The sequence below is a fragment of the Salmonella sp. A1325 genome (assembly GCF_056991255.1).
Genome location: NZ_JAMLWO010000017.1, coordinates 1 through 45,292, shown reverse-complemented (window position 1 = coordinate 45,292; position 45,292 = coordinate 1). Strand labels below are relative to the sequence as shown.

The window sequence follows — 45,292 nt, the reverse complement described above, 5'->3', positions numbered from 1 at the left end:
TGATGGTGAATGGCGGCGGCAATCACCGGCTTTAAGCGGGTGAAGTCGTCCACGACGGGAACGGCGCGCGGTGCGGGTGCGGCGACCGGTTCGGGGAAGAAGCGGTTGACGGCGGCGGACATGCCGCGGATGGCGAAAATCAGCAGGAACAGAAACGCCAGCACGAACCCCATGCCGAGGAACATCAGGGTGAAGCCTTCACCTAATAGCAGAGCTGCATCAGTCATAAAATAGCCTTCAGGCAGGAGGCACGATAATGGTGCTATTTATGACGATGAAATAATAAGGGTGGATTTCCCTGAGCCGCCCCCGGCCAGAGCCCTTGGTTATTATTATCGTCATAACGTATTGCCACCATTATCGTGCAATTTACGTAATCAGGTTTATTTGATGAAACTTACGTTCTGGCATATTTCATCAGCGACGATCTCTTTACGCTGATTAAAAATAATTTTGTTCTGTTCAAACAGATTATTCCCATGGGTATCAATAGAAACAATCAGCGGGCCAAACTCTTTAACCCGGCAGACCCACAGCGTTTCCGGCATCCCCAGATCGCGCCATTGGGCATCTTCAATTTCTTCCACGCACACGGCGGCTACAACCGCACAACCGGCAGGGAATACGCAGTGCAGCGCTTTGTGTTCAGCACAGCCCTCTTCGGTACCTTTACCCATACCGCCTTTACCCACAATTAATTTCACGCCGGTCTGCGCAATAAATTCTTTTTCGAATTTCTCCATACGCATGCTGGTGGTTGGTCCAACGGAGACCATTTCAAACTTATCGTCTTCGCCTTTAATTGGGCGGACAATTGGGCCAGCGTGTAAAATAGCGCCGCCGCGAACATCTACCGGAAGTTCGCGACCACCTTCAATTAAACGGCGATGAGCTACGTCACGGCAGGTAACAATATGACCGTTGAGATAAATAATATCGCCAGCCTTAATATCCGCTAAATCTTCATCTTTAATTGGCGTAGTCAGGATTTTTTTAGTCATCAGAAATTCACTCCGCTGTGAGACGTAATGGTGTAATTCAAATCTTTATCGAAAACGATGTGCCCTTTACGGTGCGACCAGCAGCCGACGTTTACCGCCACGCCGATGGTAGAAGGATGACGCGCGGTGTTTTCAATGTTCACGCCCATAACGGAGGTATTACCGGACATCCCCTGCGGCCCCAGGCCAATTTTGTTAATGCCATCTTCCAGCATTTTTTCCAGCGAGGCTGCACGCTCATTCTCGTTATGCGAACCGATCGGACGCATCAGCGCTTTTTTCGATAGCAGTGCCGCCGTTTCAACAGAGGTCGCTACGCCCACGCCAACCAGCAGCGGCGGACAAGCGTTGAGGCCGTAGCTGGTCATCACATCCAGTACAAAGCGGGTCACACCTTCATAGCCTGCACCCGGCATCAGCACCATCGCTTTCCCCGGCAGAGAACAACCACCGCCCGCCATATAGGTATAAATGCTGCACTGATCGGAATTGGGAACGATCTCCCAGAAGACCGTCGGCGTACCTTTACCCACGTTTTTACCGGTGTTGTATTCATCAAAAGTTTCTACGCTGTTGTGGCGCAGCGGAGAATCTACAGTTGCTTTGATCACCGCCTCACGCAACAACGCTTCCAGCTCGCCAATCAGCGGAAAGTTCGTCCCGCACTCCACCAGAAACTGAATGACACCGGTGTCCTGGCAGGAAGGTCGATCCAGCTCTTTCGCCAGACGCTGGTTCTCAATCATGGTAGTAAAGATGACGTCGGCCAGTTTACTGGTCTCTTTCTTATGCAAATCTTCCAGTTTTGCAGTGACATCATCAGGCAAAACTTTGCCGGTATATCCCACAAACTTGGCCATAACGTCGGTCATATGGGATATCTGTTCACTTTTACTCATAAATGCTCCTTAGTCAGAACAGCTTCCGTTAATTACGGATGAAAAGGGAAAAGGATTGGCAGCAGGATCAAGCTGACAATGGTTGAAACGATAATCAGGGGGATACCGGCCTTAGCGTAGTCGACAAATTTATAGCCACCCGCGGAGAGCACCATCATGTTGGCAGGCATACCGATAGGGGTTGCGTAGGCGCAGGAACCGCCAATGACCGTCGCCATCAGAACCGCACGTGGGTCGGCCCCCATACCTGCGGCAATGGACAAACTCACCGGCACCAACAGCGCTGTCGTTGCGGTATTGGACATAAAGTTGGTCATCACAACGGATAAGGCGAAAACGGCGATCAGCAACATGAACGGTGAGGAGTTTTGCCCCAGCATGCCAATCACGTGATCCGCAACCAGTTTTCCTGCTCCGGTCATCTCAAGAGCTTTTGCCAGCGCCAGGGTGCCGCCAAAGATAAAAATAGTCTGTGAATCAATGGCTTTATAGGCCTGTTTTTCCGTGAGTACGCCGCTTACGACCAGCACAAGAGCGCCAATACAACCGGTCACGGCCAGGCTGACACCGATCTTCTTCTCAAAGATCATGCCGAGGATCGTTGCGATCAACACCACGAGTGAGAGCCGTTGTTTCCACTGTGGAACATGGCTGTAGTCACGTTGCTCCCCGACGCTCCCCACCTCACCGCCGGTCGCATTATTCGGCAGAAAGCGATAGCCAATAGTCAGGAAGTAGAGAATGCCGCAGATGAGCATCGGGAGACCGATTTTTGCGTATTCAAAAAAGCCAAAGCCGCCGCCAATATTCTGTAGCGCAGACTGCGCGATAAGATTTCCCGGCGCGCCAATTAACGACAGGTTACCGCCCAACGCAGCGGCGAAAACCAGCGGCATCAGTAGACGAGAACGCGAGAAGCCCGATTTTGCCGCCACGCCGATCACCACCGGAATCAAAACCGCAGCGGTACCGGTGTTAGAGAGGACGCCAGACATCAACCCCACCACCACCATAATGGTGAAGATCAGCTGTTTTTCTGTTTTCGCGAAGCGCGTGATGACGCCGCCCACTTTGTTTGCCATACCGGTCTCGAACAACGCACCGCCCACGATGAACATCGCGACAAAGAGGATGACGTTAGTGTCGATAAAGCCAGCAAAGGCCTGTTTGATATTCAGAACTCCGGTGATAACTAAGGCCACGCAGACAATCATGGAAGTGACGGCCAGTGGCACTTTTTCCCATACAAACATGACGATAGCGAACACCAATAAACATAAGGTAAGGGTAATGGGTTCCATATTTATAATTATCCAATCAATGATATATGATATTGTATCCAATGTTGACGAGGAGAAATTATTCCCATACAAAAACTAAGTCAAATCGTTTCTCAGGAAAAATGCAGGAGTGGGATCTACATCAAGATCGTAGTTGGATCGTTACTGGACGTGATTAATAGAATTGAAGAATTGGTTGAAGCGCCTGCGATGCTCACGCAGGCGAAAAGATCAGGCAGAAGGGTCACCAACATAGCGGGTCAGCATATTCTCCATCGAGCGAATAATGTGTTCGCGCATGCGCTGGCGTGCCAATGTTTCATCATGAAGTTCAAGAGCTTGCAGAATACTTTTATGTTCCTGAATGGAAATCACGGCATACTCTTCTTCGGTGACCTTATGGCCCATCGACAGGCCGTTCCACATATTACAGAGCAACATTTTCATTTTTTCGTTGCCAGCAACATTCCATATTTCCATATGAAATGCCTGATTCAGGTCGGAGTATTCCGCCGAGTTATTTTCCGCGAGAGCCTTTTCAGCGGCATAATGCACCTGGGCTATCCGCGAGATATCGGTGCCGGGACGAGAAGCTTTAGCCACCGCCTCACTTTCTAACAGCGCGCGAATTTCATAGTGTTCACGGATCGTTTGTTCATTGATGCCCAACACCACCGCCCCTTTATTAGGGCGCACTTTTATCAGCCCATCCGCCGCCAGAATCTGAAACGCCTCGCGCACTGGCATACTGGACACGCCGACCATTCCGGCAATGCCTTCTAACGTAATCTCCTGCCCTTCCACTAACTCCCTCGAAAGAATCGCTTTACGCAGCACCGCCGCGACCTGTTCTTTCGCTGAAAGAAGCTTAATCTTCCCTAACTTAGGCTTCTGCACTTTCCCAATCCTTCATATGTTGACGCATTATTTCTGCTAAAGAGAGGAAATAACGCTGCATAACTTGCCCAATCTCATCACGCCGCCCCTGGCGTATGACGTCAGCCAGTTCAGCGAAAAGCTGCGCCGACTCCTGATTATCTTTTTTCAGATGCAAAATAACATAAGAGACATAACCGTCCAGGAACTGCTGATACACCTTTTCCAGATAGCGGTTATTCACATAAGAAATCAGCATCGCATGACACTCCAGTTCGCAGGATTTGTCTTCTGCGACAGCCAGCGCTTGCGCACGTATCAGGAGGGCATCGCCTACTTCGCTGGGTATCAGCGAAAACATTTCGGCGGCCATCGCGGCAATCACGCGAAAAATATGACTCACGCGATCGGCCTCAAGATGCGCGACCTGCATGTGTCTGTTGGGCAGTCGGATTAAAAAACCTTCCTGTTCGAGTGACTGTAGCGCTTCTCGAACCGGCATTCGTGAAAGACCGAGCTGCTCCGCAATACTTTCCTGCGCGAGTTCTTCTCCCGCTTTTATATTGCCGGAAAGAATTTCATAGCGAAGCATTTGCGTAATGTGATCGCGGGTTTGCGTTCTTTGGATCTTTTTCACGACGTTCTCGTTAATAACCGATAAGACGTGAGGAGTTTAGCAGATTTAGTGCTTGATTTCGTGGCTTGTTTACAGTCAAAGAAGCCGGAGCAAAAGCCCCGGCATCGGGCAGGAACAGCTTATTTATTAATAAAATCTTCACCCAACTGAATATCTTTTTTCAGCGTATCCAGCATAGCGTCCAGCGAATGTTGCTCGAAAGCGCTCAGTGTGCCGATGGATTTACGCTCTTCTACACCGTTTTTACCCAGCAGCAGCGGCTGAGAGAAGAAACGGGCATACTGACCGTCGCCTTCCACATAGGCGCATTCCACCACGCCTTTTTCGCCCTGCAGAGCGCGAACCAGAGAAAGACCGAAACGTGCGGCAGCCTGACCCATAGAGAGGGTTGCCGATCCGCCGCCGGCTTTCGCCTCGACGACTTCAGTACCGGCGTTCTGAATACGTTTAGTCAGCTCGGCCGCTTCTTGTTCGGTAAAACTTACGCCTGGAATCTGCGACAGCAGCGGCAGAATCGTCACGCCGGAGTGCCCGCCAATCACCGGGACTTCAACTTCCGTTGGCAGCTTACCTTTCAGCTCTGCAACAAAGGTATTAGAGCGGATGATATCCAGCGTGGTGACGCCAAACAGTTTGTTTTTGTCGTATACGCCTGCTTTTTTCAGCACTTCCGCCGCAATCGCAACGGTGGTGTTCACCGGGTTGGTGATAATGCCCACGCACGCTTTCGGGCAGGTTTTAGCGATCTGCTGCACCAGGTTTTTCACGATGCCAGCGTTAACGTTAAACAGGTCGGAACGGTCCATACCCGGCTTACGCGCCACACCCGCAGAAATCAGTACTACGTCAGCGCCTTCAAGCGCCGGGGTTGCGTCTTCACCGGAGAAACCTTTGATTTTTACAGCGGTGGGGATGTGGCTCAAATCAACGGCCACACCGGGAGTCACTGGAGCGATGTCGTACAGGGAGAGTTCTGAACCTGAAGGCAGTTGGTTTTTTAAAAGTAATGCCAGCGCCTGACCGATACCACCAGCAGCGCCGAGGACTGCGACTTTCATCCTAAACTCCTTATTATATGATTAGCTAAGTGTCTATTGCTCCGCGGCGGCGACCTTAATTCACAAATTCAATGATTACAATCCTCACTCATCAAGAATGCGGAGTCGCGCAATTTTGGCTTTTATGCATTTAATTTGCGTAATCCGGATCGACTGCAACCAGAGAGCAACGTTCCTACAGGTGGTGACAATATACCCTACTATCCTCTCAAAACAACATCATTTTGATAACAATTAATTTACTTTTAATCTTATTTCCGAGGCGTGACACAGGCATGTTTCTTGATAACGAAATTTGATAGAATTCCGCTCTTTCATAACATTATTTCAGCCTTAAACAAGGCAGACTGTTTGCATAAAAATTCATCTGTATGCACAATAATGTTGTTTCTACCGCCATATTACGGGTGACTTATGCGAAGCTCGGCTAAACAAGAAGAACTAGTAAGAGCGTTTAAAGCGCTCCTCAAAGAAGAAAAATTCAGCTCACAGGGCGAAATCGTCCTCGCGTTGCAGGATCAGGGCTTTGAAAATATCAATCAGTCCAAGGTCTCGCGCATGTTGACTAAGTTCGGCGCAGTGCGTACACGTAACGCAAAAATGGAAATGGTGTACTGTCTTCCGGCTGAACTGGGCGTCCCAACAACATCCAGTCCGTTGAAAAATCTGGTGCTGGATATCGACTATAACGACGCTGTCGTGGTGATTCATACCAGCCCCGGCGCGGCACAACTCATTGCACGCCTGCTGGATTCACTGGGGAAAGCAGAAGGTATTCTCGGCACGATTGCCGGCGACGATACTATCTTCACTACGCCTGCCAGCGGCTTTTCCGTAAGAGATCTGTACGAAGCCATTCTGGAACTTTTTGAACAAGAGCTTTAGTCCCACTTCCTCCGTCGTCGTACGGCGGAGGCACCTTTTTGTCCTCTCCCCTCGCCGCTTTCCTGTACGGCTATCATTTGGCAAATCATGCCATTAAACATTCACCACATGAATGACAAATCAAAAAAACGCACAAAATGTCAAATTTTTTAAAAGATTGATTTTCTTTTATTTTTTAAATGACAGCGGCGAAAAACAGCAATTTTAATTCCATAACGTTATAAAAAATAAAATTTTTAATGTCTTTAAAAAGCAGAAACAATTAGCGTGGTATTAATTAATCGCGTGATTAGTGTATACTTAATTTTGTGATGAGGGTCACGAAACAAAGACCCCAGTAAAGGAATTCGACGAGGTAAAAATCATGAAAATCAAAACCACTGTTGCAACATTAAGTATTCTGTCCGTTCTCTCTTTTGGCGCTTTCGCCGCAGAACCTATCAGCGCAGAGCAAGCGCAAAATCGTGAAGCAATCGGATCGGTTTCAGTCAGCGCTATCGGCTCATCGCCTATGGATATGAATGCCATGCTGAGCAAAAAAGCGGATGAACAAGGCGCTACGGCCTACCACATTACCGAAGCGCGTAGCGGCAGCAACTGGCACGCCACTGCCGAACTGTACAAATAAAATTCACCTGCCATCGCATATAACGTGTCATTGCTTCGCGGAGATATCGCATAAGAAAAGCCTATTAATCCGCGAGGTTGACCCTATAAAGGAATAAAAGACCATGAAAACGAAATACATTATCGCATCACTCGGCCTGGCCACTCTGCTCTCTTTCGGCGCAAATGCCGCAGTACATCAGGTCAACGCGGAACAGGCGCAGAATCTGCAACCGATGGGCACCATTTCCGTCTCGCAGATTGGCAGTACGCCAATGGATATGCGCCAGGAGATCGTCGCTAAAGCCGAAAAAGCAGGCGCTAATAGCTATCGCATCATCGAATTAAAAGAAGGTGATAACTGGCACGCCACCGCCGAGTTGTATAAGTAAACCCTCGTCGTCTAACCCGACGACTTGCCCCCGCCTGTCGGGGGCTTTTTTATGCTTTTTCAATGCCGGACATTAAACCGTAGCCGCCCCTCCAGCTCTTCTTCCGCTTCATCAAAGAGTAAAATCAGCGCCCCGTAGCGCCTGCGCAGTTTATCAGGCAGGTGAACGAACTCAATCTCTAGCGGTAGAGGTAAGATATCGCTCATTACCGCATCCCATAATGTATCAAGATCGCTTACTTTCTCACTGGCAAGACCAAACGTCTGCGTAAACTCGCGATAAAAATCGCTTTGGTTTTTAATATCATTAAAATCAAAAGTATAGACATTCATAGCCAGCCACCATCCCCGACAGACAATTGTCTGTTTTACTACTAAGCATCATTATGCAGAGGTTTCACTTCCAGAAACGCTTTTAGCCCCGGAGCACTCTTGCGCTGTTTTTGTATCTCAAATAAGTATAGTCATAAAAAAACCGACGCTTTTGGCATCGGTTCTTGTGGGTTAGCTATCGGTAAGCGCGTTCTGGTATTTATGTAACATGCCCGTCAGGCGTTTAACCGGTTCCGTCACCTGCGGCGGCGCCTCCCAGATACGTAATTTCTCCTGATAGATATCCAGCTCATCCAGCAACTGACCAAAGTAGCGTCGCCGTTTATCATCGCTTCCGGCGGAAATAACATGGTCTGCGGTACGACGAAGCTGACGGTGGAACACTGACAGATCTTCATTAACCGGTATCGGCGCGTCGCGCAGACGTTGATGAGCAATGATCATCGTTAGCGCCAGGCGAAACTTCGGCAAATCGCCAGGGAATTTATTCATCAGCAAAAAGAGTTGCTGATATAACGCAGGCAGACGGTTTTCTTTACGACGTACCACGTTGGTCGTCATTGCCGAGACCGCAGCGGAAACAAACTGATTAAGCAGCACGCGACCGGTTCGATCTTTGGATTTATCACGCACCAGCAGGATGACGATAAACGCCAGCATACAGCCGACAATTTGCCCCAACGCGCTGTCGAGGAACTGGCTGAAATGGAACGTCATCGGATTATCCAACACAATAATGTTAATCGTACTGGCCAGCGCCCCCATCGACCCCAGACGCCGTTTCTGGACCTCAATGCCGATAAAGAACCCCAATACCGCCAGGCTCAAACATAACAACAGCATACTTTGCTGCGTATTGGGAATAATCACCAGGAAATAGAGCAATCCCAGCGGCAACGCCGCCAGAGTGCCATAAATAAAATCAATGCAGACCATGCGCGGATTGGGTAAACGCATCGCCAGCGAGGTCACCACGGCAATCATCACCATCGCGCCATTACCCGATGTCCAGCCGGTCCATAGCCAGAATAATGTCCCCAGTATGCAGGAAAGCGTGGTGCGCCAGAAGTTCACCATCGCATGGTGGCGTTCAGCGGATTCCACTTTAACTACGGGTTCGCCTTGCAGGATCTCTTCTTCCGTCGCGCTGATTTTGGTGTTGCTGATCACGCCGCGTTTTAGCAGCAGATAGCGCGTCGCAGCGCCTACCCAGCTATAAAGCGTGACGGGCGTTTCGCGCTCGCCGGTCCAGACAATGACACGCCGCATCCGTTTTAACTGCCTGTGGACATCCTGTACCGTTTCAATCGGCGTCTCGAACAGTTCCCGGAATGTATCGGTAATCAGTTCCGGCCGCGTGTTTTGAATAAGATAAGTTTCACAGGATTGCGTAATCAGCGTGAGCGAAAGCGTATTCAACGCTTTCAGGCGGCGGTTAGCGCGTACCCAGCGCGAAGATTCCATATTCAGATTACTTCGCATCCCCTCCAGCGCCGCCGTGCGTCGCACCAGATCGCCCCAGGCGTTGTCGACTTCTTCGCTGTCGCCATGCTTAATACAAAGTTGCATTAGCTGATATTGCGCTACCAGTAAACTGTCCAGTTCGCGATCAACCTCCTGCTTTATCGATCGCGGCGAAAAAAGCAGATCCGCTAAAATAGCGCAGCCAATGCCGATGACGATTTCGCTACAGCGCTCAAGCGCAAATTGCGGCGTGAGCAGCGGCTCCGTCTGAATGGTAATCACAATGATCAGCGCAGTATAACCTGACAGTCCCCACGCATAAGAGTTTTCGATCCGTACTAAAGAGGAGATCCAGGTACAAAAACCGGCCCAGACACAGCACACCAGAATCATCAATAGCGGCGCGCGGATCATAGAGATAATAATGATAAGCGCGGCGATACAGCCAATAAACGTCCCGATAATACGCAACATTCCGCGATAACGGATAGCGCCGGAATAGGGTTCCCCGCCGGCGGCAAATGCCGGGCCTGCCGCCACGATCGCGGCGGTCAGCACCGCCCAACGCGGCGTCTCCAGTTGAAAATGGAAGCCGATAAATAATGCCAGCACAATGGCGCACGCCAGCTTTACCGCAAAACGAATGTGCTGGTTGGCAATGGAGAAAATGCCCATGACGATTAACCGAATTCGCGCAGCCGGTGCGCCAGTTTACGGAAGAAGGAGTCCTGGCTTGCGTCACGATCCTGCTTACCGGTGATCACGACGGTTGCCGTCGTACCGGCAGGCCACAAATTCCCCTGTTGCTCGTCGAGCCGGATGCGCACCGGGACACGCTGGGCCAGACGCACCCATTCGAGGTTAGAGTCTATCGTCGCCATCCCTTTCGCATCGCTGGTACTGCTGGCATTCGTTACCCCTGCCGCCACGCTATCGACGGTACCTTTTAATACCCGGTTGCTGCCAAGCGGCGTGATTTCGGCACGATATCCCGGACGCACGCCTTCCAGCTTGGTCTCTTCCATATAGGCTTGCACGTAAAAAGAGTTCTTTTTCACCAGGGCGACGGCTGTGGAACCACGGGTAATAAATTCACCGGCATAAACATTGAGGTTAGTCACCCAGCCGTCGGCAGGCGCGCGAATGACGGTGCGCTCCAGATCGAGTTTAGCCAGGTCGCGCGTCGCCTGGGCTTTAGCCAGTTGATGCAGTACAGTCTGCAAAACATTGTTCGCCTGATCGATCTCTTCCCGGGACATCGCCTGTACGCCGAGGCGATTACGGCGACCGGCTTCCTGGCGTTTTTCCTGCGCCAGGACCTGATAATAGGCTACATCAGCTTCCGCTTCCGCCAGCGCTTTTTGATAGCGTGGCTGATCGATGGTAAACAGGACCTGATCCTTTTTCACCAGTTGGTTATCATGCACGTTTACATGGGTAATCAGGCCCGCGACATCCGGGGCAATAGCGACGACATCGGCGCTAAAACGCGCGTCGCGCGTCCAGGGAGATTCGGTGTAATACACCCAGGCGCGGAAAATGGCGATAAAGGCCAGAATAACCAGTACGAGGGTAATGGCCGTACGGGAGAGTTTTCTTGTTAGTGTTTTCACTTCAACCTCAAACGAACAGGCGCGATATTAAATAAAACAGACAACAATACAGCGCGGTATTGAACAAAGCCGGATGCCAGACAAAATCATAGATACCCGTCGGCACAAGCATCCGACGCACCAGCCAAAAAATAGCCAGTGACAAAAGCAATTCGAAAAATATCGGTGGGAAGGAAAGACCAAACACCACGATAACGGGAAACAGACTCATGTTGACCTTGATTTCTGAGAGAGAGCAGGCGATAGATTGTTAAGCTACATCGCCGCAGAGAAGGGCAAGAGACGCCAGGCGAGAGCGACATAGCTCTTATTCGAATAATAGTATATTAACGTAATTGTTATGCTGTTATCTATATTATGTGATCTAAATCACTTTTAAGCCAGAGTGAATAATGGAACGATTAAAACGAATGTCAGTATTCGCCAAAGTTGTCGAGTTTGGCTCTTTTACCGCCGCAGCCAGACAGCTGCAAATGAGCGTATCGTCCATCAGCCAGACTGTGGCGAAACTGGAAGATGAGCTTCAGGTTAAATTGCTCAACCGCAGCACACGCAGCATTGGGCTCACCGAAGCTGGAAAAATCTATTATCAGGGCTGTCGTCGTATGCTGCATGAAGTGCAGGATGTTCACGAGCAGCTTTACGCTTTTAATAACACGCCTATCGGTACATTGCGTATCGGCTGTTCTTCAACCATGGCGCAAAATGTGCTGGCCGGGCTTACCGCAAAATTATTAAAAGAGTATCCCGGTCTGGCGGTCAATCTGGTGACAGGAATTCCGGCTCCGGATTTAATTGCCGACGGGCTGGACGTGGTGATCCGCGTGGGCGCGCTGCAAGACTCCAGCCTGTTTTCCCGTCGACTTGGCGCGATGCCGATGGTTGTGTGCGCCGCCAAGCCCTACCTCGCTCAGTACGGCGTCCCGGAAAAACCCGCCGATCTCAGTAGCCATTCCTGGCTGGAATATAGCGTGCGCCCGGATAATGAGTTTGAACTTATCGCGCCGGAAGGAATTTCTACCCGACTGATTCCACAGGGGCGGTTCGTCACTAACGATCCGATGACGCTGGTACGCTGGCTGACCGCCGGAACCGGAATCGCCTATGTGCCGCTGATGTGGGTGATCGATGAGATCAATCGTGGCGATCTGGAGATCCTGCTGCCTCGCTATCAGTCCGATCCTCGTCCGGTGTACGCGCTGTACACCGAAAAAGATAAGCTGCCGCTTAAAGTGCAGGTAGTGATTAACGCGTTAACTGACTATTTTGTCGATGTCGCACACCTGTTTCAGGGGATGCACGGGCGAGGGAAAGAAAAATAAAAACACCGGGTAATTGCTGAAGACGATTGCAGGCCAGATGCCACCCGACGCAGACATTGCCTGGTGGCGCTGCGCTTATCAGGCCTGGGCGGCACACACCACAGGCCTGATAAGGCGGACAGTTATGCGGTGCCGCCAACCGTCAGGTTATCGACTTTCAGCGTCGGCTGGCCTACGCCTACCGGCAGACTTTGACCCTCTTTCCCGCAGACCCCCACCCCGTTATCCAGCTTAAGGTCGTTGCCGACCATGGAGATCTGTTGCATCGTTTCAATGCCTGATCCAATCAACGTCGCACCCTTCACCGGCGTCGTGACTTTGCCGTTTTCAATCAGATACGCTTCCGAGGTAGAGAACACAAACTTGCCGGAGGTGATATCCACCTGACCACCGCCAAAGTTAGGCGCATAGATGCCGTACTCAACGGATTCGATAATTTCCTGCGGCGTTGACTGCCCCGCCAACATATAGGTATTCGTCATACGCGGCATCGGCAGATGCGCATAAGATTCGCGACGCCCGTTACCGGTCGGCGCAGCGCCCATCAGGCGCGCGTTCAGCTTGTCCTGCATGTATCCTTTCAGTACGCCATTTTCAATCAATACGTTGTACTGGCCTGGCGTACCTTCATCATCGATAGCAACGGAGCCGCGACGGTTCATCATTGTGCCGTCATCCACTACGGTGCAAAGCGCGGAGGCAACCTGCTCGCCGATCTGACCGCTAAACACAGATGTCCCACGACGGTTAAAATCACCTTCCAGCCCGTGACCGACCGCTTCGTGCAGCAATACGCCCGGCCACCCGGCGCCCAGAACCACCGGTAACGTCCCCGCTGGCGCAGCGACCGCGGAGAGATTAACCAGCGCCATGCGTACCGCTTCTTTCGCCCACGCGTCGGCGCGCACCTCGCCGTCGAGATCGGCAAGAAAATACTCATAACCAAAGCGACCGCCGCCGCCGCTGGCGCCGCGCTCGCGTTTACCGTCTTCTTCCACCTGCACGCTAACGGACAAACGCACCAGTGGACGGACATCCGCCGCCAGCGTCCCGTCGGTCGCCGCCACGAGGATTAATTCATATACGCCGGTCAGGCTGGCGTTAACTTCCTGCACGCGTTTATCGGCTTCTCGCGCCGCTTTATCAACGCGTCTGAGGATATCCAGCTTCTCTTCGCGGCTCATACTTTGCAACGGATCAAGGGTGGTGTAGAGCGGCTGATGCGCTACGGCGGCGAGCGTTTTTACCTTGCCTTCGCCGTTCTCGCGTACAATGGTTCGCGCTGCCTGCGCACTCTGCTCCAGCGCCAGGAGGCTTATCTGGTCAGCATAAGCAAAACCGGTTTTTTCGCCGCTAATGGCGCGAACGCCAACGCCCTGGTCGATATTATATGAACCATCTTTAATGATGCGGTCTTCTAAAACCCAGGATTCGTGATAGCTCGACTGAAAATAGAGGTCGCCATAATCAAGACGGCGTTCGGCCAGTTGGCCCAAAATAGCGAACAGATCCTGATGGTTCAGGCCATTCGCCGCTAGCAATTGTTCACTTACCAGGTTCAGACTCATCGTTTTTGCTACTCGTTGATTTCTGCCGGATGGCGGTTCACGCCTTATCCGGACTACGTTGTTAGATTGTACAAACCGGATAAACGCAGCGCCGTCCGGCATGACTATTTACTGAGAGTGGGGCAATTCCTCGCCCCCGTCAAATCATTGCTGGCTTTCTTTTCTCGGTTGGCGCAGAACTTCGTTAATCTGCGGCGCATCGACCGGGCCGGTAATGCGATAACGCAGAATGGAGACCTTGCTCCATAGCGGCCCCAACACTTTACTGGCGGCAAATACCGCCGCGCCGACAATCGGGTTAACGGCAAACGCGGCGGCGACGCCCACGGTGGCGGAAATTTCCGGCGCGACAACGGCCTCCATATCAAGACGACGACGCACCAGATCAACAGAACCTTTCATTGCAATATCCGCTTCCAGCCCATCCACCAGCGTATCGTCAGTATGCAGGACGCCATCTTTAATCCACGCGGTACTATGAATAGAGTCGAAATAGAAGCCCTCGCTAAAGGTATCTCTGAAGTCAAACCGCAGCTTACGCAGCAACGCATCAAAACTGAGCAGCCGCAGTAACTGTCCGGCATGACCGCTACTGAGATCAGTAAACTCGCCTTTACCCAGACGCGTACGTAAAATCCCGTTGAGCGTGGCTTCCTCAGGTTGCCAGGGCGGGTTTCGCCAGTGCAGATCGTAATCTACGTTAAAAGACGCGTTCTGGATTGGCGTCGAGATACCGAAGAACCCGGCAGCCGTGTCGAGGTTACTACCATGCAGACTACCTTTCAGCGAGGTTCGTTCATTACCCGGCGCATTCACCCACTCGCCGTTCGCTTTCAAACGGGCGAATCCGGTATCGATCAGGCCATTCGCCAGAGTCAGCGTATTGCCTTTGATGGCGAAATCACCATCAATACGCCCATATTTTTGCCCCCACAGCCAGCACTCTTCGCAGCGAAGCTGTAAGTCCGGCCAGCCGCGGAAGCTAATCGTGTTCGCCGAAGCCAACGGCGATGTCGGCGTGGGTGACGAGGCGTGCGTTTTTGCGACGCCAGGGTTGTAGTACAGGTACTTAATGTTCGCCAGCCACGGCGCATGGTTGCGCATGAGCAGCGTGGCGTTCACCTCACGGCCCTGCGCTTCAATTTTTGTTCCGTTCAGCGAGGGGGCTGAAACGACGCTCAAATTGTTCCACTGCTGGCCGCCCAGCGATAGCGCGGGAGTACGCAACGTGACGCGTTGAGGAAACTCGGCCGAACTGCTCACGTTATCCGCCGCGCCTTTCTGGAATAACGCCAGCCATTGCGCGCCATCCAGCGCCGGCAGATTGAGCTCAACGCCTTGTTGAGCAGGTAATGGCGGAATCGTCCGGCTGTCCGTCGTCCAGATAGCCCGATCCAACGTCAGCTTCTGATTTAATAACCAGCGGCTGTTAAAGTGATTTTTACTCCCTGCTCTCCCCGTTAGCGCAAAACTTTTCAGGTTGCCGTCAGCCTGAATGTTCACCGGAATGGCTTCGCCTGCGGGTTTATTTAGCGGAGAAGGTAAGTGACTGCTCACATTTCTCAGATCGCCGTTCAGCTCGATGCGATAAGTGGTGTCAGCATGATATGGAAGATCGATGCCGACTTTACCATTCCACGTCACGCTGCCGCTCAGGGCGTCATTCAGTTGCGGCGGTAAGACGCCCATACGCGTTGGTTGCCAGTTACCGTTCAGGTTGACGGCGACCTGATAGGCTTTTGCCCCTTCCGTCGTACTGAAATCCAGGTTAAGCGGCTGATTAAACCAGTTTGCCGTCAGCGGCCCGCTTTTTAGCGCGCCATTCACAAAGCTGAATTTACCGTTCAGATTTTTGAGCGTGCTGTTTAGCGGCTTAATAAACAGACTGTTATTACGCAACGAGACATCGCCCTCAGCGGTAACCTGTTCGCCATCCAGCGGAATATCAAGATGTAAGCGAGCATTCACATCGCCATCTAATTGGAGCTCCGCCAGCGTCGAGCCAAGCGAGTCTTTTAGTGGCGTCTCGTCGAAATAAGGCCCAACGGCTTTTCCCGGCCCGTTAATATCGGCATCAATGAGCAGTTTCTCTTTGGAATAATCCGGAATCGCCGCCGCGAGTTTGCTGGCCTTCACCCCGCCCAAATCGACGCTATCCGAACGCATCCACAGGCCGTCGTTCAGGAAATCCAGTTCAATGTTGAGATTTTTTAGCGCCGGCCAGTCGGGTTGAAAAGCAAACGTCGCATTGCGTAGCGGCACCAGCACTTCAAACTGACCTTCGTTATGCTTATAGGGAAAGAGGTGCGGGTTACCACCGTAAACCAACGTGGCGTTATCCGCCTCGCCGCCCTGAATCGCGCCGCTAAGGTAATCGACCAGCGCTTTGCCCATCAGGTTTTCCGGAAAATAGCGCCACGCCTGAGATCCATCGTCGGTACTGATTCCGGCCAGAATACCCAGCCACGGTTCGTCGCCCGTCGGTTGCAGATAGCGGAACCCGCCGCGCGCATGTACCGCCTTTGCTTTGACGTCAATGTCGCGGCCATCAAGCTGAAAGCCGTTCTCATTCTTCAACCAACTAAGCGTCGCGACGCCGTTTTCAATTTCCAGCGGCGCGCGAAAAACGGTTTCATAGGGCATTTTAGCCTGCTGCATCGCAACCTTCATCTGCCCGTCTTCTACGCTTCCCGCCAGCGTACCGGAAAAATGTTCCGCGCCGGGCAACAGCTTCCACTGTTTCCAGGCAAGATTTTCCCACGATGCCTGAAAACGCGTTTTTTCGGTCGCCTGTAGCGGAATATCCAGCGCCAGAGTGGCGATCTTTCCGCTCGGCTGCGTAGCCTGCCATATTTCGCCCAGCACAGGCGACAGTTTAGCCGCCAGCGGACGTAATGCTTCCAGCCCCGCCAGTTCAAGATTACTGGCGCGAATGCGTAGCTCATCGCTACGTGTGTGATTCTCGCCGCCGACGCCCTGCTGCGGGAGCCAGGCCACGGTTAAGGCTCCGCTCGGCCAGGGTTTACCATCAAGCGTAATCCGTGTGTCCGGAATATAAAACTGCCAGCCCGGCTGCTCGCGGCTAATCTGCGCCGTAAGGTTATCGACAGACAGCGTGTGCGTCGTGTTATCGCCCAACCAGCTTGCTCCGCCCTGTTTCAGCCAGACGTCTCCTCCGGCGATTTCGCCTTTACTGAGCGTCATCCAGCCTTCCAGACTGAAACGCGCCGTCTGGAGCGCCACATTATCCTGCATCCATTTACCCAGCCACGGCTTGACGTCAATATCGTCGGCCTGTAACCAGACTCTGCCGTTATTCAGCAAACCGTCGTCATCGCGTAAATCCATCCGCACCTGCATCACACCGTGCTGCCCGGTCAGGCTGGAGAGACTGACCTCGCCTTCGGCGCGGTGCCGCTCTTTGCCGTTTAGCCAGGTAAGCTGTGGGATCGCCAGTTCCGCGCGTTGTCCGGAAAGCGTCAGAAAACTGATTTGGCTATCGCGCAGATCGAAATGATCGAACTGACGCAGGAAAAGATCGCTTAAACGGCTGGTTTCGATGCCTTCGCCGTCGCTGCTTTGAAGAGGCGTGTTGGTGCGGAAATTGAGTTGCCAGAAGGTCAGGTCGCGAAACTGCCAGCGCATATGCAACAGGCTTTGCCAGACGTCCAGCGCCAGCGTAACGCGTTTTATCGACAGTTCGCCGCCATCTTTCAGGGCGGCATGAATATTATGCGCTTCCAGCGTAGGGCCAAAATTTTGCCAGCTTGCGGAGAGTTGGCTGGCGGCCACCGGCACGCCGGTCACAGACTCAATCTTATTCAGGATAGCTGGACGCCAGGCGTCAAGATGAGGCAACGCCAGGCGCAGCCCGCTAACCAGCAGCGCTGCAATGACGATGAGCGCGGCTCCAGTGAGCAATAAAATCCCCGGCAATCGCCTCACGCGTCTCTCCTTGTCTGCCAAAAAATACGACTCACAACCTTGCTTTGCCGGACGGCGGCGTGAACGCCTTATCCGGCCTGCAAATGCTCGTACGGGTCGTGGTCTTTTACATCATTACGACGTCAAACTGCTCCTGGTTATAAAGCGGTTCGACCTGAACTTTAACCTGTTTGCCGACAAAGATTTCGACTTCCGCCAGCGCGTGTGATTCTTCGCCTTTCAGCGCTTCCGCCACCGCAGGAGAAGCATAAACCAGGAAGCGATCGGAGTCATAAGCGTGATGAACACGTACAATTTCACGCATGATCTCATAGCAGACGGTTTCCACCGTTTTTACCGTCCCGCGGCCATGACAGGTTGGACACTCGTTACAAAGCACATGTTCCACGCTTTCACGGGTCCGTTTACGGGTCATTTCCACCAGTCCCAGCGGCGAAAAACCATTAATACTGGTTTTCACGCGATCCTTACTTAACGCCTGTTCCAGCGAATGCAGCACCCGACGGCGATGATCTTCATTATTCATGTCGATAAAATCGATAATGATAATGCCGCCCAGATTACGCAGGCGTAGCTGGCGGGCAATGGCCTGAGTCGCTTCAATATTGGTATTAAAAATGGTGTCGTCGAGATTACGGTGTCCGACAAACGCGCCGGTATTGATATCTACCGTCGTCATCGCTTCGGTTTGGTCGATAATCAGATAACCGCCGGACTTGAGTTCAACCTTGCGCTCCAGCGCGCGCTGGATTTCATTTTCCACGTCATAAAGATCGAAGATCGGCTGATGGCCACTGTAATGCTCCAGTTTACTGGTCATTTCCGGGATGTATTCTGCGGTAAACTCCAGCAGCGACTCATAGGTCAGACGTGAGTCTACGCGAATTCGGTCCAACTGCGCATCGGCGAAATCGCGCAGCACGCGCTGCGCCAGCGCCAGTTCGCCATACATCTGGTAGCGCGTTTGCGGACGCTTTTTGCGCTCCATGACTTTCGTCCAGACGCGCTTGAGATAGGCGGCATCAGACGCGAGATCCTCTTCACACACACCTTCCGCCGCGGTACGGATAATAAACCCGCCCTGTTCGTCGCAGTACTCCGCCACCACCTTTTTCAGGCGCTCGCGTTCACTTTCGCTTTCGATGCGCTGGGAAACGCCAACGTGTGACGCGCCGGGCATAAAAACAAGGTAACGGGAGGGCAACGTGATGTCCGTGGTCAAACGCGCGCCTTTCGTGCCGAGCGGATCTTTCACTACCTGCACCATCAGATCCTGTCCCTGACGCACCAGTTCGGAGATATCGCGCACCGTAAACTGTTTTTGCTCGTCGCCCGCCACGCATTCGGTATGCGGCATAATATCGGAAGCGTGAAGAAATGCGGCTTTATCCAGCCCAATATCTACAAAAGCCGCCTGCATACCTGGAAGTACACGACTTACACGACCTTTGTAGATATTGCCTACGATTCCGCGTCGCGCTTCGCGCTCAATATGGATTTCCTGAAGAATACCGCCATCAATGTACGCCACGCGCGTTTCCGATGGCGTTACGTTTACCAACAATTCAGCCGTCATGTTTATCCCTTTTATCACGCAGTGCGTTAAAATGACTCAACAACTCATACGTTTCAACCAGCGGTAAGCCGACCACGGCGTGATAGCTGCCATTTATCTTCCTGACAAAACAGCCACCCCGCCCCTGAATACCGTATGCACCTGCTTTATCTAAAGGCTCGCCGCTGGCGACATAGCCAGTAATATCCTGCGCAGAAAGCGTGCGGAAAGTCACCTCCGTTACCACCAGACAATCCAGCGTCTGCTGCGAGTCCGCAAGCGCAACAGCAGTCATCACCTGATGCGTATTTCCGGAAAGCAAACGCAGCATTTCTGCGGCATGAGCGGCGTCGCGCGGCTTTTCCAGCACCTCGCCGTTTAACACGACTATCGTATCCGCGCCCAACACCGGCAGATCACGGGGAACCAGCGCCACGCCAGCCTGCGCCTTTTCGCGCGCCAGCCGAACAACATACTGCTGCGCGCTTTCCTGAGCACGCCGTTGCTCTTCAATACCAGGCACGACCTGCTCGAATGAAAATCCAAGTTGAGTCAATAATTCCTGGCGACGCGGGGAACCGGAAGCAAGATACAGAGTTGTCATATCGACCTTTATTGCACAGCAAACTGCTGGCGTACTTTACGCATCAGCAAAAAGAGCCAGGGCCACAGCACGCCATTGACTACACTACTCCAGAACACTTCCGGTCTGAAAGAGACGTTGATCACTAAAAACTCGGCCCAGAAAACAATAATATCCACGGCCAGTGAAAGCAACATTACCACCAGCGCCTGCTGCCAGAGCGCCAGGTTACGGAAGAGCTGGAATTTCAGAGCGACCAGGTAGGCGACAATACTCATCGACAGAGCGCGCACGCCAAGTGTGGAACCGCTGATGAGATCAAGTATGGCACCCATCACAAATCCCGTCCCCACATTTACGCGGTGCGGCAGGGCCAGAATCCAGTACAGTAAGATGAGCAAAACCCAGTTTGGCCGGAAAACAATGATGTCGTCCGGCCAGGGCATGATTTGCAGCAACAGCGCAATAAGAAAAGAGAGCCAGATAACCCAGCGCCCCTGGCTACGATAGCTCGCCACCATTACCCTCCCGGCGCACGCGCAGGCGGCGTGGTCGCGCCCGAAGGCGATGGTTGCGTTGATACCGGCGCCGTCTGGCCCGCAGATGGCTGAGTAATCCCCGTCGCCGGGTCCGGCACTGGCGCCGGCGGCCCCATCGCATCCGGAGAAGGCAACACCTGCGGCATCATCTGCATCAGGCGCTCATTGGCGACGCGGTGAACCTCTTCCGGCGTCATCGGATTGGCGCCGTTACGATCGGCTCCCCACAACAGCAGCAGATAGCGTAAACGCTGCAAACCCGCGGTTGGACGTGCCTGAATGACGGTATAGGCGCGCTGAGTGTCCAGCTTGACGGAGGAGACCACCGCCACCGGATACCCTTCCGGGAAACGCCCACCAAGTCCGGACGTTACCAGCACATCGCCGACGCGAATATCGGTATTGGCGGGCAGATGTTCAAGCTGAAGATCGTCAGTACAGCCGTTACCGGCGGCAATCACGCGGATGTCATTGCGCAGTACCTGAATCGGCAGCGCATGAGTCGCATCGCAAATCAGCAACACGCGGCTGGTCAGTTTCGCCACGGCGACAACCTGCCCTACGACACCTTTGTCGCTAATGACCGGTTGACCTTCATATACGCCATTAACGCTGCCTTTATCGATAACGACCTGATCGCTGTAAGGATCGTTAACCGTTGAAATAACCTGCGTCACCATTTTCTGCTCGTCCTGACGCAGCGGCGACCCCAGCAGCTCGCGCAACCGCGCGTTCTCCTGTTTGTACTGCCCCAGCATCAGCAGATCGCTGTTTTTTAGCAGTAATTCCTGGCGCAGCGCCCGGTTTTCCAGCTCAAGCTGGTCGCGAGAAGCCAGCGTTTGTGACACGCTGTCGAGCAGTTCACGAGGGCCGTTTGAAATAAAATAGAAAGGACTGACGGCAGTGTCCATGTACGTTCGGATTTGACTGAACGTCCCCAGGCGGCTGTCGGCAATGATAACGCCGAGCGCCACCAGCACCGCCAGAATAAGGCGAATCTGTAGCGACGGGCCACGGCTAAAAATTGGCTTCATAGGCTATGCGTATTCTCGCGTCGGAGAGGCAGGACAATCCAGGGATAATCCTGCCCGTATCCAACTACTCTTCGCTGAACAGGTCGCCGCCGTGCATATCGATCATTTCCAGCGCCTTGCCGCCGCCGCGCGCCACACAGGTCAGCGGATCTTCAGCAACCACGACAGGAATGCCCGTCTCTTCCATTAACAGACGGTCAAGGTTACGCAGCAGCGCGCCGCCGCCGGTGAGCACCATACCGCGCTCGGAGATGTCTGACGCCAGCTCCGGCGGACACTGTTCCAGCGCCACCATTACCGCGCTGACGATACCGGTCAACGGTTCCTGTAACGCTTCCAGAATCTCGTTTGAGTTCAGGGTAAAGCCGCGTGGAACGCCTTCCGCCAGGTTACGGCCACGCACTTCGATCTCACGGACTTCGTCGCCCGGATAAGCGGAACCGATTTCGTGTTTAATACGTTCTGCGGTAGCTTCACCGATCAGAGAACCGTAGTTACGACGAACGTAATTAATGATGGCTTCGTCGAAGCGGTCACCACCAATACGGACAGAAGAAGAGTAAACCACGCCGTTCAGGGAGATAACGGCAACTTCAGTGGTACCACCACCGATATCCACAACCATTGAACCGGTTGCTTCAGAAACTGGCAGACCTGCGCCGATCGCGGCCGCCATCGGCTCTTCGATCAAAAAGACTTCACGGGCGCCTGCGCCCTGAGCGGATTCACGAATTGCGCGGCGTTCTACCTGCGTCGCGCCGACCGGCACGCATACCAGTACGCGCGGGCTTGGGCGCATAAAGCTGTTGCTGTGCACTTGTTTAATAAAGTGCTGGAGCATTTTTTCGGTCACAAAGAAGTCAGCGATAACGCCGTCTTTCATCGGACGGATCGCAGCGATATTGCCCGGCGTACGGCCCAGCATCTGCTTCGCATCATGACCGACTGCAGCCACGCTTTTCGGCGAACCGGCACGATCCTGACGAATGGCCACAACGGAAGGCTCATTCAATACGATGCCTTGTCCTTTTACATAAATGAGGGTATTCGCGGTACCCAGGTCAATGGACAGGTCATTGGAAAACATGCCACGAAATTTTTTCAACATACTAAGGGATAATCCTGAAAGCTGGGGCGGAAAACAAAATCCGCTTACTTTACCAACCACACGCAGCAGCGACAAGGCGCAAAAATCATCTGCTACGGTGAAAATTAGTGCAGTTCGTTTCCTTTGTTACAAATCTCGGCCTGAGTCCCTCAGAGCTGAAAAAATCAGCAGCAATCCTCGCCTTCGTTTGCAACCTGTCAAAGGTCATTCACCTGCATATTTGCTGCAACAATCTGGCGAGCAGACAAGCACACCCCCATGAGGCGCAGCGCGCGTTATTCTACGTGAAAACAAATTAAACGGCAGGTTAAACCGAGTATCTTTGCGAATATTTTTTCACGTTTGTGTCAAGTAGTTGGGAGGAGGCAAAAAAATCACCCTGCCCGCCAGCCACGCCGCGTTTTGTCAGCGTCTGCCACTCGCCGCGCGAACGGACGCCCGTCGCGTAAACCTGCGTAGGCGTACCCGCGCAGGCCTCTACCAGACTTTGAACCAGAAGCTGGTTTTCCGTTCGCTTCTCAATGTTTCTGACCAGACTCGGATGCAGCTTGAGTAATTCCACATTGAGCGCTTTAATCCAGCTCGTGCTAACCAGCGTCAAACCCGCCTGTGTCACCGCCACCCGAACGCCAAGCGCATTGACTAAGCGAAGGATGGGTTGTAACCGACTGATGTGTTGACAAACATCTGCCTCCGCAAGTTCAATAATTATGCGATTTCGCTGTGATTTTTCACACTGCATTAACGTATCGCGCAACCAGCGCTGAAAACGCGGACGAATCAGCGACTCAACCGTCAACTGCATTGCCAGATTTTCATCCGGCCAGTAGCCCAGCAACGTAATCAGGCGGCTAATTTGTAATCTGTCATACTCTTCCGATAAACCAAATTGCAACACCATCGGCATATACTCCGCCGAGCTCACCTCTTCTTTACCCTCATAGATGCGACACATCAATTCCCGATGATGTACGCGACCTTCTCGCGTGACCGCCGGTTTTTGATAAAGTCGCGGTCCGCCCCGGTTCAGCATCTGCTCAATCAATGTGCGCCAGCGCACATTGCCGCGCCCTTTTTCCGGCAGAGTGTCGTCGTAGATAGCCCAGCTATTTCCCCCCTGCAGGGCGGCATTCCGCGCCGCGGCTTCAGCATGTTCCATCACCTGCTCGGTGGACTGTCCGCTGCGCCAGGCGCAAATGCCGATATGTACCATATCGTCACGATCGAGCATTTTGTTAGCCGGTAGCGCATCGACAGCTTTTAAAAGCTGTCCGGCAATACTTTCCGCTTCTTTCAGCGTTCGATGTGGTAGCAGCACGGCAAAGTCGCTGCGGTGATAACGCGCCAGCAGCGAGCCTGGGTAACGCATAATAAATGTCGATAGCAGATTGATAAGCATAAACATCTGCTCTTCCGCCTGATTGCCTCCCAGGCTGTCGCGCAGAAGATTGAAATCTGGCAAGCGGATCATCATCACCACGCCATGCACTCCCACTTTTTCCTGATCTTCCAGCAGCGTCGCCAGCTGGTTATCAAAGAACAGACGGTTACCGAGTCCGGTTTTGGTGTCCTGCGCGGCGTAGGAACGAATGAGAGTGTCCAGGCGACTACGCTGTTCGTGAGCAAACTGAATTTCGGAAAGCAATACATCAAGCGCGCTACTGGTGCGCGCCGGCCATTCGTAAACAGAACCGCGGACATTCGCCCCGCGTTCGCCGTTCAGAATACGCGTTGAGCGAATTTCCAGAAGCTCTTGCCCGGAAAGCTGCCGCTGCAGCCAGCGCACCGATAAAAACAAAATCAGAACGATAAAACCGATCGCCAGCGTCAGCGGCGCCGTGGTGATCAGTGAGTGAAAATAGTTACCCATCGGGTCCTGATAAACCAGACGTAGCGACATTCCTGGATGTTTTATCAGCGGTACGACCAGCTCGCGATACATGTCGCTGGTGCCGGCTGGCCGATAACCTCTGGCGCGAGAATGGCTGTAGACGCTGCGCTCCCCCTGCAACAGATCGACACGCACAATATCGGAAGCGATCATGAGTTCGTCGATTTGCGGCGTCAGCGAGACAATATCATGGGTCACCAGGTGCGTATCAATGGCTGTCGCCGTCGCCTGCACACGGCTGACATACTTAGACTGTACGGCGTTATAAAAGCTTAACGAGCAACCTATCAGAGTCACGAAGATCGTTAACCCCGTGAGCAGCGTGATAAAAGCTGAGAATTTCGTCGTTAATCGCATCCTTGAGTTAACTCCGACGGTTATAAACAGTATGAAAAAGCGAATCTGAAGGCGGAATTCGCCACGGCGCGCAATGAAGCAGGCATACTACCAAAATGGATCTATCTGGCAATTTATTGCGTTGCATCGGCATCACGTTTTAATTAGCGAGTATAGTCTTCGTAGCTATTTTTCCAATCTACCATGTAAAGTGAGGACAGGTTATGCAGGCGTTGATCTTAGAACAGCAGGACGGTAAAACCCTCGCATCCGTGCAACATCTCGAAGAGAGTCAACTGCCGGCAGGTGATGTGACGGTGGATGTCCACTGGTCCAGCCTGAATTATAAAGATGCTCTGGCTATCACCGGAACAGGGAAAATTATCCGTCATTTTCCGATGATTCCTGGTATTGATTTCGCCGGCATCGTTCACGCAAGCGAAGATCCTCGCTTTCATGCAGGCCAGGAAGTACTACTGACTGGCTGGGGCGTGGGCGAAAACCACTGGGGCGGCCTGGCCGAACGCGCACGCGTTAAAGGCGACTGGCTGGTCGCGCTGCCTGCGGGACTGAGCAGCCGTAACGCCATGATCATCGGCACCGCCGGTTTTACCGCCATGCTGTGCGTCATGGCGCTTGAAGATGCAGGTATTCGCCCGCAAGACGGTGAGGTTGTCGTCACCGGCGCCAGCGGCGGCGTGGGCAGCACTGCCGTTGCATTACTGCATAAGCTGGGCTATCAGGTTGCAGCAGTATCAGGACGTGAAAGCACCCACGGCTATCTTAAGAGCCTGGGAGCTAACCGTATTCTCAGCCGCGATGAGTTTGCTGAATCTCGCCCGTTGGAAAAACAGCTGTGGGCCGGTGCAATTGATACCGTTGGCGATAAAGTGCTGGCGAAAGTGCTGGCACAGATGAACTATGGCGGTTGCGTGGCCGCCTGCGGCCTGGCGGGCGGCTTCGCGCTGCCGACCACCGTTATGCCATTCATTCTGCGTAATGTGCGTTTGCAAGGGGTGGACTCGGTGATGACCCCACCGGCACGTCGCGCAGAAGCTTGGGCGCGTTTGGTTAAGGATCTGCCGGAATCGTTCTATGCTCAGGCCGCCACAGAGATTACGCTGGCGGATGCGCCGAAGTTCGCCGATGCCATCATCAATAATCAGGTTCAGGGCCGTACGCTGGTGAAGATAAAATAACGTCACGTATAAAAAAATTTACACTTAATTAACTATTTATTTTTACACATTGACACACTCCCTGTCATATTCACTACACGCTATGTTGTGGTGGGTAGACCGGGAGTCTGTGATGAAAAAGATACGTCCATTAACAGAAGCCGATGTGACTGCGGAATCGGCTTTTTTTATGCAGCGCCGACAGGTGCTAAAAGCATTAGGCATCAGCGCGGCCGCCTTATCCTTACCCTCAACGGCGCAGGCCGATCTCTTCAGTTGGTTTAAAGGCAACGATCGTCCGAAAGCGCCTGCCGGTAAACCGCTTGAGTTTAGTCAGCCTGCCGCCTGGCGAAGCGATTTAGCGTTAACGCCGGAAGATAAGGTGACGGGCTACAACAATTTCTATGAGTTTGGCCTTGATAAAGCCGACCCGGCGGCCAATGCCGGAAGTCTGAAAACCGAACCGTGGACGTTGAAAATCAGCGGGGAAGTCGCGAAGCCATTTACGCTGGATTACGACGATTTAACACATCGTTTCCCATTAGAAGAGCGTATCTATCGAATGCGCTGCGTCGAAGCGTGGTCCATGGTCGTGCCGTGGATTGGTTTCCCTTTATATAAGCTACTCGCGCAGGCACAGCCCACCAGCCACGCTAAATATGTGGCATTCGAAACGCTATACGCGCCGGATGATATGCCAGGACAGAAAGATCGCTTTATTGGCGGCGGACTGAAATACCCTTATGTCGAAGGGCTACGTCTGGACGAAGCCATGCATCCGCTGACTCTGATGACCGTTGGCGTCTATGGTAAGGCGTTACCCCCGCAAAACGGCGCGCCTATTCGACTCATCGTTCCATGGAAGTATGGTTTTAAAGGTATTAAATCTATTGTCAGCATTAAACTCACCCGCGAACGTCCGCCAACCACCTGGAATTTGTCGGCTCCCAACGAATATGGTTTTTATGCCAATGTGAACCCGCATGTGGATCATCCACGCTGGTCTCAGGCTACCGAACGCTTTATTGGTTCAGGCGGTATCCTCGATGTGCAAAGACAGCCGACGCTGCTGTTTAACGGCTACGCCAATGAAGTCGCTTCGCTGTATCGCGGTCTCAATTTGCGGGAGAATTTTTAAGTGCGTCTGACAGCAAAACAGATAACCTGGCTAAAAGTTTGTCTGCATCTTGCCGGTTTTTTGCCGCTTCTGTGGCTCTTTTGGGCGATAAATCACGGTGGACTCAGCGCAGACCCGGTAAAGGATATCCAACACTTTACCGGCAGAACCGCGCTTAAATTTTTGCTCGCCACCTTGCTGGTTTCACCGCTGGCGCGCTACGCTAAACAGCCATTATTGATACGCACACGCCGCCTGTTGGGGTTATGGTGTTTCGTTTGGGCTACGCTGCATTTAACCAGCTATGCCTTACTGGAACTGGGGATACATAACCTGGCGTTGTTAGGAAGCGAGTTGATTTCACGCCCTTATTTGACGCTTGGGATCATTAGCTGGCTGGTGTTATTGGCGCTGACGTTGACCTCAACGCAATTTGCGCAGCGTAAATTGGGCAAACGCTGGCAAACACTGCATAACGTCGTCTATCTTGTCGCGATCCTGGCTCCCATACATTACCTGTGGTCGGTAAAGATTTTATCACCGCAACCGGTCATCTACGCGGCATTAGCGTTAGCCCTTTTAGCGTTGCGTTACCGGAAGTTTCGCCAGTGGTGGCGCTAGTTTGGTGAACTGTGCGGTCGATTGCAAAACGCAAAACAGGTAATGTCCTTTTTATGTTTCGGGTTGATTATCTTCCCTGATAAGACCAGTATTTAGCTGCCAATTGCGACGAAATAGTTATAATGTGCGACTTTACATTGCCCAACGGCGATTTTCGTTCGCAGAAAGGGTGACAATCGAGCAATGAAGGTATATTTTGTTTTTTGCCCGAAAATGGCAGAAGATAGCCACACAATGACTGGCAAATCATGAATTTCACCTTCGGGTGCTACGGCATAACAGGCAAATCAAAGATGCGCGGTATTTTACCCGCGGCAGTCATTCACATGCTTTACAGACGGCGCTAAAACGCCTGTCACAATCACACTAAACAAAGAGTACGGAACCCACTCATGGATATTCGTAAGATTAAAAAACTGATCGAGCTGGTTGAAGAATCAGGTATCTCCGAACTGGAAATTTCTGAAGGCGAAGAATCTGTTCGCATCAGCCGCACAACGGCAAACGCCGGTTTTCCGGTGATGCAGCAGGCTTATGCGGCGCCGATGATGCAGCAACCCGCTCTGTCTAACGCTGTCGCGCCAACGGCTACTCCAGCAATGGAAGCGCCTGCCGCAGCGGAAATCAGTGGTCACATCGTACGCTCCCCAATGGTTGGTACTTTCTACCGCACCCCAAGCCCGGACGCGAAAGCGTTCATCGAAGTGGGCCAGAAAGTGAACGTGGGCGATACCCTGTGCATCGTTGAAGCCATGAAAATGATGAACCAGATCGAAGCAGACAAAGCAGGTACTGTGAAAGCGATTCTGGTCGAAAGTGGTCAACCGGTAGAATTTGACGAGCCACTGGTCGTCATCGAGTAACGAGGCGAACATGTTGGATAAAATTGTCATCGCCAACCGCGGCGAGATCGCATTACGTATTCTTCGAGCCTGTAAAGAACTCGGCATCAAGACCGTCGCTGTGCACTCAAGCGCGGATCGCGATTTAAAACACGTATTGCTGGCGGATGAGACGGTCTGTATTGGCCCGGCACCGTCCGTAAAAAGTTATCTGAACATCCCGGCTATCATTAGCGCCGCTGAAATCACCGGCGCGGTGGCAATCCACCCGGGTTACGGCTTCCTTTCTGAGAACGCCAATTTTGCCGAGCAGGTTGAACGCTCCGGCTTTATCTTTATCGGCCCGAAAGCGGACACCATCCGCCTGATGGGCGATAAAGTGTCCGCGATTACCGCGATGAAAAAAGCGGGCGTGCCGACCGTACCAGGATCTGACGGCCCGCTGGGCGACGATATGAATGCGAACCGCGCTCATGCCAAACGTATTGGCTATCCGGTGATCATCAAAGCGTCCGGCGGCGGCGGCGGCCGCGGTATGCGCGTGGTTCGTAGCGATGCTGAACTGGCGCAGTCCATCTCCATGACCAAAGCGGAAGCGAAAGCGGCTTTCAGCAACGACATGGTATACATGGAAAAATACCTGGAAAATCCACGCCACATCGAAATTCAGGTGCTGGCGGACGGCCAGGGCAACGCTATCTATCTGGCGGAACGCGACTGTTCCATGCAGCGTCGCCACCAGAAAGTGGTTGAAGAAGCCCCGGCGCCAGGCATTACGCCGGAACTGCGTCGCTATATCGGCGAACGCTGCGCGAAAGCGTGCGTAGACATCGGCTATCGCGGCGCAGGGACGTTCGAATTCCTGTTCGAAAACGGCGAGTTCTATTTCATCGAAATGAACACCCGTATTCAGGTTGAACACCCGGTGACTGAAATGATTACCGGCGTCGATTTGATCAAAGAGCAGTTGCGCATCGCGGCGGGTCAGCCGCTGTCGATCACACAGGACGAAGTTGTCGTTCGAGGCCATGCGGTAGAATGCCGTATCAATGCTGAAGATCCGAACACCTTCCTGCCAAGCCCTGGCAAAATCACGCGCTTCCATGCGCCTGGCGGCTTTGGCGTTCGCTGGGAATCTCATATCTACGCGGGCTACACGGTGCCACCGTACTATGATTCCATGATCGGCAAACTTATCTGCTACGGTGAAAACCGCGACGTGGCGATTGCCCGTATGAAAAATGCCCTGCAGGAACTGATTATCGATGGTATCAAAACCAATATCGATCTGCAGACCCGCATCATGAATGACGAGCACTTCCAGCACGGTGGAACCAACATCCACTATCTGGAGAAAAAACTCGGTCTTCAGGAAAAGTAATCGCACGTTAATCTCAAAAGGCCGGTGAATCCGGCCTTTTTTATTTCTGGGGATAGCGATGCCCCATCATGTACAATTCCCGCTTTCTTCACCCATAAGGGACAAAAAATGGACGCTCGTTTTGTTCAGGCCCATAAAGAGGCGCGCTGGGCGCTGTGGCTGACCCTTTGCTATCTGGCGGCATGGTTAGTGGCTGCTTACTTACCTGGAGACTCGCCGGGAATTACCGGTCTGCCGCACTGGTTCGAGATGGCCTGCTTATTGACGCCGCTGGTCTTTATTTTGCTGTGCTGGGCGATGGTGAAATTCATTTATCGCGATATTTCGCTGGAGGATGACGATGCAGCTTGAGGTCATTCTACCGCTGGTAGCCTATCTGGTCGTGGTCTTCGGGGTCTCGATTTACGCTATGCGCAAGCGTACCGCTGGCACCTTTTTAAACGAATATTTTCTTGGCAGCCGTTCGATGGGCGGGATCGTGCTCGCGATGACGCTTACCGCCACCTATATTAGCGCCAGTTCCTTTATCGGCGGTCCCGGCGCGGCTTATAAATACGGTCTGGGCTGGGTCTTGCTGGCGATGATCCAGCTTCCCGCCGTCTGGCTTTCACTGGGTATTCTGGGTAAAAAATTCGCTATCCTGGCGCGTCGCTATAATGCCGTCACGCTTAACGATATGCTATTCGCTCGTTACCAAAGCCGCCTGCTGGTGTGGTTGGCAAGCCTGAGTTTATTGGTCGCGTTTATTGGCGCAATGACCGTACAATTTATCGGCGGCGCGCGACTGCTGGAAACCGCGGCGGGAATTCCCTACGAAACCGGCCTGCTAATATTTGGCGTCAGTATCGCACTCTATACGGCGTTTGGCGGCTTTCGCGCCAGCGTACTTAACGATACGCTACAGGGCCTGGTGATGCTGGTCGGCACGATAGTGCTGCTGGTGGGCGTGGTCCATGCGGCGGGCGGTCTAAGTCAGGCCGTTGACACGCTGCACGCTCTCGACCCCAAACTGGTAACGCCGCAGGGTGCCGATGACATACTTTCTCCCGCTTTTATGACCTCTTTTTGGGTACTGGTCTGTTTTGGCGTGATTGGCCTGCCGCATACGGCGGTGCGCTGCATCTCCTATAAAGACAGTAAAGCGGTACACCGGGGCATTATTATCGGTACGATTGTCGTGGCGATTTTAATGTTCGGGATGCACCTTGCCGGCGCGCTGGGTCGCGCGGTGCTTCCAGATCTGACGGTGCCGGATCTGGTGATCCCAACGCTAATGGTGAAAGTTTTGCCGCCGTTTGCCGCCGGGATCTTCCTCGCTGCGCCAATGGCGGCGATCATGTCAACAATTAACGCCCAACTGCTGCAAAGTTCCGCGACGATCATTAAAGATCTCTATCTCAATCTACGCCCCGATCAGATGCAAAATGAGATCCGGCTGAAGCGTATGTCGGCAGCGATTACTTTACTGCTAGGCGCGCTGTTGCTGCTGGCCGCATGGAAACCGCCAGAGATGATCATTTGGCTCAACCTGCTGGCGTTTGGCGGCCTGGAAGCGGTGTTCTTATGGCCGCTGGTATTGGGCCTTTACTGGGAGCGGGCAAACGCGGCAGGCGCGCTAAGCGCCATGATCGTGGGCGGCGTGCTATATGCCCTACTTGCCACATTTAATATTCAGTACCTGGGCTTTCATCCGATTGTGCCCGCGTTACTGTTAAGTTTATTGGCTTTTCTGATCGGAAACCGATTCGGCTCTTCCGCTTCGCAAGCCACCGTATTGTCTACTGATAAATAAAGAGTTTTGCCATGCCATGGATCCAATTGAAACTGAATACCACCGGCGCGAATGCTGAAGAGCTGAGTGATGCGCTGATGGAAGCGGGCGCCGTTTCCATTACCTTTCAGGATACGCACGATACGCCGGTTTTTGAGCCGTTGCCGGGCGAAACCCGTCTGTGGGGCGATACCGATGTGATCGGTCTGTTCGACGCCGAAACCGACATGAAAGACGTTGTCGCGATTCTGGAGCAACATCCGCTGCTGGGTGCCGGATTTGCCCATAAAATCGAACAACTGGAAGATAAAGACTGGGAACGCGAATGGATGGATAATTTCCATCCGATGCGTTTTGGCGAGCGTCTGTGGATTTGTCCCAGCTGGCGTGACATTCCGGACGAGAATGCCGTCAACGTGATGCTCGACCCGGGACTGGCGTTCGGTACGGGTACGCACCCCACCACCTCTTTATGTCTGCAATGGCTGGACGGGCTCGATCTCAACGGCAAAACCGTGATCGACTTTGGCTGCGGTTCAGGCATTCTGGCGATTGCCGCGCTGAAGCTGGGAGCGGCAAAGGCGATTGGTATTGATATCGATCCACAAGCTATTCAGGCCAGTCGCGATAATGCCGAACGCAACGGCGTGTCTGACCGGCTGGAGCTGTACCTGCCGAAAGACCAGCCAGAAGCCATGAAAGCCGACGTGGTCGTCGCTAACATCCTGGCAGGCCCATTACGCGAACTGGCCCCGTTAATCAGCGTACTGCCCGTTGAGGGCGGTCTGCTGGGGCTTTCAGGTATTCTCGCCAGCCAGGCGGAAAGCGTCTGTGATGCTTACGCCGAGCTTTTCACTCTCGACCCGGTCGTCGAAAAAGAAGAGTGGTGCCGCATTACTGGCCGTAAGAAATAATTCTTGTCAGCGTGGTCGCCCGGCCACGCTTTTCTCCACACAGCTGCCTTAACGCCTTTCTGTCACCGAGACATCATTAAATTCATCAAATGAATGCCTGAAATAACTTCTTTGTCACTATCCGTCTGGATAAACAGCTGCTACCAACGGACAAAAGGTACTGGCGTTTAACGGGTCGCAGCCATCGCCCTCGTGCTTAGTAAATGCTGTCCGGGTTGTTCTGCAGCATCCGCTAACGCGCTCTTCAGCACAGCTGGAAAAATTTATGCGTGCCATTCATGAACACAAAAGCGCGTCTGTGCGCCCCTTCCGACTGACAATGGAGAAAAATCACGCGCAGCGGGAAGTGATCTTGTCCTGAAACGAGACGGCGATCCCATTCATTTGGGGTAATTAGCTTATAAAAAAAGCAGATTATTCCGTTTATCTTGTTTCTGGACGAAGAAATATAGAGAAGTTACGGGAATTTGTAAGCGCGTACAAAACCGCCGACAATAAATAACTCTATGATTTTACTGAATTATAAATTTATTTTGCTGTTTTTAAGCACGATTCATTGATCTACAACAGTGGATTGTTCAAAGTTTGGCCTTTCATCTCGTGCAAAAAATGCGTAATATACGCCGCCTTGCAGTCACAGTATGGTCATTTCTTAACTCATGCGCATCGGACAATATCAGCTCAGAAATCGCCTGATCGCAGCGCCCATGGCTGGCATTACTGACAGACCTTTCCGGACGCTGTGCTATGAGATGGGAGCAGGATTGACAGTATCCGAGATGATGTCTTCTAACCCGCAAGTGTGGGAAAGCGATAAATCTCGTTTACGGATGGTGCACGTTGATGAGCCAGGAATTCGCACGGTGCAAATTGCCGGTAGCGACCCTGTTGAGATGGCCGATGCCGCACGTATTAACGTGGAAAGCGGTGCCCAGATTATTGATATCAATATGGGGTGCCCGGCGAAGAAAGTGAATCGTAAGCTGGCAGGTTCAGCCCTCTTGCAGTACCCGGATTTAGTGAAGTCTATACTCATCGGGGTCGTAAACGCAGTGGACGTTCCTGTGACTCTCAAGATTCGCACCGGCTGGGCGCCGGAACACCGTAACTGCGTAGAGATTGCCCAACTGGCTGAAGATTGTGGTATTCAGGCTCTGACCATCCATGGCCGCACCCGCGCCTGTTTGTTCAACGGAGAAGCTGAATACGACAGTATTCGGGCAGTTAAGCAGAAAGTTTCCATTCCGATTATCGCGAATGGCGACATTACTAACCCGCATAAAGCCAGAGCTGTTCTCGACTATACAGGGGCGGATGCCCTGATGATAGGCCGCGCAGCTCAGGGAAGACCCTGGATCTTTCGGGAAATCCAGCATTATCTGGACACTGGGGAGCTGCTTCCGCCGCTGCCGCTGGCAGAGGTAAAGCGCTTGCTTTGCACGCATGTTCGGGAACTGCATGACTTTTACGGTCAGGCAAAAGGGTACCGAATCGCGCGTAAACACGTCTCCTGGTATCTCCAGGAGCACGCTCCAGACGACCAGTTTCGGCGCACATTCAACGCTATTGAGGACGCCAGCGAACAGCTGGAGGCGTTGGAGGCATACTTCGAAAATTTTGCGTAAACAGAAATAAAGAGCTGACAGAACTATGTTCGAACAACGCGTAAATTCTGACGTACTGACCGTTTCTACCGTTAACTCTCAGGATCAGGTAACCCAAAAACCCCTGCGTGACTCGGTTAAACAGGCACTGAAGAACTATTTTGCTCAACTGAATGGTCAGGACGTTAATGACCTGTATGAGCTGGTACTGGCTGAAGTAGAACAGCCCCTGTTGGACATGGTGATGCAATACACCCGTGGTAACCAGACCCGTGCTGCTCTGATGATGGGCATCAACCGTGGTACGCTGCGTAAAAAATTAAAAAAATACGGCATGAACTAATTTCGATTAGCTAACTGCTTGTTTAAAAAGGCGCTACTCGGCATGGGGAAGCGCCTTTTTTATACGCATCACATGGAATTTGGTCATGAAAGCGGAATGTGAACCTCAGTACTTTGGCGATGAATCGAAGAAGATTATTCACGGTGACGCGCTAACAGAACTTAAAAAACTGCCTTCTGAAAGCATTGACTTAATTTTTGCCGATCCGCCTTACAATATCGGAAAAGATTTCGACGGTATGGTGGAATCCTGGGACGAAGCGTCTTTTCTGGCCTGGCTGTATGAATGCATTGATGAGTGCCACCGCGTACTGAAGAAACACGGCACCATGTACATCATGAATAGCACAGAAAATATGCCGTATATCGATCTCAAATGCCGAACGCTTTTTACCATCAAAAGCCGTATCGTCTGGTCCTATGATAGTTCCGGGGTGCAGGCGAAAAAATACTTTGGTTCTATGTATGAACCGATCCTGATGATGGTAAAGAACCCGAAAAGCTATACCTTTAACCGTGACGCGATTCTGGTCGAGACCACCACGGGCGCCAAGCGCGCGCTAATCGATTATCGAAAAAACCCGCCTCAACCATACAATCAGAAAAAAGTGCCGGGCAACGTCTGGTCATTTCCTCGCGTACGTTATCTGATGGATGAATATGAAAACCATCCTACGCAAAAGCCCAGCGCGCTGTTAAAACGGATCATACTGGCCTCTTCTAACCCGAGCGATACCGTATTGGACCCTTTCGCGGGCAGTTTCACCACAGGCGCTGTCGCAGCGGCGTCAGGTCGTAAGTTTATCGGTATTGAACTCAATAATGAGTACGTAAAAATGGGGCTCAGAAGATTGAGCGTCACTTCGCATTATTCAGAAAATGAACTTGCAAAAGTCAAAAAGAGAAAAACACAAAACCTGTCCAAAAAGCAGCGAAATGTCGGGATAAACGCGCTATCTTCAGAGAAGTAAAAGCATTGTAAGTCCGCTTTTCAGCGTCAAAATTTCATGTATATTCCCTGCACGCATGGGCATGAATACACAGGATTTGACGATGATACGTAAGTATTGGTGGCTGGTTGTTTTTGCCGTCTCCGTTTTTCTTTTTGATGCGCTTTTGATGCAATGGATCGAATTGATGGCGACTGAACAGGATAAGTGCCGAAACATGGATTCGGTTAACCCTCTTAAATTGATCAATTGTACCGATCTGGAGTAGCGAACCGGGCGATTTAACCTATGATTATTTATCACCCGGATTTCTTTTATCCCTTATAAAAACAGGGAATTAAAACACGTTGAGGATAAAAGAAGGGGTGATACTGTCTCGTCCTGTTCTTTTCCTGCATAACCAATGAGCTAATGATACATGCCGGTTAGTGAGTACAACCACATCCTTGTGGCGGTTTCATTTGCTGTCGCTATTTTTGCGTCCTATACCGCATTAAATATGGCCGGACGCGTAGCCGGAAGCGCCCGATCAAACGCCAGAATATGGCTAATGGGCGGCGGCTTCGCGCTGGGCGTCGGTATTTGGGCGATGCATTTTGTCGGGATGCTGGCGATGGATCACGCGATGAACATGCGCTTCGATCCGTTCCTCACCGGCCTCTCCATGCTGATCGCGATCGGCTCCTCCCTGTTTGCGCTATGGCTGGTTAGCGCTGAAAAACTGCGCCTGCGCCGTTTACTACCGGGCGCGCTGGTGATGGGACTGGGCATCAGCGCAATGCATTATACCGGGATGGCGGCGCTGCAATTTGCTTCCATTATCGTCTGGAATAGCGCGTGGGTTACCCTCTCTATCATTATCGCGCTACTGGCGTCCTGCGGCGCGTTGTGGCTCACGTTCCGCCTGCGTCATGAGGGAACAGATGTCGCCCTGAGGCGAGCAGGCGCCGCGGTATTAATGGGAATAGCTATCGCCGGCATGCATTACGCCGGCATGAAGGCCGCACACTTTCCCCAAAACTGGCCGATGGAGCATCGTGGCGTCGATAGCAACTGGCTGGCTGTTCTTGTCAGCGTGGTCGCGCTGACTATCCTGGGCATTACTCTGCTGGTTTCTTTATTTGACGCCCGGCTTCAGGCCCGTACCGCACTACTTGCCTCTTCACTGGCGCAGGCGAACCAGGAACTGGCGCAGTTGGCGCTGCATGATACGCTCACCCGTTTACCAAACCGGGTACTCCTTGAGGATCGTCTGGAACAGGCCATCAGCAAAGCGAATCGGGAAAGCACGTCTTTCGCGCTACTGTTTATGGATCTGGATGGCTTTAAAGCTATTAATGACGCTTATGGTCATGATATTGGCGATAAGCTACTGGTGGCGGTCACGCATCGTCTGAACCAACCGCTGAGCGGGCAGTTTACCCTGGCGCGGATTGGCGGCGACGAATTTGTGCTGCTTGCAGAAGTCAGCGCGCCTGACGAAGCGGCTTCCCTTGCCAGCGCGCTGGTACATTCGATAGATGCGCCCTTTACGATAGATCCGTATGAACTGGTCGTCACCCTTAGCGTGGGAATAGCGCTCTATCCGCTGGACGGAAAAAACGAACGGGAACTGATGTTCAACGCCGATGCCGCGATGTACCACACGAAACATACGGGGCGTAACGGATACCATTTCTTTCAGCCATCAATGAATATGTTGGCGCAAACCCAGCTTCAGCTAATGAATGACCTGTGGCTGGCGCTGGAAAGACAAGAGCTCAGGCTGGTGTACCAGCCTAAATTTCAGGCTCCTGCCGGCCCCATTGTAGGATTTGAGGCCCTGTTGCGCTGGTATCATCCAAAACAAGGCGTACTGAATCCTGACCAGTTTTTACCGCTGGCGGAAAAAACGGGTCTTATCGTCACTATCGGTAGCTGGGTGATAGACGAGGCGTGTCGACAGCTCCGCGAGTGGCACTTACAGGGATACGCCTTATGGTCAGTGGCGGTAAACCTGTCCGCCTTACAATTTGAGCAGCCCGGGCTTGTGGACACCATTACGCGGAGCCTGGCCCGACACAGTATCCGTCCCGATTTATTGATTCTGGAAATCACCGAAACCACGGCGATGAACAAGCCAGAGCAAAGCGTCGCTATACTCACCAGATTAACGGAAATGGGGGTTAAGGCCTCTATTGACGACTTTGGCACCGGTTATTCCAGCCTTCTCTATCTGAAACGTCTTCCGGCGTGCGAACTAAAAATTGATCGCGCTTTCGTACATGAACTCAGCGAGGCAGGCGACGGCGCGACCATTGTTGCGGCTATTGTCGCGCTGGCGAAAGCGTTAAATCTGCAAATTGTGGCAGAAGGGGTAGAAAATGAAACGCAGCAACAATTTTTGACCCAGTTAGGATGCCATACGCTTCAGGGGTTCCTGCTTGGCAAGCCGCGTACGGCAGAGGAAATTGCTCGCGATATTCGGGACCCAGCCAATATATTCACAAGGTCAATATATAATATCAACTCAAAATAATCTCAGGCTTCTTCCGCCTGTTGTTCATTTGGCATTAATTGCCTCACACTGCCATCCGGGCTTAGCATTTTTAATACATTATCGACTAATGCAGGCGCCTGCTTATAAAGATCATAACTTGTGGGATTCATTAACCAGTTCTTTACTATTCCGCTAAAACTACCATGCAGAATAATTAATATGACATCCAGATCAAGACTGCCTGAGATCAGCTTTTTATCCATACATCGCTGTAATACTTCAAGCAGCGACTGATGATGGAAACCCATCTTCTCCCGAATGGCCTGTTCCGATATCATACCATTATGGAATTCACATTTATGATATAAAATCTGCATTAATGCCTGCTGACGAGGCACTGCCGCAATATATTGTAAGGCTGCAATAAATTTCTCTCGTAGATCCTGTAAAGGATTATCATTCCAGCATCCCGTAAGCCTATCCTGAATAAGTTCGCGTAAAGGTGGTTGCTGTAACCAAACCTCATTAAACAACTGCGTTTTATTCTCAAAGTGCCAGTAGATGGCGCCCCGCGTGACATCAGCGGCATCAGCGATATCATTCAGCGTCGTGTTGGCAACGCCGCGCAAAGCGAACTGCGCAATAGCGGTTTCAATCAAGTGTTGCCGCGTTTTAAGCGCATCCGCCTTCGTTTTCTTCGCCATAATTAAGATATCCTGGACCATAAAAACGATAAATACGCTGATAAAATACTCAGCATAAAAAACAACTTTACCATGTCCTTTTTAGTCAGACGAGAGACAGCTATTTTTATTTCGCACAACACCGCCAAATCAATAATAAAAACAAATAAATTAATAAAACACATTCATATAAAATATATATTTCTAATCATGTTATTCAACATCATGATTTTACTAATCGGGACATTATGAAACGACAGGGAATAGTTCTTTTTTTTTGCTTTTATGTGCCGTGAACCCCATCCCAAAATAAGTATTGCTTACATCACAAGCTAATAATTTGTAGGATACCCCACTGCTATTCTATTTTTCGCGCGTTAACGCCTTACCGTTATCCGGTGAATAACGAGCTTTCGGTTTTTTAAGGAACAGTAATGACGAAACATGCCAGGTTTTCACTCCTGCCCTCATTCATCATATTCTCTGCTGCGCTGCTGGCCGGTTGTAATGACCAGGGAGATACCCAGGCTCATGTCGGCGAGCCGCAAGTCACCGTCCATGTGGTCGAAACAGCGCCGCTAGCCGTAACGACCGAACTTCCCGGACGTACGTCCGCATTTCGCATTGCGGAGGTTCGCCCCCAGGTGAGCGGGATCGTGCTTAAAAGAAACTTCACCGAAGGTAGCGATGTAGAGGCCGGGCAGTCGCTTTATCAGATCGATCCTGCCACTTATCAGGCCGATTATGACAGCGCTAAAGGCGAACTTGCTAAAAGCGAAGCGGCTGCGGCTATCGCGCACCTGACGGTCAAACGCTATGTTCCACTGGTCGGCACAAAATATATCAGCCAACAGGAATATGATCAGGCGATTGCCGACGCCCGCCAGGCCGATGCCGCCGTTGTGGCGGCAAAAGCCGCTGTTGAAAGCGCGCGTATTAACCTTGCGTATACCAAAGTCACCTCGCCCATCAGCGGGCGTATAGGAAAATCTAATGTGACTGAAGGCGCGCTGGTGACTAATGGTCAGTCAACTGAACTGGCTACCGTGCAACAACTCGACCCGATTTATGTCGACGTGACGCAATCAAGCAACGACTTTATGCGACTCAAGCAATCCGTCGAACAAGGTAACCTGCATAAAGACAGCGCCAGTAGCACGGTTCAACTGGTAATGGAAAATGGTCAGGTCTACCCGATTAAAGGCACGCTGCAATTTTCCGACGTTACCGTAGATGAAAGCACCGGCTCTATCACGCTCAGGGCGGTTTTCCCTAACCCGCAACACAGTCTGCTTCCCGGTATGTTTGTGCGCGCCCGCATTGATGAAGGCGTCCAGCCCAATGCCATCCTTGTCCCCCAGCAGGGCGTAACCCGCACGCCGCGCGGCGACGCAATGGTGATGGTGGTTAACGATAAAAGCCAGGTCGAAGCCCGCAATGTCGTGGCGGCGCAGGCTATTGGCGATAAATGGCTCATCAGCGAAGGGTTAAAACCGGGCGATAAGGTCATCGTCAGCGGCTTACAAAAAGCGCGACCGGGCGTCCAGGTGAAAGCCACTACCGATGCTCCTGCAGCGAAAACGGCGCAATAAGGTAACCGTACATGGCAAACTTTTTTATTAGACGTCCTATTTTCGCCTGGGTTCTGGCCATTATCCTGATGATGGCTGGCGCACTGGCAATAATGCAACTTCCCGTTGCGCAGTATCCAACCATTGCGCCGCCAGCGGTTTCTATTTCTGCAACCTATCCTGGCGCGGATGCGCAGACGGTACAGGATACGGTTACTCAGGTTATCGAACAAAATATGAACGGTATCGATAACCTGATGTATATGTCCTCTACCAGCGACTCTGCTGGTAGCGTGACCATCACCCTGACCTTCCAGTCCGGAACCGATCCGGATATCGCGCAGGTTCAGGTGCAAAATAAATTGCAGCTCGCCACGCCTTTACTGCCGCAAGAAGTCCAGCAGCAGGGGATTAGCGTTGAAAAGTCCAGCAGCAGCTTTTTGATGGTCGCCGGGTTCGTCTCGGATAATCCGAACACTACCCAGGACGACATCTCTGACTATGTCGCCTCTAACATTAAGGATTCTATCAGCCGTCTGAATGGTGTGGGCGACGTTCAGCTATTTGGCGCACAGTACGCCATGCGTATCTGGCTGGATGCGAATCTGCTAAATAAATACCAGCTCACGCCAGTTGATGTCATCAACCAGTTAAAAGTACAGAACGACCAGATTGCGGCAGGCCAACTGGGCGGTACGCCAGCATTACCGGGCCAGCAGCTTAACGCCTCAATCATCGCCCAAACGCGTCTGAAAGATCCGCAAGAGTTCGGCAAAGTTACGTTGCGCGTCAATACCGACGGCTCTGTCGTCCATCTCAAAGATGTCGCGCGTATTGAGCTTGGCGGTGAAAACTATAACGTTGTAGCGCGCATTAACGGTAAACCGGCCTCCGGTCTCGGTATTAAACTGGCGACCGGCGCTAACGCGCTGGATACCGCAACCGCAATCAAAGCGAAACTGGCAGAACTGCAGCCTTTCTTCCCTCAGGGAATGAAGGTGGTTTATCCTTATGACACAACGCCCTTCGTAAAAATATCTATCCACGAAGTGGTAAAAACGCTGTTTGAAGCGATTATTCTGGTGTTCCTGGTAATGTATCTGTTTTTACAGAATATCCGGGCAACCCTGATTCCTACCATCGCTGTTCCTGTCGTGTTGCTAGGCACTTTTGCGGTACTCGCCGCCTTTGGCTATTCCATCAATACCCTGACGATGTTTGGTATGGTACTAGCGATAGGGCTGTTGGTTGACGATGCGATAGTGGTCGTAGAAAACGTTGAACGTGTAATGATGGAGGATAACCTTTCTCCCCGAGAGGCGACGGAAAAATCCATGTCGCAGATTCAGGGAGCGCTGGTTGGTATCGCGATGGTACTGTCTGCGGTATTTATCCCGATGGCCTTTTTTGGCGGCTCGACCGGGGCAATTTATCGCCAGTTCTCTATTACTATTGTTTCAGCAATGGCGCTATCCGTTCTGGTTGCGTTGATTCTGACGCCAGCGCTATGCGCTACGCTGCTTAAACCCGTATCTGCTGAACATCACGAGAAAAAAAGCGGCTTCTTTGGCTGGTTCAATACCAGGTTTGATCACAGCGTTAACCACTATACTAACAGCGTAAGCGGTATCGTGCGTAATACGGGTCGCTATCTCATTATCTATCTACTTATTGTAGTCGGAATGGCGGTTCTGTTTTTACGCCTCCCAACCTCCTTCCTGCCGGAAGAAGATCAGGGGGTTTTCCTGACTATGATTCAGCTCCCCTCTGGCGCTACGCAAGAACGTACGCAGAAAGTGCTGGATCAAGTTACTCATTACTACCTGAATAATGAAAAAGCGAACGTCGAAAGCGTGTTTACCGTAAACGGCTTTAGCTTTAGCGGTCAGGGACAAAACTCAGGGATGGCATTTGTCAGCCTTAAACCCTGGGAAGAGCGTAACGGTGAAGAAAACAGCGTCGAAGCCGTTATCGCCAGAGCGACACGCGCCTTTAGCCAGATTCGCGACGGGTTGGTGTTCCCATTCAACATGCCGGCAATTGTCGAGTTAGGTACCGCGACAGGTTTCGACTTTGAACTGATTGATCAGGGAGGACTCGGTCACGATGCGTTAACAAAAGCGCGTAATCAACTGCTGGGTATGGTCGCGAAGCATCCTGATCTATTAGTGCGCGTACGCCCGAACGGGCTGGAAGACACGCCACAGTTCAAGCTGGATGTCGATCAAGAAAAAGCGCAGGCGCTCGGTGTTTCGCTGTCTGATATCAACGAAACCATCTCCGCGGCGTTGGGCGGCTATTACGTTAACGACTTTATCGATCGCGGACGAGTGAAAAAAGTATACGTTCAGGCTGACGCTCAGTTCCGTATGCTGCCGGGAGATATCAACAATCTTTATGTACGCAGCGCCAATGGCGAGATGGTGCCCTTCTCTACCTTTAGCTCAGCACGGTGGATTTATGGTTCGCCACGCCTGGAACGCTATAACGGGATGCCGTCAATGGAACTGCTCGGTGAAGCAGCGCCCGGACGAAGTACCGGTGAAGCCATGTCGTTAATGGAAAACCTGGCTTCACAGCTGCCAAACGGTATTGGCTATGACTGGACAGGTATGTCGTATCAGGAACGGTTGTCAGGTAACCAGGCGCCGGCGCTGTACGCAATCTCACTCATTGTCGTTTTCCTCTGCCTTGCCGCTCTGTATGAAAGCTGGTCAATTCCGTTCTCGGTAATGCTGGTCGTACCGCTCGGCGTGGTTGGCGCTCTGCTTGCAGCGTCATTGCGCGGTCTGAATAATGACGTTTACTTCCAGGTTGGCTTGTTAACCACTATTGGCCTTTCTGCTAAAAACGCCATCCTGATTGTCGAGTTCGCCAAAGATCTCATGGAAAAAGAAGGACGTGGATTGATTGAAGCGACGCTGGAAGCATCCCGTATGCGTTTACGTCCTATTCTAATGACCTCGCTGGCCTTTATTCTCGGGGTAATGCCGTTAGTTATCAGTCGTGGCGCAGGTAGTGGGGCACAGAACGCAGTAGGCACAGGGGTTATGGGGGGAATGTTAACCGCAACCTTATTAGCTATCTTCTTCGTGCCAGTATTCTTCGTTGTTGTAAAACGCCGATTTAATCGCCATCACGATTAACCGGTAAACAGAGGCGTCTTCGGACGCCTTTTTAAACGGTACGTCTTTATCTCCGCTATTCCCCCCTCTCCGCTTACTTTTTGCATTCTCCATAGTTTTTACAATTCACATGAATTGAGATGATTCCTCATGTCGGCCATTTTTTCTGTGGTGGTAAAATAACTCTCGTTTTCGCAGCGGTTAGAGCCAGCATTTACGTTGCTGTACTTCGCGAAACGCTGATTAATGAGGTAACACCATGAAAAGACTAATTCCAGTTGCATTGCTTACCACCTTATTGGCAGGTTGTGCACATGATTCTCCCTGCGTACCGGTTTATGACGATCAAGGGCGGCTGGTTCATACCAATACATGTATGAAAGGTACAACGCAGGATAACTGGGAGACAGCAGGCGCTATCGCTGGCGGCGCTGCGGCGGTAGCAGGGGTGACGATGGGTATCATTGCGCTTTCTAAATGATACATGCAGGCGCGGCAATGCCGCGCTTTCAGTAATAATATAAAGGTCGTAAGGATACTCAGCGACGTAATCTGTTCAGCCTGTCCCCCGAAAGTTAACACGATAAAACGCTCTCTTTTCTTACTCGCCCATCCCGATGGTATTTATTCTATTCCTTGTCCGATGCAGACAAAATTGTAGCTTGATAGCATCGTAAGCCGCATTAAAAACAGGCTTTATACAGTAAGACTTAGAGCGTGGTCATTAGGCGTAATTATTACAGACAGTCTGGATATAAACCGGAGCATACACGTAATACATGAGGATTTTGAGCACTGTCCCAGGGCCAAACTGGCAAATAAAATAGCCTAATGGGCCAGATTCTTAGTCCTCAGCGAATATCTCTATTGCTTATTAGAGGCGTAAGTAAAAGCCGTTTGTACATCTACTTCAGCACGGTTCACATTCGATGGTTCAGGCGGATATATGGCGGGAAATCACGTTTACTAAAACGGTTTTTATCCACCCTACGAAGATGTTATATACCCAAAATAATTCAAGTTGCTTAAAGGCGGCAAGGGAGTGAGTCCCCAGGAGCATAGATAACTATGTGACTGGGGTGATCGACAAATCTGCCGGGAGCAGATTTGAACGTCGCGTGCGACGGCCCGTCAGGGCGAGGCCCATGAATGGGCCGAGTAATCCGTAGCCAACACATAAGCGACTTGAAGTATGAAGGGTATAAACCAAATATAAAACGCGTCGGCGCCATTATCCGATAACTTTTTCCATAGAAAGATAAATGCAAAAGGCCCAATCTTTCGATTGGGCCCTTTACTTTATTTGATGTCTGGCAGTTTATGGCGGGCGTCCTGCCCGCCACCCTACGGGCCGTTGCTGCGCAACGTTCAAATCCGCTCCCGGCGGATTTCTCCTCCTCAGGAGAGTGCCCACCGACAAACAACAGATAAAACAAAAGGCCCAGTCTTTCGACTGGGCCTTTTGTTTTATTTGATGTCTGGCAGTTCCCTACTCTCGCATGGGGAGACCCCACACTACCATCGGCGCTACGGCGTTTCACTTCTGAGTTCGGCATGGGGTCAGGTGGGACCACCGCGCTACTGCCGCCAGACAAATTCTTTTTCAAATGCCGAACTTTAACCGTATTAAGTGGTGCTGATACCCAGAGTCGAACTGGGGACCTCACCCTTACCAAGGGTGCGCTCTACCAACTGAGCCATATCAGCACACTAAATTTGATGCCTGGCAGTTCCCTACTCTCGCATGGGGAGACCCCACACTACCATCGGCGCTACGGCGTTTCACTTCT

At 51.9% G+C, this 45,292-nt stretch carries 40 protein-coding genes, 1 tRNA gene and 1 rRNA gene; 20 read left to right on the top strand and 22 right to left on the bottom strand.

The annotated features are described in order from the left end of the window. The 7 genes from NAZ64_RS21580 to mdh form a co-directional block, all read right to left on the bottom strand. Window positions 1–227 (bottom strand): oxaloacetate decarboxylase subunit gamma (locus NAZ64_RS21580; RefSeq protein WP_079945331.1); only part of this gene is annotated, 227 nt, incomplete at its 3' end. A 156-nt stretch (window positions 228–383) separates the two neighbouring features. Then, window positions 384–1,001, bottom strand: a complete 618-nt coding sequence (ttdB, locus tag NAZ64_RS21575; RefSeq protein WP_000162405.1) for a L(+)-tartrate dehydratase subunit beta — start codon at window positions 999–1,001, stop codon at window positions 384–386. Beyond that, window positions 1,001–1,900, bottom strand: a complete 900-nt coding sequence (gene ttdA / locus NAZ64_RS21570; RefSeq protein ID WP_000045349.1) for a L(+)-tartrate dehydratase subunit alpha — start codon at window positions 1,898–1,900, stop codon at window positions 1,001–1,003. Before ttdA ends, ttdB begins: the two co-directional genes overlap by 1 nt. A 32-nt stretch (window positions 1,901–1,932) precedes the next feature. After that, window positions 1,933–3,201, bottom strand: coding sequence for an SLC13 family permease (locus NAZ64_RS21565; protein ID WP_079944739.1), 1,269 nt, complete (start codon window positions 3,199–3,201; stop codon window positions 1,933–1,935). A 210-nt stretch (window positions 3,202–3,411) separates the two neighbouring features. Next, complete coding sequence (locus NAZ64_RS21560; protein WP_001171581.1) at window positions 3,412–4,077, bottom strand: GntR family transcriptional regulator; 666 nt, start codon at window positions 4,075–4,077, stop codon at window positions 3,412–3,414. After that, on the bottom strand, window positions 4,064–4,693 hold the full coding sequence (locus tag NAZ64_RS21555; RefSeq protein WP_000723776.1) for a GntR family transcriptional regulator: 630 nt from the start codon (window positions 4,691–4,693) through the stop codon (window positions 4,064–4,066). The genes NAZ64_RS21560 and NAZ64_RS21555 overlap by 14 nt, the downstream gene beginning before the upstream one ends. 119 nt (window positions 4,694–4,812) lie before the next feature. Continuing rightward, window positions 4,813–5,751: a malate dehydrogenase gene (mdh, locus tag NAZ64_RS21550; protein WP_000861586.1), complete on the bottom strand. Its 939-nt coding sequence runs from the start codon at window positions 5,749–5,751 to the stop codon at window positions 4,813–4,815. 414 nt (window positions 5,752–6,165) lie between these two features. Between mdh and argR the strand changes: the two genes are divergently transcribed. The 3 genes from argR to yhcN-B all read left to right on the top strand — a co-directional run bounded on the left by argR (window position 6,166) and on the right by yhcN-B (window position 7,634). Beyond that, window positions 6,166–6,636, top strand: coding sequence for a transcriptional regulator ArgR (gene argR, locus NAZ64_RS21545; protein ID WP_001257852.1), 471 nt, complete (start codon window positions 6,166–6,168; stop codon window positions 6,634–6,636). Between the two features lie 364 nt (window positions 6,637–7,000). Continuing rightward, window positions 7,001–7,264 (top strand): peroxide/acid stress response protein YhcN, encoded by a 264-nt coding sequence (yhcN, locus tag NAZ64_RS21540; RefSeq protein ID WP_000695693.1) that lies wholly within the window; start codon window positions 7,001–7,003, stop codon window positions 7,262–7,264. A gap of 103 nt (window positions 7,265–7,367) precedes the next feature. Beyond that, complete coding sequence (gene yhcN-B / locus NAZ64_RS21535) at window positions 7,368–7,634, top strand: DUF1471 family stress response protein YhcN-B (RefSeq protein WP_000853277.1); 267 nt, start codon at window positions 7,368–7,370, stop codon at window positions 7,632–7,634. Between the two features lie 59 nt (window positions 7,635–7,693). Here the strand turns inward: yhcN-B and NAZ64_RS21530 are convergent, their stop codons facing one another. The 4 genes from NAZ64_RS21530 to aaeX form a co-directional block, all read right to left on the bottom strand. Then, a complete protein-coding gene (locus NAZ64_RS21530) occupies window positions 7,694–7,966 on the bottom strand; it encodes a barstar family protein (RefSeq protein WP_001103887.1) in 273 nt (90 codons plus the stop codon). A gap of 171 nt (window positions 7,967–8,137) precedes the next feature. Continuing rightward, window positions 8,138–10,105: a p-hydroxybenzoic acid efflux pump subunit AaeB gene (gene aaeB, locus NAZ64_RS21525; protein ID WP_079944740.1), complete on the bottom strand. Its 1,968-nt coding sequence runs from the start codon at window positions 10,103–10,105 to the stop codon at window positions 8,138–8,140. Between the two features lie 5 nt (window positions 10,106–10,110). Continuing rightward, window positions 10,111–11,043 carry a p-hydroxybenzoic acid efflux pump subunit AaeA gene (aaeA, locus tag NAZ64_RS21520; RefSeq protein WP_000855134.1) on the bottom strand — a complete coding sequence of 311 codons (933 nt, stop codon included), beginning with the start codon at window positions 11,041–11,043 and terminating at the stop codon, window positions 10,111–10,113. A 7-nt stretch (window positions 11,044–11,050) separates the two neighbouring features. After that, window positions 11,051–11,254: a p-hydroxybenzoic acid efflux pump operon protein AaeX gene (aaeX, locus tag NAZ64_RS21515; RefSeq protein WP_000051840.1), complete on the bottom strand. Its 204-nt coding sequence runs from the start codon at window positions 11,252–11,254 to the stop codon at window positions 11,051–11,053. A gap of 181 nt (window positions 11,255–11,435) precedes the next feature. On the opposite strand from aaeX, the gene aaeR reads away from it, so the two are divergent. Further along, the gene (gene aaeR, locus NAZ64_RS21510) at window positions 11,436–12,365 is read left to right on the top strand and encodes an HTH-type transcriptional activator AaeR (RefSeq protein ID WP_000440300.1); all 930 of its coding nucleotides are present in this window, start codon (window positions 11,436–11,438) and stop codon (window positions 12,363–12,365) included. 122 nt (window positions 12,366–12,487) lie between these two features. Here the strand turns inward: aaeR and tldD are convergent, their stop codons facing one another. From tldD to csrD, 8 genes are all read right to left on the bottom strand, one after another. After that, entirely contained in the window at window positions 12,488–13,933 is a 1,446-nt protein-coding gene (gene tldD / locus NAZ64_RS21505) for a metalloprotease TldD (protein ID WP_000055936.1), read from the bottom strand. Between the two features lie 144 nt (window positions 13,934–14,077). Beyond that, window positions 14,078–17,878, bottom strand: coding sequence for an AsmA2 domain-containing protein YhdP (gene yhdP, locus NAZ64_RS21500; protein WP_024797555.1), 3,801 nt, complete (start codon window positions 17,876–17,878; stop codon window positions 14,078–14,080). Between the two features lie 106 nt (window positions 17,879–17,984). Then, window positions 17,985–19,454, bottom strand: a complete 1,470-nt coding sequence (gene rng / locus NAZ64_RS21495) for a ribonuclease G (protein WP_000123188.1) — start codon at window positions 19,452–19,454, stop codon at window positions 17,985–17,987. Continuing rightward, window positions 19,444–20,037, bottom strand: coding sequence for a Maf family protein (locus NAZ64_RS21490; RefSeq protein WP_000210306.1), 594 nt, complete (start codon window positions 20,035–20,037; stop codon window positions 19,444–19,446). Before NAZ64_RS21490 ends, rng begins: the two co-directional genes overlap by 11 nt. A gap of 8 nt (window positions 20,038–20,045) precedes the next feature. Beyond that, window positions 20,046–20,534: a rod shape-determining protein MreD gene (gene mreD / locus NAZ64_RS21485; protein WP_000179403.1), complete on the bottom strand. Its 489-nt coding sequence runs from the start codon at window positions 20,532–20,534 to the stop codon at window positions 20,046–20,048. A gap of 2 nt (window positions 20,535–20,536) precedes the next feature. Continuing rightward, the gene (gene mreC, locus NAZ64_RS21480; RefSeq protein ID WP_000802538.1) at window positions 20,537–21,589 is read right to left on the bottom strand and encodes a rod shape-determining protein MreC; all 1,053 of its coding nucleotides are present in this window, start codon (window positions 21,587–21,589) and stop codon (window positions 20,537–20,539) included. 64 nt (window positions 21,590–21,653) lie between these two features. Then, window positions 21,654–22,697, bottom strand: a complete 1,044-nt coding sequence (mreB, locus tag NAZ64_RS21475) for a rod shape-determining protein MreB (protein WP_000913396.1) — start codon at window positions 22,695–22,697, stop codon at window positions 21,654–21,656. A gap of 307 nt (window positions 22,698–23,004) precedes the next feature. Then, window positions 23,005–24,945 carry an RNase E specificity factor CsrD gene (gene csrD / locus NAZ64_RS21470; RefSeq protein ID WP_483641031.1) on the bottom strand — a complete coding sequence of 647 codons (1,941 nt, stop codon included), beginning with the start codon at window positions 24,943–24,945 and terminating at the stop codon, window positions 23,005–23,007. A gap of 203 nt (window positions 24,946–25,148) precedes the next feature. On the opposite strand from csrD, the gene acuI reads away from it, so the two are divergent. From acuI to NAZ64_RS21405, 13 genes are all read left to right on the top strand, one after another. Beyond that, window positions 25,149–26,123 (top strand): acrylyl-CoA reductase (NADPH), encoded by a 975-nt coding sequence (gene acuI, locus NAZ64_RS21465; protein ID WP_076727272.1) that lies wholly within the window; start codon window positions 25,149–25,151, stop codon window positions 26,121–26,123. Window positions 26,124–26,235: 112 nt separating this feature from the next. Next, window positions 26,236–27,240 (top strand): protein-methionine-sulfoxide reductase catalytic subunit MsrP, encoded by a 1,005-nt coding sequence (gene msrP / locus NAZ64_RS21460; RefSeq protein WP_000723876.1) that lies wholly within the window; start codon window positions 26,236–26,238, stop codon window positions 27,238–27,240. Then, window positions 27,241–27,840: a protein-methionine-sulfoxide reductase heme-binding subunit MsrQ gene (msrQ, locus tag NAZ64_RS21455; protein ID WP_001240053.1), complete on the top strand. Its 600-nt coding sequence runs from the start codon at window positions 27,241–27,243 to the stop codon at window positions 27,838–27,840. A 392-nt stretch (window positions 27,841–28,232) separates the two neighbouring features. After that, window positions 28,233–28,703, top strand: a complete 471-nt coding sequence (gene accB, locus NAZ64_RS21450) for an acetyl-CoA carboxylase biotin carboxyl carrier protein (RefSeq protein ID WP_000354628.1) — start codon at window positions 28,233–28,235, stop codon at window positions 28,701–28,703. A gap of 10 nt (window positions 28,704–28,713) precedes the next feature. Further along, complete coding sequence (gene accC / locus NAZ64_RS21445; RefSeq protein WP_000884627.1) at window positions 28,714–30,063, top strand: acetyl-CoA carboxylase biotin carboxylase subunit; 1,350 nt, start codon at window positions 28,714–28,716, stop codon at window positions 30,061–30,063. A gap of 108 nt (window positions 30,064–30,171) precedes the next feature. Continuing rightward, a complete protein-coding gene (locus NAZ64_RS21440; RefSeq protein WP_000340018.1) occupies window positions 30,172–30,414 on the top strand; it encodes a YhdT family protein in 243 nt (80 codons plus the stop codon). Continuing rightward, window positions 30,404–31,855, top strand: a complete 1,452-nt coding sequence (gene panF, locus NAZ64_RS21435) for a sodium/pantothenate symporter (protein WP_001175748.1) — start codon at window positions 30,404–30,406, stop codon at window positions 31,853–31,855. Before NAZ64_RS21440 ends, panF begins: the two co-directional genes overlap by 11 nt. An 11-nt stretch (window positions 31,856–31,866) precedes the next feature. Further along, window positions 31,867–32,748, top strand: coding sequence for a 50S ribosomal protein L11 methyltransferase (gene prmA, locus NAZ64_RS21430; protein ID WP_001145849.1), 882 nt, complete (start codon window positions 31,867–31,869; stop codon window positions 32,746–32,748). A 659-nt stretch (window positions 32,749–33,407) separates the two neighbouring features. Beyond that, on the top strand, window positions 33,408–34,373 hold the full coding sequence (gene dusB, locus NAZ64_RS21425) for a tRNA dihydrouridine synthase DusB (RefSeq protein ID WP_001219664.1): 966 nt from the start codon (window positions 33,408–33,410) through the stop codon (window positions 34,371–34,373). A 25-nt stretch (window positions 34,374–34,398) separates the two neighbouring features. Further along, window positions 34,399–34,695, top strand: a complete 297-nt coding sequence (gene fis, locus NAZ64_RS21420; RefSeq protein WP_000462905.1) for a DNA-binding transcriptional regulator Fis — start codon at window positions 34,399–34,401, stop codon at window positions 34,693–34,695. 85 nt (window positions 34,696–34,780) lie between these two features. After that, window positions 34,781–35,665 (top strand): adenine-specific DNA-methyltransferase, encoded by an 885-nt coding sequence (yhdJ, locus tag NAZ64_RS21415; protein ID WP_000642611.1) that lies wholly within the window; start codon window positions 34,781–34,783, stop codon window positions 35,663–35,665. An 82-nt stretch (window positions 35,666–35,747) separates the two neighbouring features. Then, entirely contained in the window at window positions 35,748–35,912 is a 165-nt protein-coding gene (locus tag NAZ64_RS21410; protein ID WP_000620015.1) for a DUF2556 family protein, read from the top strand. 150 nt (window positions 35,913–36,062) lie between these two features. Continuing rightward, the gene (locus NAZ64_RS21405) at window positions 36,063–38,162 is read left to right on the top strand and encodes a putative bifunctional diguanylate cyclase/phosphodiesterase (protein ID WP_183052894.1); all 2,100 of its coding nucleotides are present in this window, start codon (window positions 36,063–36,065) and stop codon (window positions 38,160–38,162) included. A 2-nt stretch (window positions 38,163–38,164) separates the two neighbouring features. Here NAZ64_RS21405 and envR read toward each other — a convergent pair whose 3' ends face one another. Further along, window positions 38,165–38,827, bottom strand: coding sequence for an acrEF/envCD operon transcriptional regulator (envR, locus tag NAZ64_RS21400; protein WP_001085725.1), 663 nt, complete (start codon window positions 38,825–38,827; stop codon window positions 38,165–38,167). 413 nt (window positions 38,828–39,240) lie between these two features. Here envR and NAZ64_RS21395 point away from each other — a divergent pair, with 413 nt between their 5' ends. The 3 genes from NAZ64_RS21395 (at window position 39,241) to NAZ64_RS21385 (ending at window position 43,983) form a co-directional block, all read left to right on the top strand. Beyond that, the gene (locus tag NAZ64_RS21395; protein ID WP_000160388.1) at window positions 39,241–40,398 is read left to right on the top strand and encodes an efflux RND transporter periplasmic adaptor subunit; all 1,158 of its coding nucleotides are present in this window, start codon (window positions 39,241–39,243) and stop codon (window positions 40,396–40,398) included. An 11-nt stretch (window positions 40,399–40,409) separates the two neighbouring features. After that, a complete protein-coding gene (locus NAZ64_RS21390) occupies window positions 40,410–43,523 on the top strand; it encodes an efflux RND transporter permease subunit (RefSeq protein WP_001273290.1) in 3,114 nt (1,037 codons plus the stop codon). Between the two features lie 238 nt (window positions 43,524–43,761). Continuing rightward, on the top strand, window positions 43,762–43,983 hold the full coding sequence (locus NAZ64_RS21385; protein WP_220569603.1) for a putative periplasmic lipoprotein: 222 nt from the start codon (window positions 43,762–43,764) through the stop codon (window positions 43,981–43,983). A gap of 995 nt (window positions 43,984–44,978) precedes the next feature. On the opposite strand, the gene rrf is transcribed toward NAZ64_RS21385, so the two are convergent. Continuing rightward, window positions 44,979–45,094 (bottom strand): 5S ribosomal RNA (rrf, locus tag NAZ64_RS21380). Between the two features lie 39 nt (window positions 45,095–45,133). Further along, window positions 45,134–45,209, bottom strand: a tRNA-Thr gene (locus tag NAZ64_RS21375). Between the last annotated feature and the right edge of the window lie 83 nt (window positions 45,210–45,292).

Coding starts and splice junctions, on each gene's coding strand:
- ttdB (WP_000162405.1), bottom strand. CDS start 1,001: ATGACTAAAAAAATCCTGACTACGCCAATTAAAGATGAAGATTTAGCG.
- ttdA (WP_000045349.1), bottom strand. CDS start 1,900: ATGAGTAAAAGTGAACAGATATCCCATATGACCGACGTTATGGCCAAG.
- NAZ64_RS21565 (WP_079944739.1), bottom strand. CDS start 3,201: ATGGAACCCATTACCCTTACCTTATGTTTATTGGTGTTCGCTATCGTC.
- mdh (WP_000861586.1), bottom strand. CDS start 5,751: ATGAAAGTCGCAGTCCTCGGCGCTGCTGGTGGTATCGGTCAGGCGCTG.
- argR (WP_001257852.1), top strand. CDS start 6,166: ATGCGAAGCTCGGCTAAACAAGAAGAACTAGTAAGAGCGTTTAAAGCG.
- yhcN (WP_000695693.1), top strand. CDS start 7,001: ATGAAAATCAAAACCACTGTTGCAACATTAAGTATTCTGTCCGTTCTC.
- yhcN-B (WP_000853277.1), top strand. CDS start 7,368: ATGAAAACGAAATACATTATCGCATCACTCGGCCTGGCCACTCTGCTC.
- NAZ64_RS21530 (WP_001103887.1), bottom strand. CDS start 7,966: ATGAATGTCTATACTTTTGATTTTAATGATATTAAAAACCAAAGCGAT.
- aaeB (WP_079944740.1), bottom strand. CDS start 10,105: ATGGGCATTTTCTCCATTGCCAACCAGCACATTCGTTTTGCGGTAAAG.
- aaeX (WP_000051840.1), bottom strand. CDS start 11,254: ATGAGTCTGTTTCCCGTTATCGTGGTGTTTGGTCTTTCCTTCCCACCG.
- aaeR (WP_000440300.1), top strand. CDS start 11,436: ATGGAACGATTAAAACGAATGTCAGTATTCGCCAAAGTTGTCGAGTTT.
- tldD (WP_000055936.1), bottom strand. CDS start 13,933: ATGAGTCTGAACCTGGTAAGTGAACAATTGCTAGCGGCGAATGGCCTG.
- rng (WP_000123188.1), bottom strand. CDS start 19,454: ATGACGGCTGAATTGTTGGTAAACGTAACGCCATCGGAAACGCGCGTG.
- NAZ64_RS21490 (WP_000210306.1), bottom strand. CDS start 20,037: ATGACAACTCTGTATCTTGCTTCCGGTTCCCCGCGTCGCCAGGAATTA.
- mreC (WP_000802538.1), bottom strand. CDS start 21,589: ATGAAGCCAATTTTTAGCCGTGGCCCGTCGCTACAGATTCGCCTTATT.
- mreB (WP_000913396.1), bottom strand. CDS start 22,697: ATGTTGAAAAAATTTCGTGGCATGTTTTCCAATGACCTGTCCATTGAC.
- csrD (WP_483641031.1), bottom strand. CDS start 24,945: ATGCGATTAACGACGAAATTCTCAGCTTTTATCACGCTGCTCACGGGG.
- acuI (WP_076727272.1), top strand. CDS start 25,149: ATGCAGGCGTTGATCTTAGAACAGCAGGACGGTAAAACCCTCGCATCC.
- msrP (WP_000723876.1), top strand. CDS start 26,236: ATGAAAAAGATACGTCCATTAACAGAAGCCGATGTGACTGCGGAATCG.
- accB (WP_000354628.1), top strand. CDS start 28,233: ATGGATATTCGTAAGATTAAAAAACTGATCGAGCTGGTTGAAGAATCA.
- accC (WP_000884627.1), top strand. CDS start 28,714: ATGTTGGATAAAATTGTCATCGCCAACCGCGGCGAGATCGCATTACGT.
- NAZ64_RS21440 (WP_000340018.1), top strand. CDS start 30,172: ATGGACGCTCGTTTTGTTCAGGCCCATAAAGAGGCGCGCTGGGCGCTG.
- panF (WP_001175748.1), top strand. CDS start 30,404: ATGCAGCTTGAGGTCATTCTACCGCTGGTAGCCTATCTGGTCGTGGTC.
- prmA (WP_001145849.1), top strand. CDS start 31,867: ATGCCATGGATCCAATTGAAACTGAATACCACCGGCGCGAATGCTGAA.
- dusB (WP_001219664.1), top strand. CDS start 33,408: ATGCGCATCGGACAATATCAGCTCAGAAATCGCCTGATCGCAGCGCCC.
- fis (WP_000462905.1), top strand. CDS start 34,399: ATGTTCGAACAACGCGTAAATTCTGACGTACTGACCGTTTCTACCGTT.
- yhdJ (WP_000642611.1), top strand. CDS start 34,781: ATGAAAGCGGAATGTGAACCTCAGTACTTTGGCGATGAATCGAAGAAG.
- NAZ64_RS21410 (WP_000620015.1), top strand. CDS start 35,748: ATGATACGTAAGTATTGGTGGCTGGTTGTTTTTGCCGTCTCCGTTTTT.
- NAZ64_RS21405 (WP_183052894.1), top strand. CDS start 36,063: ATGCCGGTTAGTGAGTACAACCACATCCTTGTGGCGGTTTCATTTGCT.
- envR (WP_001085725.1), bottom strand. CDS start 38,827: ATGGCGAAGAAAACGAAGGCGGATGCGCTTAAAACGCGGCAACACTTG.
- NAZ64_RS21395 (WP_000160388.1), top strand. CDS start 39,241: ATGACGAAACATGCCAGGTTTTCACTCCTGCCCTCATTCATCATATTC.
- NAZ64_RS21390 (WP_001273290.1), top strand. CDS start 40,410: ATGGCAAACTTTTTTATTAGACGTCCTATTTTCGCCTGGGTTCTGGCC.
- NAZ64_RS21385 (WP_220569603.1), top strand. CDS start 43,762: ATGAAAAGACTAATTCCAGTTGCATTGCTTACCACCTTATTGGCAGGT.